The organism is Collinsella aerofaciens, from assembly GCF_025289055.1.
Lineage (GTDB): Bacteria > Actinomycetota > Coriobacteriia > Coriobacteriales > Coriobacteriaceae > Collinsella.
This window is the reverse complement of record NZ_JAESIQ010000001.1, coordinates 113308-170611: the sequence shown is the minus strand read 5'-3', so window position 1 is coordinate 170611 and position 57304 is coordinate 113308. Positions and strand designations below refer to the sequence as shown.

Annotated in this window: 49 protein-coding genes and 7 tRNA genes (2 of these 56 running past the window's edge); 45 read left to right on the top strand and 11 right to left on the bottom strand. The window is 60.2% G+C overall.

Annotated elements, in window-relative coordinates:
• The 8 genes from JMJ97_RS00830 to JMJ97_RS00795 form a co-directional block, all read left to right on the top strand.
• Positions 1-881 carry the 3' portion of an energy-coupling factor transporter ATPase gene (locus JMJ97_RS00830; protein WP_260698825.1) on the top strand. 1024 nt of this gene lie to the left of the window's left edge, so the window shows 881 of its 1905 coding nt (coding positions 1025-1905); its start codon lies beyond the left edge, outside the window; its stop codon occupies positions 879-881.
• Positions 881-1681 (top strand): energy-coupling factor transporter transmembrane component T family protein, encoded by an 801-nt coding sequence (locus JMJ97_RS00825; RefSeq protein WP_260698824.1) that lies wholly within the window; start codon positions 881-883, stop codon positions 1679-1681. Before JMJ97_RS00830 ends, JMJ97_RS00825 begins: the two co-directional genes overlap by 1 nt.
• 30 nt (positions 1682-1711) lie before the next feature.
• The gene (locus JMJ97_RS00820) at positions 1712-2158 is read left to right on the top strand and encodes a pyridoxamine 5'-phosphate oxidase family protein (RefSeq protein ID WP_260698823.1); all 447 of its coding nucleotides are present in this window, start codon (positions 1712-1714) and stop codon (positions 2156-2158) included.
• A gap of 44 nt (positions 2159-2202) precedes the next feature.
• The gene (locus tag JMJ97_RS00815) at positions 2203-2613 is read left to right on the top strand and encodes a pyridoxamine 5'-phosphate oxidase family protein (protein WP_099432117.1); all 411 of its coding nucleotides are present in this window, start codon (positions 2203-2205) and stop codon (positions 2611-2613) included.
• Between the two features lie 257 nt (positions 2614-2870).
• Positions 2871-3941: an N-acetyl-gamma-glutamyl-phosphate reductase gene (gene argC / locus JMJ97_RS00810; RefSeq protein WP_260698822.1), complete on the top strand. Its 1071-nt coding sequence runs from the start codon at positions 2871-2873 to the stop codon at positions 3939-3941.
• A gap of 133 nt (positions 3942-4074) precedes the next feature.
• A complete protein-coding gene (gene argJ, locus JMJ97_RS00805) occupies positions 4075-5343 on the top strand; it encodes a bifunctional glutamate N-acetyltransferase/amino-acid acetyltransferase ArgJ (protein WP_260698821.1) in 1269 nt (422 codons plus the stop codon).
• A gap of 81 nt (positions 5344-5424) precedes the next feature.
• Positions 5425-6405 (top strand): acetylglutamate kinase, encoded by a 981-nt coding sequence (gene argB / locus JMJ97_RS00800; RefSeq protein WP_260698820.1) that lies wholly within the window; start codon positions 5425-5427, stop codon positions 6403-6405.
• Positions 6406-6450: 45 nt separating this feature from the next.
• A complete protein-coding gene (locus JMJ97_RS00795) occupies positions 6451-7758 on the top strand; it encodes an aspartate aminotransferase family protein (protein ID WP_338404612.1) in 1308 nt (435 codons plus the stop codon).
• Positions 7759-8029: 271 nt separating this feature from the next.
• Here the strand turns inward: JMJ97_RS00795 and JMJ97_RS00790 are convergent.
• Positions 8030-8105: transfer RNA gene (locus JMJ97_RS00790), tRNA-Val, on the bottom strand.
• A 187-nt stretch (positions 8106-8292) separates the two neighbouring features.
• Between JMJ97_RS00790 and asnB the strand changes: the two genes are divergently transcribed.
• From asnB to JMJ97_RS00695, 19 genes are all read left to right on the top strand, one after another.
• Positions 8293-10173 carry an asparagine synthase (glutamine-hydrolyzing) gene (gene asnB / locus JMJ97_RS00785; RefSeq protein ID WP_260698818.1) on the top strand — a complete coding sequence of 627 codons (1881 nt, stop codon included), beginning with the start codon at positions 8293-8295 and terminating at the stop codon, positions 10171-10173.
• 112 nt (positions 10174-10285) lie between these two features.
• Positions 10286-11848: a Mur ligase family protein gene (locus tag JMJ97_RS00780; protein WP_260698817.1), complete on the top strand. Its 1563-nt coding sequence runs from the start codon at positions 10286-10288 to the stop codon at positions 11846-11848.
• Positions 11849-11959: 111 nt separating this feature from the next.
• A complete protein-coding gene (locus JMJ97_RS00775) occupies positions 11960-12871 on the top strand; it encodes an HAD family hydrolase (RefSeq protein ID WP_260698816.1) in 912 nt (303 codons plus the stop codon).
• A gap of 53 nt (positions 12872-12924) precedes the next feature.
• Positions 12925-13809, top strand: a complete 885-nt coding sequence (gene murI, locus JMJ97_RS00770; RefSeq protein ID WP_035137557.1) for a glutamate racemase — start codon at positions 12925-12927, stop codon at positions 13807-13809.
• A 55-nt stretch (positions 13810-13864) separates the two neighbouring features.
• The gene (gene rph / locus JMJ97_RS00765; protein WP_260698815.1) at positions 13865-14590 is read left to right on the top strand and encodes a ribonuclease PH; all 726 of its coding nucleotides are present in this window, start codon (positions 13865-13867) and stop codon (positions 14588-14590) included.
• A gap of 142 nt (positions 14591-14732) precedes the next feature.
• Positions 14733-15374, top strand: a complete 642-nt coding sequence (gene rdgB, locus JMJ97_RS00760) for an RdgB/HAM1 family non-canonical purine NTP pyrophosphatase (RefSeq protein WP_195624930.1) — start codon at positions 14733-14735, stop codon at positions 15372-15374.
• Between the two features lie 3 nt (positions 15375-15377).
• Positions 15378-15824 carry a D-aminoacyl-tRNA deacylase gene (dtd, locus tag JMJ97_RS00755; RefSeq protein ID WP_138374740.1) on the top strand — a complete coding sequence of 149 codons (447 nt, stop codon included), beginning with the start codon at positions 15378-15380 and terminating at the stop codon, positions 15822-15824.
• Between the two features lie 130 nt (positions 15825-15954).
• Positions 15955-16251: a Veg family protein gene (locus JMJ97_RS00750; RefSeq protein ID WP_006234957.1), complete on the top strand. Its 297-nt coding sequence runs from the start codon at positions 15955-15957 to the stop codon at positions 16249-16251.
• A 2-nt stretch (positions 16252-16253) separates the two neighbouring features.
• A complete protein-coding gene (ispE, locus tag JMJ97_RS00745; protein WP_260698814.1) occupies positions 16254-17150 on the top strand; it encodes a 4-(cytidine 5'-diphospho)-2-C-methyl-D-erythritol kinase in 897 nt (298 codons plus the stop codon).
• A gap of 49 nt (positions 17151-17199) precedes the next feature.
• Positions 17200-17276 (top strand) — tRNA-Pro (locus JMJ97_RS00740).
• Positions 17277-17388: 112 nt separating this feature from the next.
• On the top strand, positions 17389-17664 hold the full coding sequence (gene tatA / locus JMJ97_RS00735; RefSeq protein ID WP_152073393.1) for a twin-arginine translocase TatA/TatE family subunit: 276 nt from the start codon (positions 17389-17391) through the stop codon (positions 17662-17664).
• Between the two features lie 107 nt (positions 17665-17771).
• Positions 17772-18242 (top strand): transcription elongation factor GreA, encoded by a 471-nt coding sequence (gene greA, locus JMJ97_RS00730; protein ID WP_117655963.1) that lies wholly within the window; start codon positions 17772-17774, stop codon positions 18240-18242.
• 78 nt (positions 18243-18320) lie between these two features.
• Positions 18321-20285 carry a lysine--tRNA ligase gene (gene lysS / locus JMJ97_RS00725; protein WP_260698813.1) on the top strand — a complete coding sequence of 655 codons (1965 nt, stop codon included), beginning with the start codon at positions 18321-18323 and terminating at the stop codon, positions 20283-20285.
• Positions 20286-20625: 340 nt separating this feature from the next.
• A complete protein-coding gene (locus tag JMJ97_RS00720) occupies positions 20626-22194 on the top strand; it encodes a threonine/serine exporter family protein (RefSeq protein WP_260698812.1) in 1569 nt (522 codons plus the stop codon).
• Between the two features lie 312 nt (positions 22195-22506).
• Positions 22507-23055 (top strand): DUF2798 domain-containing protein, encoded by a 549-nt coding sequence (locus JMJ97_RS00715; RefSeq protein ID WP_260698811.1) that lies wholly within the window; start codon positions 22507-22509, stop codon positions 23053-23055.
• A 281-nt stretch (positions 23056-23336) separates the two neighbouring features.
• The gene (locus JMJ97_RS00710; RefSeq protein ID WP_260698810.1) at positions 23337-27776 is read left to right on the top strand and encodes an acyl-CoA dehydratase activase; all 4440 of its coding nucleotides are present in this window, start codon (positions 23337-23339) and stop codon (positions 27774-27776) included.
• A complete protein-coding gene (locus tag JMJ97_RS00705) occupies positions 27760-28449 on the top strand; it encodes a TetR/AcrR family transcriptional regulator (protein WP_260698809.1) in 690 nt (229 codons plus the stop codon). Before JMJ97_RS00710 ends, JMJ97_RS00705 begins: the two co-directional genes overlap by 17 nt.
• Positions 28450-28641: 192 nt before the next feature.
• Positions 28642-31284 carry an ATP-dependent Clp protease ATP-binding subunit gene (locus JMJ97_RS00700; RefSeq protein WP_260698808.1) on the top strand — a complete coding sequence of 881 codons (2643 nt, stop codon included), beginning with the start codon at positions 28642-28644 and terminating at the stop codon, positions 31282-31284.
• Positions 31285-31498: 214 nt separating this feature from the next.
• On the top strand, positions 31499-32956 hold the full coding sequence (locus JMJ97_RS00695; RefSeq protein WP_260698807.1) for an aminoacyl-histidine dipeptidase: 1458 nt from the start codon (positions 31499-31501) through the stop codon (positions 32954-32956).
• A 126-nt stretch (positions 32957-33082) separates the two neighbouring features.
• Here JMJ97_RS00695 and JMJ97_RS00690 read toward each other — a convergent pair whose 3' ends face one another.
• The 3 genes from JMJ97_RS00690 to JMJ97_RS00680 form a co-directional block, all read right to left on the bottom strand.
• Complete coding sequence (locus JMJ97_RS00690) at positions 33083-34387, bottom strand: type II toxin-antitoxin system HipA family toxin (RefSeq protein ID WP_260698806.1); 1305 nt, start codon at positions 34385-34387, stop codon at positions 33083-33085.
• Positions 34388-34819, bottom strand: a complete 432-nt coding sequence (locus JMJ97_RS00685) for a helix-turn-helix domain-containing protein (protein WP_260698805.1) — start codon at positions 34817-34819, stop codon at positions 34388-34390.
• Positions 34820-34939: 120 nt separating this feature from the next.
• Positions 34940-35518: a manganese efflux pump MntP gene (locus JMJ97_RS00680; protein WP_260698804.1), complete on the bottom strand. Its 579-nt coding sequence runs from the start codon at positions 35516-35518 to the stop codon at positions 34940-34942.
• Between the two features lie 373 nt (positions 35519-35891).
• On the opposite strand from JMJ97_RS00680, the gene disA reads away from it, so the two are divergent.
• The 18 genes from disA to rplA all read left to right on the top strand — a co-directional run bounded on the left by disA (position 35892) and on the right by rplA (position 49001).
• Positions 35892-36932, top strand: coding sequence for a DNA integrity scanning diadenylate cyclase DisA (disA, locus tag JMJ97_RS00675; RefSeq protein WP_006234973.1), 1041 nt, complete (start codon positions 35892-35894; stop codon positions 36930-36932).
• Positions 36932-37660, top strand: a complete 729-nt coding sequence (gene ispD / locus JMJ97_RS00670) for a 2-C-methyl-D-erythritol 4-phosphate cytidylyltransferase (protein WP_260698803.1) — start codon at positions 36932-36934, stop codon at positions 37658-37660. Before disA ends, ispD begins: the two co-directional genes overlap by 1 nt.
• Positions 37650-38144, top strand: a complete 495-nt coding sequence (ispF, locus tag JMJ97_RS00665; protein WP_006234975.1) for a 2-C-methyl-D-erythritol 2,4-cyclodiphosphate synthase — start codon at positions 37650-37652, stop codon at positions 38142-38144. The genes ispD and ispF overlap by 11 nt, the downstream gene beginning before the upstream one ends.
• 3 nt (positions 38145-38147) lie before the next feature.
• Positions 38148-39614, top strand: a complete 1467-nt coding sequence (cysS, locus tag JMJ97_RS00660; RefSeq protein WP_260698802.1) for a cysteine--tRNA ligase — start codon at positions 38148-38150, stop codon at positions 39612-39614.
• 143 nt (positions 39615-39757) lie between these two features.
• Positions 39758-40672, top strand: a complete 915-nt coding sequence (gene rlmB / locus JMJ97_RS00655; protein WP_260698801.1) for a 23S rRNA (guanosine(2251)-2'-O)-methyltransferase RlmB — start codon at positions 39758-39760, stop codon at positions 40670-40672.
• A gap of 3 nt (positions 40673-40675) precedes the next feature.
• Complete coding sequence (locus JMJ97_RS00650) at positions 40676-41353, top strand: NYN domain-containing protein (protein WP_055309418.1); 678 nt, start codon at positions 40676-40678, stop codon at positions 41351-41353.
• A gap of 224 nt (positions 41354-41577) precedes the next feature.
• Positions 41578-41652 (top strand) — tRNA-Thr (locus JMJ97_RS00645).
• A 401-nt stretch (positions 41653-42053) separates the two neighbouring features.
• Positions 42054-43904, top strand: coding sequence for a DUF262 domain-containing protein (locus JMJ97_RS00640; protein WP_260698800.1), 1851 nt, complete (start codon positions 42054-42056; stop codon positions 43902-43904).
• Positions 43905-44619: 715 nt separating this feature from the next.
• Positions 44620-44701 (top strand) — tRNA-Tyr (locus JMJ97_RS00635).
• A gap of 10 nt (positions 44702-44711) precedes the next feature.
• Positions 44712-44787 (top strand) — tRNA-Thr (locus tag JMJ97_RS00630).
• A gap of 3 nt (positions 44788-44790) precedes the next feature.
• Positions 44791-44867 (top strand) — tRNA-Met (locus JMJ97_RS00625).
• A 96-nt stretch (positions 44868-44963) separates the two neighbouring features.
• On the top strand, positions 44964-46154 hold the full coding sequence (gene tuf / locus JMJ97_RS00620) for an elongation factor Tu (RefSeq protein WP_035137538.1): 1191 nt from the start codon (positions 44964-44966) through the stop codon (positions 46152-46154).
• A 279-nt stretch (positions 46155-46433) separates the two neighbouring features.
• Entirely contained in the window at positions 46434-46583 is a 150-nt protein-coding gene (gene rpmG / locus JMJ97_RS00615; RefSeq protein ID WP_260698799.1) for a 50S ribosomal protein L33, read from the top strand.
• Between the two features lie 13 nt (positions 46584-46596).
• Positions 46597-46672 (top strand) — tRNA-Trp (locus JMJ97_RS00610).
• 76 nt (positions 46673-46748) lie between these two features.
• Positions 46749-47087: a preprotein translocase subunit SecE gene (gene secE / locus JMJ97_RS00605; RefSeq protein WP_006234983.1), complete on the top strand. Its 339-nt coding sequence runs from the start codon at positions 46749-46751 to the stop codon at positions 47085-47087.
• 3 nt (positions 47088-47090) lie between these two features.
• Complete coding sequence (nusG, locus tag JMJ97_RS00600) at positions 47091-47627, top strand: transcription termination/antitermination protein NusG (protein ID WP_099432095.1); 537 nt, start codon at positions 47091-47093, stop codon at positions 47625-47627.
• Between the two features lie 120 nt (positions 47628-47747).
• Positions 47748-48176 (top strand): 50S ribosomal protein L11, encoded by a 429-nt coding sequence (gene rplK / locus JMJ97_RS00595; protein WP_022093893.1) that lies wholly within the window; start codon positions 47748-47750, stop codon positions 48174-48176.
• A 117-nt stretch (positions 48177-48293) separates the two neighbouring features.
• Positions 48294-49001 (top strand): 50S ribosomal protein L1, encoded by a 708-nt coding sequence (gene rplA / locus JMJ97_RS00590; protein WP_260698798.1) that lies wholly within the window; start codon positions 48294-48296, stop codon positions 48999-49001.
• 125 nt (positions 49002-49126) lie between these two features.
• Here rplA and JMJ97_RS00585 read toward each other — a convergent pair whose 3' ends face one another.
• The 7 genes from JMJ97_RS00585 to JMJ97_RS00555 all read right to left on the bottom strand — a co-directional run.
• Positions 49127-49837, bottom strand: coding sequence for a metallophosphoesterase family protein (locus JMJ97_RS00585; protein WP_260698797.1), 711 nt, complete (start codon positions 49835-49837; stop codon positions 49127-49129).
• Positions 49834-51750: a BMP family ABC transporter substrate-binding protein gene (locus tag JMJ97_RS00580; protein WP_260698796.1), complete on the bottom strand. Its 1917-nt coding sequence runs from the start codon at positions 51748-51750 to the stop codon at positions 49834-49836. Before JMJ97_RS00580 ends, JMJ97_RS00585 begins: the two co-directional genes overlap by 4 nt.
• Before the next feature lie 92 nt (positions 51751-51842).
• Positions 51843-52610: a mechanosensitive ion channel family protein gene (locus JMJ97_RS00575; RefSeq protein ID WP_195544454.1), complete on the bottom strand. Its 768-nt coding sequence runs from the start codon at positions 52608-52610 to the stop codon at positions 51843-51845.
• 129 nt (positions 52611-52739) lie between these two features.
• A complete protein-coding gene (locus tag JMJ97_RS00570; RefSeq protein ID WP_260698795.1) occupies positions 52740-54764 on the bottom strand; it encodes a bifunctional metallophosphatase/5'-nucleotidase in 2025 nt (674 codons plus the stop codon).
• Positions 54765-54921: 157 nt separating this feature from the next.
• Complete coding sequence (locus tag JMJ97_RS00565) at positions 54922-55716, bottom strand: ABC transporter ATP-binding protein (protein WP_055250279.1); 795 nt, start codon at positions 55714-55716, stop codon at positions 54922-54924.
• Positions 55709-56632 carry an ABC transporter permease gene (locus JMJ97_RS00560; protein ID WP_006234992.1) on the bottom strand — a complete coding sequence of 308 codons (924 nt, stop codon included), beginning with the start codon at positions 56630-56632 and terminating at the stop codon, positions 55709-55711. Before JMJ97_RS00560 ends, JMJ97_RS00565 begins: the two co-directional genes overlap by 8 nt.
• A 203-nt stretch (positions 56633-56835) precedes the next feature.
• Positions 56836-57304: the 3' end of an ABC transporter substrate-binding protein gene (locus JMJ97_RS00555; protein ID WP_195361885.1), read on the bottom strand. 512 nt of this gene lie beyond the right edge of the window; the window shows 469 of its 981 coding nt (coding positions 513-981); the start codon falls outside the window, past its right edge — the gene reads right to left on this strand; the stop codon is at positions 56836-56838.

The window sequence follows — 57304 nt, the reverse complement described above, 5'->3', positions numbered from 1 at the left end:
GGGGAAACGACCCCAGCAGCCCGTGGGCGCTGCGCGATGTATCGCTGACGGTGCGTCGCGGCGAGTTCCTGGGCTTGGCAGGTCATACCGGTTCGGGTAAGTCGACGCTGGTCCAGCATCTCAACGGTTTGATTCGCCCCCAGGAGGGATCCGTTCGCGCGCTGGGGCTCGATCTGTCAAACAAGAAAGACGCCGCCGCGGTTAAGGCCAAGGTCGGCGTGGTGTTTCAATATCCTGAGCGTCAGCTGTTTGCCGAAACCGTGGCGCAGGACGTGGCGTTTGGTCCGCACAACCTTGGCTTGCCGCAAGATGAAGTCGACCGTCGTGTCGAGTCATCGCTCTCGCGCGTGGGCCTCGACCTTTCCACGGTCGGCGACAAGAGTCCCTTTGAGCTTTCGGGCGGTCAGCAACGGCGTGTGGCATTCGCCGGCGTGCTCGCCATGGAGCCCGAAGTCCTGGTGCTCGATGAACCCATGGCGGGGCTCGACCCGGCTGCACGCAGGGATTTCTTAGGGCTCATCGATCGACTCCATCGCGAAGGCCTGACCGTTGTCATGGTTTCGCACAGCATGGATGACCTGGCCAATTGCTGCGACCGCATCGTCGTGATGAACGAGGGCGCGGTGTTTGCCGAGGGCACGCCCGCTCAGGTTTTTGCGCATGCGGATGAGCTTAAATCAATCGGCTTGGGTGTTCCCGCTGCCCAGCGCATGGCGCTGGCGCTTGCGAAGGCAGGCGTGCCGCTGCGCTTTGACGGCCTCTATACGGTTGAGTCGCTGGCAGACGAGTTGGTGGACCTGCTAATCGGTCGCTCGGGCGGTCCTTCTAACGTCGCGGACATTGCTAATTCCAAGACGGTCGCGCGAGAGGAGGGCTGCTGATGGAGGCGTTTTCGTTTGGCAGTTACTATCCCGGCGATAGTGCGATCCATCGCCTGGATCCGCGCACCAAGCTGCTCCTGGGCTTTGTGTTTCTGATCACGACGCTGACCGTCGGCGGCTTCCGCGGACTGGCCCCTGTCGCAATGTTTGTCGTGCTGATCTATGCCGTGTCTCGGGTGCCGGTTCGTCGCGTTCTGTCGTCGATGGCGCCGCTGCTGGCAATCGTCGTCGTGGTCGCGGTGCTCAACTTGTTTACCGATCAGGGTGGGCGCATCCTGTGGCAGCTCGGCTTTTTGCAGATAAGCGAGGGCTCGCTGCATTCCGCCGCCTTTATGGCGTGTCGCCTGAGCTTGATGATGGCCGGCATGAGCGCCATTACGCTCACCACACCGACACTCGACCTCACCGCGGGCTTTGAGCGCCTGCTCGCGCCGTTTGCGCGTGTGGGACTTCCTGCGCACGAGTTCGGCATGATTATGGGTATCGCGCTGCGCTTTATGCCGCAGTTTGCCACCGAGATGAAGCAGACGGCGGACGCGCAGGCAAGCCGCGGTGCACGCGTAACGGGCGGTCCGCTCGGTGGCGTACGCATGCTCGGCAGTGTGGCGATTCCGCTGTTCACCGGCGTGTTCCGCCATGCCGAGACGCTGTCTGCTGCCATGGATGCACGCTGCTATCACGGCGAGCAGGGCCGCACGCGCCTGCATGCGCTTGCATTTGGCCGCGGCGATGCGTTGGCGGCGGTGGTGACGGCGTTGCTGCTCATCTGCGTCATCGTCATCAACCTTCAACTTGTTTAGGCGCGATTCGAGCGCAAGAAAGGGGTCCCTATGACCGACAACGACCGCACAGCTCAGCTTGAGCGCGCCTGTTCGTATCTCAGGCGCATTCCGGCGTGGTATCTGGCCACGACCGATGCAAGCGACGGGCATCAGCCTCGCGTGAGGCCGTTTTCGTTTTCCATGGTCGATGACGGTAAGCTGTGGTTTTGCACATCGCGCGACAAGGATGTGTGGGCGGAGCTGAGTGCGAATCCCAAGTTTGAGCTCTCGGGCTGGAAGCCGGGGGAGTGTTGGATCGTGTTGACCGGCGAGGCCGCACTTGAGGACGACGCAGTTGCGAGCGACAAGGTGCGTCAAGCAGGCTTTAAGCACATGGTGGGCATTGGCGAGGAACACGAGAGTGCCAACGACGGCCGCCTTGCGTTCTTTTCGGTCCGCAACATTGCCGCGCGGTTCTGCGATATCGACGGCAGCGAGGAGCGCCTGGAGCTCTAGCTCGCACGATCCAGGCTCCCAAACTAGCTAGTACAGGAGGAAACGTGGACGGATTGAATACGGTTTTGGAGTATCTGACGTCGGTGCCGGCGTGGTATCTGGCGACGAGCGTGGACGGGCAGCCACATGTGCGTCCGTTCTCGTTTGCACAGATTCAGGACGGCAAGCTGTGGTTTGTGACAGCGCGCACTAAAGATGTGTGGCAGGAGCTGCTGCAAAACCAACGCTTTGAGGCCACGAGTTGGTGGCCGGGCCATGGCTGGCTCATCTTGCGCGGGCGTGCCGGCTTGGATGACCGGGCTTTAGACGAAATGCGCGAAGCCGGGTGGAAGCATCTAGAGCGCCTGGGCGAGCACTATGAGGGGCCTAACGACCCCACGCTCGTCTTCTTTAGCGTCGAGGATCCCGAGGCCTTTATCTGCAATCACGACGAATGGGTGCCGGTCGAGCTCTAGCCGGCTGGCTCATCCTAACAACTTGGTTTTCGCATGGGCGGGCCCCGTATTGCCCGGCGCCGTTAGGAGCGCCGGTCGATACGGGGCCCGCTCAATTTGTCAATTCCTTCAAGCGAATGTGTCGGGAATGTTTCAATGCATGAACATACAAGCCATTTACGTGTTCATGCATCTTTTGGTGCTAAAGTTTCAATCCACCTCATAACGACCACTGCGAAATGCGTATCGGTGCATAAATCGCAGACAAGGAGTCTGATATGTCATTGAAGGTTGGAATCGTCGGCGCGGCTGGATATGCCGGAGCCGAGCTCATTCGCCTCGTGCTCGGCCATCCCGAGTTTGAACTTGTTGCCATTACGTCCAACGCCGATGCCGGCCAGCCGTTGTCTGCGGTGTACCCGAGCTTCACCGGCGTAAGCGATCTTGTCTTCACGACGCATGACGCCCCCGAGCTCAAGAACTGCGACGCGGTCTTTTTGGCCGTGCCGCACACGGCTGCCATGGCACAGGTGCCCGCCCTGCTTGCCGCGGGAGTCTCCTGCATTGACCTCTCGGCCGACTATCGCCTGAGCGATCCGGCCACCTTTGAGGCATGGTATGCCGCCGAGCACACGAGCCCCGAGCTACTCAAGACACGTGCCTTCGGCCTGCCCGAGCTGTTCTGCCAGGACTTGGAGACCGCTGCTTCCAGCCATGCCGCCGGAAAGCCCGTTTTGGTCGCCTGCGCCGGCTGCTATCCCACCGCAACGAGCCTTGCTGCCGCTCCTGCCGTGCGTGCGGGCTGGGTGGCAGAGAACGGCCCCGTGATTGTCGATGCCATTAGCGGCGTGACGGGCGCCGGTAAGTCCTGCAACGCCCGCACCCACTTTTGCAGCGCGGACGAGAACCTGGAAGCCTATGGCGTAGGCAAACATCGCCATACGCCCGAGATCGAGCAGATCCTGGGCCTGACCGACCGCGTCGTCTTTACTCCACACTTGGCACCGCTCAAGCGCGGCCTGCTTTCCACGGTGACGCTGCCGCTTGCGCCGCAGGCTCTCGACACGTTGACCCTTGAGGACGTCGTAGACCATTACAAGAAGTTCTATGCCGGTCGTACCTTTGTGTGCGTGCTCGATGCCGGCCAGCAGCCCAAGACGGCTTCGGTCGTCGGCACCAACGTTGCCCAGATTGGCCTCGCGCTCAACAAGCGCGCGGGTGTGCTGGTGGCGACGGGCGCCATCGACAATCTGTGCAAGGGCGCTGCGGGCCAAGCGGTCCAGTGCGTCAATATCGTCTTTGGCTTTGACGAGCGACGAGGCTTGCCCACAGTGGCGTGCCCGGTGTAGCACATTCGATTGTTAACGATTTGGTAGTCGGGCATCGAGTGGGGCGCCACTCTTAAGCTGGTCTCATGATCACGACTGGCATGGCGCACCAACCGATGTCCGTTTTTGTTTGATATAAGGAGTCGTAGGGACGATGAACACCGACCTGTTTGATATCAAGATTCGCGCCGTCGAGGGCGGCGTAACGGCGGCGGCTGGTTTTAAGGCTGCAGGCATCCACGCTGGGTTCCGCAAGAACCCCGAGCGTCTGGATTACGCGCTCGTCGTGCCCGATAAACCCTGTCCCGGTGCCGGCGTGTTTACCACCAACCGCTTTTGCGCGGCGCCCGTGCAGGTGAGCCGTGCCAACCTGGGCGGTGCGGACAAGGGCTACGGTATCATCGCTGGTGTTTCAATCAACTCCGGCAACGCGAACGCCGCCACGGGCGAGACCGGCCTTGCCTGCGCGCGCGAGACCTGCAACATCGCATCGCAGGTTATCGTCTGTGAGCCCCAGCAGATTCTGGTTGCCTCCACGGGTGTGATTGGCCAGATTCTGCCGATCGACACGTTTGAGACCGCCATTCCTGCTGCCTACGAGGCGCTCTCAGCCCACGGTGGCGCCGATGCCGCTCGCGCCATCATGACGACCGACACGCACTCCAAGGAGTACGCCGTGTCCTACGTCAGTGAGGCCGCGGGTCATGCGGGCAATGTCTATACGGTAGGCGGAATGTGCAAGGGCTCGGGCATGATCATGCCCAACATGGCCACCATGATTGCAGTTATCACCACCGATGCCCCCGTCGAGCCTGCGGCACTTCATGCCCTGCTGCTCTCGAACGTCAAGCAGACCTTTAACAAGGTAACGGTCGATTCCGACACCTCGACCAACGACACCTGCATCATGCTTGCCTCCGGCGCCGCTGCCGCAGATGCCGAGCCTATCGTCGAGGGCTCCGATGCCTTTGGCGAGTTGGCATTTGCCGTGCACGAGGTGTGCGAGAGCCTGGCGCGCAATATCGCCGCCGATGGTGAGGGCGCATCCAAGCTTGTTACGGTCAACGTTACCGGCGCCGTGAACGACGAGGAAGCCGATATCGCCGCCCGTGCCGTTGCCAACTCGCCGCTCGTTAAGACCTGCATCGCCGGCCACGACTGCAACTGGGGTCGCGTTGCCATGGCGCTTGGCAAGTGCGGCGTGAAGTTTAATCAGGAAGACGTTTCCATCGACATGATGGGCATGCCTGTCTGTCGCGACGGTCTGACTGTTCCCTTTGACGAGGACGAGGCTCTACGACGTTTCGAGGCGTCCGAGATCGTGGTCTCGGCCGACCTGGGCGCAGGCGACGCGGCAACGACCGTGTGGACCTGCGACCTCACGCACGAGTACATCTCCATTAACGGTGATTACCGTTCCTAGAGTCCCGATGTGCCGCGCGTCCCGCTGCAATCGCGGGCAACGAGGTGCGGCGCGATAGCTACACGAAAGACGAGGCAGACTATGAAGTTCGCACGCGATTGCCGCTCGAACGAATCCAACGAAGTTACCGCGCAGCTGCTGTTCGAGGCGCTGCCATGGATTAAGAACCTGACCGGTAAGACGGTCGTTATCAAGTACGGCGGTGCCGCCATGGTCGACGAGCAACTGCGTCGTGACGTGATGAGCGACATCGTCTTGCTCAAGATTATCGGCATGCGTCCTGTTATCGTCCACGGTGGCGGCAAGGCCATCAACGAGGCGCTCAGCCACTACGACATCCCCGTCGAGTTTAAGAACGGCCAGCGCGTGACTACGCCTGCCACCATGGACATCGTGCGCGAGGTACTGGGTGGCAAGGTCAATCAGGAGCTGGTCGCGGCGCTCAACCACCACGGCAACCTGGCCGTGGGCGTGTCCGGCAGCGACGCCGGCACCCTTATCGCCGAGCCACTCGACCCAGAGCTCGGCCGCGTAGGCAAGGTCACGCACGTCAACACCGACTATATCGAGCGTTTGCTCGACAGCGAGTACATTCCCGTTATCGCCACGGTCGCGGCGGGGGAGGACGGTGGCTTCTTCAACATCAACGCCGATACCGCCGCCGGTGCCGTCGCGGCGGCGCTCCACGCGCATAAGGTGATCTTCCTTACCGACGTCGATGGCCTGTATAAGGACTTTAGCGACAAGGATTCGCTCATCTCCAACCTGACGCTCGACGAGGTTAATGAGATGCTCTATGGGGGCGAGGTCGACAAAGGCATGATTCCCAAGCTACGCGCCGCTGTCGATGCGCTTGCCGCCGGTGTGTTCCGAGCCCACATCATCAACGGCACGACGCCGCACTCGCTGCTGCTGGAGCTGCTGACCGATGCTGGCGTCGGTACCGTGATCCACTCCACCGAGACGGCTTACGAGTTCGATACGCACCCGCACCCGCTTTCGACCTTTGCGGCACGCCTGACCGAGAACCTCGACGAGGTCGAGAAGCTCCAGACGGTCTAGCTGACCCGCGGTCGTCGCGTCCCTGCACCCATAACCCTGCGCCGTATGGCGCCCAACGAAAGGCATCCCATGTCACTTGCAACTCAACAATCGCTCGAATCCCATTACGTTATGCATACTTTTGGTCGTTCTCCGGTAGAGTTTGTCGAAGGTCACGGTATGAAGCTCACCGGTGATGACGGCCGTGAGTATCTTGATTTTCTTGCCGGTATCGGTGTGTGCAGCCTTGGCCACGGCAACGCCGCAGTGCTCTCGGCGCTCGAGGCGCAGACCAAAAAGCTCATGCATGTCTCCAATTACTTCTACATCGAGCAGCGTGGACAGGTCGCGGCGCTGCTGTCCAAGCTTGCCAACGACGACGTAGATGGTGCGTGCGTGCTGGCCGATGCCATTGCCGCCGGCGATGAGACCACGGCCGCTGCGCTCGGTGCCCCGGCTGCGGACGAGCAGGTGTGGGAGACGTTCTTTGCCAATTCTGGTGCCGAAGCCAACGAGGGCTCGATGAAGCTCGCGCGTCTGTACGCCAAGCGTGCTGGTAACGGCGGCAACACCATCGTATGCATGCGCGGCGGCTTCCACGGCCGTACACTCGAGACCATTGCGGCCACCATGCAGGATTGGCTACAGGACAGCTTCCGTCCGCTGCCGGGCGGTTTTGTGGCCTGCACGCCCAACGATGTCGACGAACTGCGCGCAATCTTTAAGCAGCTGGGAAGCGAGGTCTGCGCCGTCATGCTCGAGCCGATTCAGGGTGAGAGCGGTGTGCACCCCATGACCGAGGAGTTTATGGCGGCGGCGCGCGACTTGGCACACGAGGTGGGCGCCGTTCTTATCGCCGACGAGGTCCAGTGTGGCATCTTCCGCTCCGGCAAGCCGTTTGCATTCCAGACCTATGGCGTGGAGCCCGACATTATGAGCCTTGCCAAGGGCATTGCCGATGGCGTGCCCATGGGTGCCGTGGTGGCAAAGAAAGAGATTGCCGACGTGTTTAAGCCGGGTGACCACGGCTCGACCTTTGGCGGTAGCTGCTTGGCTGTCGCGGCGTGCGCTGCGACGCTCTCCGCGCTCGTGCGCGGCGACTACGCTGAGCATGCCGCCAAGGTGGGTGCTTATATGGAGCAGGCGCTGGCTAAGCTTCCGCACGTGGTAGAGGTGCGTGGCCGTGGCCTGATGCTCGGCTGCGATCTGGACGATACCGCGGGTGATGCACACGACGTTGTGGCCCGTGCATTGGGGGCTGGTGCCGTGATTAACGCTACGGGTGCCCATACGCTGCGTTTCCTGCCGCCGCTCGTCTGCGAGGAAGCCGACGTGGACAACCTGATCGAGATTTTGTCGGACGTTTTGGCGTAGCGAGAGTAAAACATAGCCAGTTTGAACGGGTTCCAGATCGTCGGTGCGTCATTTGATGCATGGTTGGACGGTCTGGAACCCTTTTTGCTATAAATCTGCAATGGCCAGGAGAGCCTTTGGACAAAAATGCCAAATATGAGTACTGTCACCAGTTGAATGTCATATTTGGCATTTTTGGCCACGGCCTTCGTGGCAGACGTGTTGGTGGGTCGAATCCCATGCGCCGGGCCAAACAAAAACGGTCCCCTTTCGAGGACCGTTTCCAATTCAATGGTGGGCGATGAGGGATTCGAACCCCCAGCCTTGTGCGTGTAAAGCACCTGCGCTAACCGTTGCGCCAATCGCCCGTGCGGAGAGAGTATAGCAAAACAATCGCCCCATTCACCTCATATCCATTAAAGGTAACTGGCGCGTGTCGGCGCGGAGCTGATTCAGTTGAGATTGCCTGAACATTCCGTCCCTCTTTACGCCCTCGGGTATACTCAAAAGCTACTGATTCGATTTGATACCCAGCAACAGCAGAGGGGATAGTATATGTGCGGTTTTGTCGGTTTTGTCGGTGGGACGGATAACCAATCCGAGGTGCTCACCAAGATGATGGACCGCATCGTCCATCGTGGTCCCGACATGGGCGGCCAGTTTATCGACGGCCGCGTTGCCCTGGGCTTCCGCCGCCTGTCGATCCTCGACCTGACCGAGGCCGGCGCTCAGCCCATGGCCAATGAGGACGGCAGCGTCGTCATCGTCTTCAACGGCGAGATCTACAACTTCCAGGAGCTCCGTTCCGAGCTCGAGGCCAAGGGCTATAAGTTCCACTGCGGCGCCGACACCGAGAGCCTCCTGCACGGCTACGAAGAGTGGGGCGAGGCCGTACTCAATCGCTTGCGCGGTATGTACGCCTTCGTCATCTGGGACAAGAAGAAGAACAAGCTCTTTGGCGCCCGCGATATCTTTGGCATCAAGCCGCTCTACTACTATCCCATGGCCGATGCGGGCGACGGCGCGCCGGGTGTGCTCTTTGGCTCTGAGATCAAGAGCTTCCTGGACTATCCGCACTTCCACAAGGCGGTCAACAAAAAGGCCCTGCGTCCGTACATGACGCTGCAGTATTCGGCAACCGAGGAGACCTTCTTCGAGGGCGTCTACAAGCTGCCGCCGGCGCATTACTTTACCGTAGACATCCCGACCGGCAAGATGAACATCGAGCGCTATTGGGATTGCGATTACTCCGCCGTCGAGAAGCCGTTCGAGGAGTACGTCGACGAGCTGGATGAGGTTGTGCACGAGAGCGTCGAGGCCCATCGCATCGCTGATGTTAAGGTCGCTTCCTTCCTCTCCGGCGGCGTCGACTCCAGCTATATTGCCGCTTGCCTTATGCCCGACAAGACCTTCTCGGTGGGCTTCGATTACAAGAACTTTAACGAGACCAACTACGCCAAGGAGCTTTCCGATAAGCTCGGCGTCGAAAACGTTCGCAAGATGATTACCGCCGACGAGTTCTTCGGTGCGCTCGAGGACATCCAGTATCACATGGACGAGCCGCAGTCCAACCTGTCTTCTGTGCCGCTGTGGTTCTTGGCCGAGATGGCCCGCAAGGACGTTACCGTCGTGCTTTCGGGCGAAGGCGCCGACGAGCTCTTTGGTGGCTACGCCTACTACGAGGACACGGTCCCGGTGCGCAAGTACAAAAAGATGGTGCCGCTGCCCATCCGTCGCGCGCTCGGTAACCTGGCGCTGCATATGCCGTACTTCAAGGGACATAACTTCCTGGTCAAGGGTGCCGAGATCCCCGAGAAGTCGTTCCTGGGACAGGCTCTGGTATGGCCGGAGCGCGAGGTCGACGGCGTGCTCAAGCCCGAGTACAACACCGGCGATGGCGCCTTCGAGCTCGCTGCACCCATCTATGCGCGCGTGAAGGGTCAGCCCGAGCTGGTCAAGAAGCAGTACCTGGACATGAACATGTGGCTCCCGGGCGACATTCTGCTCAAGGCCGACAAGATGTGCATGGCACACTCGCTGGAGCTGCGCGTGCCCTTCCTGGACCGCAAAGTCATGGAGTTCGCCGAGCACATTCCCGACCGCTACCGCATCAACGAGAACGGCAACAAACAGGTACTCCGCCACGCTGCCAACAAGTCGCTGCCCGATGAGTGGGCCACCCGTCCCAAGGTGGGCTTCCCAGTACCGATCGTCTACTGGCTGCGCGAGCAAAAGTGGTACGACTACGTCAAGGAGTACTTCACCGCGCCGTGGGCAAGCGAGTTCTTCAATACCGACGAGCTCATGCACCTGCTCGATCTGCACTTTGCGGGCAAGGGCGATTTCCAGCGCAAGATCTATACGCCGCTCGTGTTCCTGGTGTGGTACAAGCGTTTCTTTATCGACGAGGGCCAGCCTTCTGTTAAGGCCGCCTAGTCTCGGCTTACGAATGCCTGTGCGTAACGGCTCCTCCGGGAGCCGTTTTTGCGCGAGCACGTTTCAGTTACTATGAAAACCGTCCCTGCCAAATGGCTGAGAAAGGTGAAAGATGCACCATTCGGATTCCGCGACCGTGACCACGGTCGATACGCTTGCCAAGCTGCTCGATGTGTGCGGCGAGCTGCGTGCTTCGGAGCAGGTTGACGAGCGCGCCGTGACCGGCTGTTCGTTTGATTCGCGCGCGGTTTCGGCGGGTGACGTGTTCTTTTGCAAGGGCGCTGCCTTTAAGCCCGCGTTTTTGAGCATGGCGCTCGATGCGGGCGCCGTCGCATTTGTGTGCGAAGAGTCGCTGGTCGAGTCTCTGGAGCCGCTGGCGCAGGAGAGCGGTGCTGCAATGTTGGTTGTTGATAGCGTACGCACAGCGATGGCGCTGTTGCCGCCCGAGGTCTACGACCGTCCCGACCATGACGTCAAGATCGTGGGCATCACCGGTACCAAGGGAAAGACCACGGCCGCTTTTATGCTCCAGTCCATCATCAAGGCGGCGGGCGAGTCCTGCGGCATGATCGGCTCGGTGAACACCGACGATGGTATCGAGTGCTACGAGAGCACCAACACCACGCCCGAGGCCCCCGAGGTCTGGCGCCATATCGCCAACTGTCGCGCGTCTGGTCGCCAGTCCATGGTCATGGAGGTCTCAAGCCAGGCGCTCAAGTACCAGCGCGTCGAGAACCTGCCGTTTGACGTAGCGTGCTTCCTCAACATCGGGCGTGACCACATCTCGCCGATCGAGCACCCGACCTTCGGGGATTATTTTAAGAGCAAGCTCAGGATCTTTGATCAGGCTAAGACCGCCGTAGTGAATCTGGGCACCGATGAAGTCGAACGCGTGCTGGAGACCGCGTCGACGGCCGAGCGCTTGGTGACCGTTGGCGTCGAGCATCCCGAGGCGAGCCTGTGGGCAAGCGATGTCCGCATGGTCGGCTTCAACATCGAGTTTAACCTGCATGGCATGAGCGCTGACGAGCCCGAGGAGGGGGAGAAGGTCCTGCTGGGTATCGCGGGAGACTTTAACGTGGAAAACGCGCTGGTCGCTATCGCCGCCGCGCGCGAGATGGGTATCGGTATCGATGCCATCAAGAAGGGCCTCTCCAAGCTGCGTGTGCCGGGCCGCATGGAGGTCGTGGAGTCGAAGGATGGCCGCGTGGTTTGCGTTGTTGACTACGCTCACAACCAACTTTCGTTCCGCTCGCTCTTTTCGTCGGTCAAGCGCGCGTTTCCCGCCAGCCCGGTCATTGCGCTGTTTGGTGCCGCTGGAGGCAAGGCACAGGAGCGCCGTGAGCAGCTTCCGCGCGAGGCCGCACCATATTCTGATCTGCTGATCTTTACCAACGAGGATCCGGCTCACGAGGACCCGATGAAGGTCTGTCGCGAGCTTGCCGAGCATGTTCCCGACGATACCCCAAACAAGATCATCCTCGATCGCGAGGCTGCTGTGCACGAGGCGTTCAAGGCGGCGCGTGAGGAATACGTCAGCCCCGATGCGCCCACCATCGTCTTGCTGTTGGCAAAGGGCGACGAGGAGCTCATGCACGTGGGCGATGAGTTCGTGCCCATCGAGAGCGATCTTTCGCTTGCCAACCGTTTAATCGATGTTACCCAGTTTGACTAATGAACTGCGATGAGGGCGGCGTCCTGAGCGCGCTGCCGTTGCAAGCGCGTTTCCCCTCAAGCGAGGCGCGCCGCCTAAGACCAGAAGCCCCTTCTACGTAATGGAGTGACCATGTCCCACAATACCCTGCCGACCGTCGCTGAGCTTTCGGGCGAGATGCGCGAGCGTCTTGCCAAGGTTAAGTACGTCTTTACCGACCTGGACGCCACGATGCTCGCACCCGGCTCGTGCGTGCTGCGCGACAACGACGGCAACCCCTCGACCAAGCTCGTCGAGGCTGTCGTGGCACTTGCCCGCGCCGGCATACAGGTGGTTCCCACCTCGGGCCGCAACCGCACCATGATCCACGAGGATGCGCGCGTGCTCGGCCTCAACTCCTACATCGGCGAGATGGGTGGTCTGGTCATGTACGACCTCAAGGCCAACGATTGGGAGTACCTGACCGGCGATATGCCCTACGACCCCGCCTGCGACCTCACGCCGCATCAGGTGATCGAGCAGACCGGCGTGTGCGAGAAGATTCTCGCCCGCTGGCCGCATAAGATCGAGTACCACAACGACATGTCGACTGGCTACAAGTACCGCGAGGTCACCGTCGGCATGCGCGGCGATGTGCCCGACGACGAGGTCCAGGCCATTCTTGATGAGGCCGGCTGCGGCCTGGTCTGGGCCTGCAACGGCCATCTGACCCATCTGTCCAAACCGACGACGCTCGAGCTCGAACGCGTCGAGGATGGCCGCGCGTTTAACATCAATCCCGCCGGCCTCAACAAGGGCGTTGCCATCGCACGTTTCTGTGAGCACCTGGGTATCGAGCGCGAGGAGACGCTGGCGCTCGGCGATTCCGAGTCCGACTTCTACATGGCTGACCACGTGGGCACGTTCTGCCTGGTCGAGAACGGTTTGACCAGCGCCGGCGCGCCCGAGTTCCTGGATGTTTGCGATAACGCCTACGTCACGCGCGGCAAGATTGTCGATGGCTGGGCGGCAACGGCAGAGCTGCTCGTCGCGGCCCGTTCGTAGTGCGGTCCTATCGCGCTGAGCCATATCTTTTCGAGAGAGAATCTGGTGAGGTAATGTCCGATATCGAGAATCCGGCAGGCGACACGCGCCCGATTGGCGTGTTCGATTCTGGTCTGGGCGGTCTGACGGTTGCACGCGCCATCGCAACGGCGTTGCCGCACGAGTCCGTCTACTACTTTGGCGACACCAAGCGCTGCCCCTACGGCACCCGCACCGAGGACGAGGTGCGCTCGTTTGCACTGCAGGCGGGCCGCTGGCTGTCGAAGCACGACGTCAAGATCATGGTCATCGCCTGCAATACGGCGACCGCTGCGGCCTTGCGTTTGGCCCAGCAGGTGCTCGACGTCCCCGTCATCGGTGTGATCGCACCGGGCGCACGCGCGGCAATCAACAGCACCCGCACGCGCCGGGTGGGCGTGCTCGCCACCAACCTCACCATTCGCTCAGGTGCTTACACGCGTGCCATTCAGGACCTGGATGCCGGCGTCGACGTATACGGCTGCCCTGCCTCGAGTTTTGTCGAGGTCGTTGAGCACGAGCTCGCCTCGGGTGCGCATCTGCAAGAGCAGTGGCTCGAGAACGAGGACATCTTTGATACGCCTGCCGTACGCGCGCTGGTCGGTGCCACGGTTGAACCGCTGCGCGACCACGGCATCGATACCGTGGTGCTCGGCTGCACGCATTTTCCGCTGCTCGTGGGGCCTATTCGCCATGCACTGGGTCCCGGAGTGCGCGTGGTGAGCTCCGCCGAGGAGACCACGCGTGAGCTGACCGATATTCTCACGCGCCGCGAGCAGCTGGCGGGCGACGCAGCCGAGCCGCAGCATCGTTTTGCAACGACGGCCGATAACATTGCCGAGTTTGCGGTGGCGGGCAGCTTTATCTTTGGTCAGCCGCTCAAGAGCATCGAACATATCGATATCGATGAGCTGAAATAGATAAAAGGTCACCGACCAAAAGCTCACGTTCACCTTTTGCCGAAAGGATTTTTCCATGGAGTATATGCAGGCCAATCGCGCCAACGGCCGCGCCGCCGATGAGCTGCGCCCCATCAAGCTTACCCGCGGCGTCATGAAGCACGCCCATGGTTCGTGCCTGGCCGAGTTTGGCGATACGCGCGTGCTGTGCGCCGCCACAATTGAGGAGGGCGTGCCGGGCTGGCGCAAGGGCGCCAAGGCCGGTTGGGTAACGGCGGAGTACGCCATGCTGCCGGCATCGACCGGCAAGCGCTGCAAGCGCGAGCATGCCAACCGCAAGGGTCGCTCCATGGAGATCGAGCGCCTCATCGGCCGCAGCCTGCGTACCGTCGTCAACATGAAGGCGCTCGGCGAGTACACCGTCACCGTCGACTGCGACGTGATTCAGGCAGACGGCGGCACGCGAACGGCGAGCATTACCGGCGCCTGGGTGGCACTGCACGACGCCCTTGCCATGTGGGTCGAGGCGGGTAAGCTCGAGCGCATCCCGCTCACGGGCCAGGTCGCCGCGATTTCCATGGGCGTTGTCGACGGCAACACCCTGCTCGACCTGGATTATTCCGAGGACAGTCACGCCGAGGTCGACATGAACCTTGTCGCCACCGATACCGGCGAGATGATCGAGCTCCAGGGCACTGGCGAGCAGGCGCCCTTCGACCGCAAGCGCCTCAATGCCCTGCTCGATTTGGGCGACAAGGGCATTGCCGAGCTCATCGAGCTCCAGCACCAAGCCCTCGCCTAACCTGCCAAAAAGGGACAGGTTTATTTTGGCAGGTTTTATCTGCGGAAACGCTGAACTGTAAGGCTGCTGCCGCGCGAGGGGAGGGGCTTGAGAGCCTAATTACCTTTTGTGTGGCGTTGTTATAAGAACAAGGAGACCATTCATGGCGCTTGAGAAGATCGACATCGACACCCTCGACCCGGCGGCGACCATCGTCGTGGCAACGGGCAACGCCCATAAGCTCACCGAGATCGAGGCCATTTTGGGCAAGGTTATGCCCGAGGTTCGCTTTGTGGCGCTCGGCCAGCTGGGCGATTTTGAGGACCCCGAGGAAAACGGCACGACGTTTTTGGAGAACGCCATCATCAAGGCCCAGGCTGCGGTGGAGGAGACGGGCCTTATGGCCATTGCCGACGATTCGGGCCTGGTCGTCGACGCGCTGGACGGTGAGCCCGGTGTGTATAGCGCGCGCTACGCGGGCGTTCACGGCGACGATGCCGCCAACAATGCCAAGCTGCTCGTGAATCTGGAGGGCGTGGCCGACGAGGACCGCACTGCGCGCTTTATGAGCGTCGTCGCGCTCATCGACACGGACGGTTTGGTCACCTATGGTGAGGGCGCCTGCGAGGGCGTTATCGCACACGAGGGCCGCGGCGATCACGGCTTTGGCTACGACCCGCTGTTCCTGCCGGTCGACACGCCGGGCAAGACCATGGCCGAGCTGACGACGGATGAGAAGAACGCCATCAGCCATCGATTCCATGCGCTCGAGCACCTATCCGCCAAACTGACGGGCGAGGAGTAGGCCGTGCGTGCGGTGGTGCAGCGCGTGCTCAACGCCGGCGTGACGGTCGACGGCGAGTGCGTGGGCAAAATTGGGCGCGGCTATCTGGTGCTGCTGGGCGTGGGCCACGGCGACACGCGCGCCGAGGCCGATAAGCTGTGGGGCAAGCTCCGGGGCTTGCGCATTAACGAGGACGAGAACGGCAAGACCAACCTGGCCCTTGCCGATGTCGACGGCGAGGTTCTCGTGGTGTCGCAGTTCACGCTGTTCGCCGATTGCCGTCACGGCCGCCGCCCATCGTTTACGGATGCCGGCGCCCCCGATGTCGCCAACGAGCTCTACGAGTACTTCCTGACGCTTGTGCGCGAGGACGTCGAGCACGTAGCGCATGGCATCTTCGGCGCCGACATGAAGGTCGACCTCGTCAACGACGGTCCATTCACCATAGTCCTGGACACCGATAGCCTGTAAGTAGTCAATTTGGGACGGGGCTTATTTAGCTACTTGCGTATGGCCACAACAGGGTGCTATAGTATTAGAGTTTTGTCTATCTTAGGGGTATTATCCCCTTTTTGAATTGCACCTTCTGGAGGCCCTGTTCATGGAAGAGATGGAAGTCAATCACGTCGACGACATCCACGAGAAGCTGACCGATATGGTGGGCGATCGCGTTAAGGTGAAGGCCAACATGGGCCGCACCCGCGTCGTCGAGCGCATGGGCACCATCAAGAGCGTCCATCCGGCAGTCTTTATCGTCGAGGTCGACGAGCGCCGTGGCCGCAAGTCGCGTCAGTCCTACCAGTATATTGATGTTCTCACCGGCCAGGTCGAGCTGTTTGACCCCGAGAGCGGCGAGCACATTTTTACCCCGCTCGGCAATCAGCTCGAGGAGCACTAGCGGTGACCGATTGGTCCCTGACCCTTTCCGCGCCGGCAAAGATCAACCTCTATCTGGGGGTTCATACCGAGCGCGACGACCGCGGCTACCATAAGGTCGATTCCCTGATGGCAGCCGTCGGTCTTGTCGATACCGTTACGGTTACGCCGGCACAGGCACTGACCGTCCAGACGATTCCGGCATCCGATTTTCCCATGCAAAAGAATACGGCGTATCGTGCGGCCGCTGCTATGGCCGAGCATTATGGTCGCGAAGCCAATGTCTGCATCACGATCGAGAAGCGCATCCCGTTGTGTGCCGGCCTGGGCGGTCCTTCGACGGATGCCGCGGCGGTCATTGTCGCCTTGGCAGAGAGTTGGGGCATCGACCGTGCCGATCCTGCGTTGGACAACATCGCGCGCGGCATTGGCGCCGACGTTCCCTTCTTTTTGCATGCCAGCCCTGCATTTTACGTGGGTGGGGGAGACGTGCTGGCAACCGAGTACCCCGCACTACCCGCGACACCCGTCGTGCTGGTCAAGCCGCGCGAGGCAAGCGTTTCAACAATTGAAGCCTATCGACGTTTTGACGAGACCCCTGCGCCTGCGGACAAGCCCGGAGCGATCGCATCTGCCCTTCGCTCGGGAGATGCAGAGGTGGCCTACGCGCTCGTCCACAACAACCTGGGTGTCATTTCCGCGCAGATGGAGCCGCGGATTCAAACGGTGCTCGACTGGCTTCGTTCGCAGAACGGTACCGTTGCCGTAAACGTGTGCGGTTCGGGTGCCTGCTCGTTTGCTCTCTGCGATAGCGCCGCCACGGCAGTCAATCTTGCGGCAGCCGCTCAACAAAACGGCTGGTGGGCTTATGCAACGGAGCTCGTTTCCGACACGGTTCGCATTGAAGCGCCAAAGAAGTAAAAATTTCTCTGGCACACGACGGAAATCTTTGTTACTATAGTCGAGCTAACGGGTTGTGGCTCAGTTTGGTAGAGCACTGCGTTCGGGACGCAGGGGTCGCTGGTTCAAATCCAGTCAACCCGACCAGAGCATGAGGAGGGACCGCTTCTTGCGGTCCCTTTTTTTAGCTATTGTTGTGATACCGCGATACCCGCGGTATACTCATTCGAGCTTGTCTCGCTGTATTGTGGAGGTCTACATGTTTGGACTGAGGGCTCCTGAGCTCATCATTATTCTCGTTGTTGTCCTGATTATCTTTGGGCCTAAGAACCTGCCGAAGCTCGGTAAGTCCCTCGGCTCTACCGTCAAGAATATCCGCGAGGGTATGGAGGGCGACGATAAGGGCGAAACCAAGCAGGCCGAGGACGTTGTGGTCGAGGAGTCCAAGGAGGACAAGGAGATCGCAGAGCTCGAGGCCAAGCTCGCTGCTGCCAAGCAAAAGAAGGCAGAGGACAGCGACGCGGACGCAGAGTAGTCCCATCCCTTTGGGGTGAGCACCTGACCGGCTTGCCCGCAGGCTAGCCGGTCTTTTTCGTTTTTGTTGACAGTTGATCGTTACATCATAGTTGGGGAGATATCCGTATGGACGCAAGCCAGATCGTACTGACCGCTGAGGGCCGCCAGAAGCTCGTCGAGGAGCTCGCTTGGCGTGAGGGCGATTACGCCAAGGAGATCGTCGAGGACATCAAGGAAGCCCGCGCGTTCGGCGACCTTTCGGAGAACTCCGAGTACGATGCCGCCAAGGACAAGCAGGCCCAGAATGCTGCTCGCATCGCCGAGATTCAGGCTATTCTCGCCAACGCCCAGGTTGCTGCCACCACGGGTGATCTGACCGTCTCCATCGGTTCCACCGTTTCGTTGATTGATCCCAACGGTGAGGTCATGGAGGTCACGCTTGTCGGTACCACCGAGACCAACTCGCTCGAGCACAAGATCTCCAACGAGTCTCCGGTCGGCCACGCCATCATTGGTCATGGCGAGGGCGACTCCGTCGAGGTCGTTACGCCTTCCGGCAAGACCCGCATCTACACCATCGCCAAGATCGCACGCTAGACCACGGTCCCGCGTAAAGGTATGTTTTCGCTCCCTGGGACCGAATCCTGGGGAGCGTTTTAGTTTGAGGAGCTAACTATGGCAGAAAACCAGAACGCCGCCGATCAGGCATCGACGCTCAACGACGAGCGCGCCACCCGGCTGGCAAAGCGTGCCTCCCTGTTCGAGGCGGGCCAGAACCCGTATCCCGAGCACTCCGAGATTGAGGACTACGTCGTCGACATCGAGACTAAGTACGCTGAGCTCACCGATGGCGAGGACACCGAGGACGTCGTGAAGATCGGCGGCCGTGTGGTGGCCAAGCGCGGTCAGGGCAAGATTATGTTCATCGTCGTGCGCGACGCGACCGGCGAGATCCAGCTGTTCTGCCGCATCAACGATATGGACGAGGCCGCCTGGAACACGCTCAAGGCACTCGACCTGGGCGATATCCTGGGCGTGACCGGTGTAGTCGTGCGCACCAAGCGTGGCCAGCTTTCCGTTGCTCCCAAGAGTGCGACGCTGCTGTCCAAGGCCGTTCGCCCGCTGCCCGAGAAGTTCCACGGTCTCTCCGACAAGGAGACCCGCTATCGTCAGCGCTATGTCGACCTGATCGCCAACGACGACGTTCGCGAGACCTTCCGCAAGCGCTCGCAGATCCTCTCCACGTTCCGCCGCTTTATGGAGTCCGATGGCTACATGGAGGTTGAGACCCCCATCCTGCAGACCATCCAGGGCGGAGCTACTGCCAAGCCGTTCATCACGCACTTCAACGCGCTCGATCAGGAGTGCTACCTGCGTATCGCCACCGAGCTGCACCTCAAGCGCTGCATCGTCGGTGGTTTTGAGCGCGTGTTCGAGATCGGTCGTATCTTCCGCAACGAGGGCATGGACCTTACCCACAATCCCGAGTTCACCACGATGGAGGCCTACCGCGCCTTCTCCGATCTCGAGGGCATGAAGGCGCTCGCCCAGGGCGTCATCAAGGCCGCTAACAAGGCTATCGGCAACCCCGAGGTTATTGAGTATCAGGGCCAGACTATCGACCTGTCCGGTGAGTGGGCAAGTCGCCCCATGACCGATATCGTCTCTGACGTGATTGGTAAGCAGGTCACCATCGACACGCCGGTTGAGGAGCTTGCTGCCGCCGCACGTGAGAAGGGCCTGGAGATCAAGCCCGAGTGGACCGCCGGCAAGATCATCGCCGAGATTTACGATGAGCTGGGCGAGGACACCATCGTCAACCCCACCTTCGTGTGCGATTACCCCATCGAGGTTAGCCCGCTTGCCAAGCGCTTTGAGGATGACCCGCGCCTGACCCATCGCTTTGAGCTGGTCATCGCCGGCCACGAGTACGCGAACGCGTTCTCCGAGCTCAACGATCCGGTCGACCAGGCCGAGCGCTTCGCTGCCCAGATGGCCGAGAAGGCCGGCGGCGACGACGAGGCCATGGAGTACGACGAGGATTACGTGCGCGCCCTCGAGTACGGTATGCCTCCCGCGGGCGGCATCGGCATCGGTATCGACCGCGTGGTCATGCTGCTCACCAACCAGGCTTCCATCCGCGACGTGCTGCTGTTCCCGCACATGAAGCCCGAGAAGGGTTTCCAGTCCGGTGCCGCTGCTGCCAAGGCTGCCGAGGCCGGCAACACCGCGAGCCCCTTCGTCAAGCCGCTCAAGCCCACGGTTGATTATTCCAAGATTGCCGTCGAGCCACTGTTTGAGGAGTTCGTCGACTTTGATACCTTCTCCAAGAGCGACTTCCGCGCCGTGAAGGTCAAGGCATGCGAGGCCGTCAAGAAGTCCAAGAAGCTGCTGAACTTTACGCTCGATGACGGTACCGGCACCGACCGTACCATTCTCTCCGGTATTCACGATTATTACGAGCCCGAGGACCTGGTCGGCAAGACCCTGCTCGCCATCACCAACCTGCCTCCGCGCAAGATGATGGGTATCCCCAGCTGCGGCATGCTCATCAGCGCCATCCACGAGGAGGAGGGCGAGGAGCGCCTCAACCTGATTCAGCTCGATGCCTCCATCCCTGCCGGCGCAAAGATGTACTAACTAGTTACGCGGTTCTACGAACCGCGTAACGGCCCGACGCTGCGCGGGCCGCATTTGGACAATCTGACGTTCAACTTCAAGGGCGCGACCAGAAGGTCAGCGCCCTTTCGTTTCACGTCACCTTGTCACAAATGCGACCCGCTCGCTGGCGTTGCCAATACATCGACGTTGTCGGAGTAGTCATTGGGGACGTTCTTAAACGACTAGTCATTCAAGAACGTCCCCAATGACTACTCAATGGCTATTGCGCGCATGGCTCGCATGACAGCCGTCTCTTTTATGTTTCCTTTAGCCGTCGCTGTCTAGGATGGGGGTTAGTCGATAGGAAGGGAGCACCGGGATGGACGATGCGAGCGAGCGCGCGATTGAAGAGGACATGCTCGATCAGTTCAACTACTTTGATGATGAGGACGAGGAGCTGATCGACCGTCGCGAGCCAGCGCCGCTTGATTCCTTTGATCTGGTCGATGAAGAGGCTGATGAGGTTGAGGACGAATCAACGGAGCCCCCACAGTCTTCGCGCCTTAACTCGCTGCTTTCGAGAGCCCCCATGCACCACGGCGTTCGTGCCGGCGCGCTCCATATGAAAACTGACTGGCACCAGATCGTGACGGCAGGCGATGAACTTGCCGTCGATGCGCCGCTCACCGATAAATCATCCATCGTCTGCCGCACCGGTATGCTTATGCTCGCGAGCGGAACGGGTGCCTGGCGCGTGCGCGATACCATGAATCGTGTTGCTGACGTGCTCGGCGTCACCATCCACGTCGACCTGAGTCTCCTATCGTTTGAGTGCACCTGCATCGAAGATGGCCACTGCTTTAACGAGGTCGTCAGCTTGCCCACAACGGGCGTCAATACCCATCGCATTTGGATGATGGAGAGTTTCCTCAAGGAAATTGAGACCTATGGTCGTCGCTTCACGGTGCACGAGTATCACGAGATGCTCAAGACCGTTGAGAGTTCAAAACCTGATTACGCGCCTTGGCAACAGGGCCTTGCGGCGGCTTGTGCTTGTGGCGCCTTCGTCTTTTTGCTCGGCGGCGGCCCTATCGAGATGGCATGCGCGTTCGTGGGCGCGGGTGTCGGCAACTTTGCCCGCTCCCATATTCTCAAGCAAGGCCTTGGTCAGTTCAGCGCGCTGACGACCGGCGTTGCGCTCGCTTGCGTTTCGTATCTGCTGGCATTGCTCGGCCTTGGCCAGGTCATACCGGGGGCAATGTCGCACCAAGAAGGCTATATCGGCGCCATGCTCTTTGTGATTCCCGGCTTTCCGCTCATTACGGCAGGCCTCGACATCGCTAAGCTCGACATGCGAAGCGGTATCGAACGTCTGTCATATGCCGTATCGATTATTGTGATGGCGACGCTCGTAGGTTGGATGGTTGCCGAGTGTGTTGGCCTGGCGCCGGACGACTTTGCGCCGCTCGGCCTTTCGCCGCTTGCTCTTACGCTCCTGCGCGTGGTGATGAGCTTCGTTGGCGTATTCGGCTTCTCGGTGATGTTCAACAGCCCGGTAAAGATGGCCGCGGCAGCTGGGTTGATCGGCGCCGTGTCCAATACCCTGCGTCTGACTCTTGTCGATGCGCCGACGATGATTCCCTTCCTGGGCCTCAGCGCGGGAATGCCTCCCGAGGCAGCAGCGTTTATCGGCGCGCTGGTATCGGGTCTGCTGGCAAGCTTGGCCGAAGTCAAGCTCACCTACCCGCGCATCGCTCTCACGGTGCCTTCGATTGTCATTATGGTGCCCGGTCTGTATCTCTATCGCTCTATGTATTACATGTGCACCTTCGACACAGTCAATATGCTCGGCTGGTTTGTGCGCGCAGTGCTCATCGTGGCGTTTCTGCCCGTTGGGCTGGGTGTGGCGCGTACGCTCACCGACCCTCGCTGGCGCCACACCAGCTAATTGGTGCAAGGGGGACAGGTTACTTTGCACCAAATGAGTTGCGGTGAAATAGGGACTGAATTGCTGCTTAAAGGGTCAAAACAGTCCGTATTCCACCGCAACTTATGGGGTCGGGGGATTATCGGTGCCCTGCATCTTCATAAACTCAACGCTTACGAAGCGCATGCGTTTCGTGCTAGGCTGGTTCCACCACATAAGTAGTCGCAGACGCACGTACCACGGGCGGGCGAGATGAAGTCCCAACAGCTCCATCTTGCCCGCCCGTTTTTGTTGGCGGCGCCGCGACGCAACACAGAGAGGAATCTGCCCTTCATGCCTATCAACAAACGAGAGAGCCTGCTGTTCACCTTTATCATGTGCTTTTGCATGGTGCTCTGGATGAGCATCTACAACGTTGCCCTGCAGCATGGGGCCATCAACGGCGAGGTCGTTGCCGCTGCGTGGCTCGGCTTCCCCGTTGCCTACATTTTTGCCATGTGCTGCGACTGGTTCGTCGCCAGCCCGCTCGCCAAGGGTTTCGCCTTTAAGTACTTGGTCACGCCGGGCAAGAGCTCGCCACTTGCCCGGACGCTCGCCGTCAGCTCCTGCATGGTCGTTCCCATGGTCATCATCATGTCGCTGTACGGTGCCTGCGAGGGTCTGACGCACATGCCCGGCGGCATCCTTGCGAACCTGTATTCCGTGCCCGCGATCTGGATGATCAACATCCCGCAAAATTTTGTGATGGCGCTGCCGTGGAACCTTTTGGTAGCCGGTCCGATTTCCCACTTCGTCTTCCGTCGCGCCTTCCCTGTGGGGACGGTTTTCGAGGAGGAGCATGCCGAGCTCTTGGAGCAGGCTATGGCTCCTGAGTGCGAGTAGCTCGCTTAGGGATCTGCTGAGCGCGGGCGACTTGCTTGGTTGGAGCCCTAAGCGTGGATAGCTCTCTCGGCGACATCGCGGGCGTGAGCGGTGCGCATGACCGGAGGGCCCGTGCTGCTCCGTTGCCCGACGTGCTAGCGCGCAGAACAATCTGTTGGTGCATTCGGCGGCTGCTGAAGCGTTTCGGCAGCCGCTTTTTATACGGAGTTTAAATACAACAGTCTGTTGTATTACGTAGAGTGGTATATCTCTAGCAGGAAAAATGCGAGAGACGGAGCATTATGGCGTTGCTAGTAGGACTGGACGTAGGGTCGACGACGACCAAAGTTTACGCGATGCACGAGGATATGACCGAGGCGTGGTGGGGATATCGCCGCCACGGGGCGTGTCAGACAGCGAGCGTGCGCGCCATGCTCGGCGAGCTCGCCGAGCGCTTTCCCCATGAGTCGCTGCGCGTTGCGGTGACCGGCTCGGGTGCGCGCGATATCGCGACCGCGCTGGGCGCCTCGTACGTTCAGGAGGTGGTCGCCAACGCGCTCGCGATCAACAGGTTCTATCCGCAGACGCGCTGCGCCATCGAGCTGGGCGGCCAAGACGCCAAGATGATCTTCTTCCGCACCAACGATAAGGGAGACATCGAGGTTGCCGACATGCGCATGAACGGCTCGTGCGCAGGCGGTACCGGTGCATTTATCGACGAGATGGCAAAGCTCATGGGGGTCGGCACCGAATCGGGCGAGTTCGAGCAGCTCGCAAGCCGGGGAACGACCGTCCACGAGGTCTCGGGCCGCTGCGGCGTGTACGCAAAGACCGATATCCAGCCGCTGCTCAACGAGGGCATTCCTACCACCGACCTGGCGCTTTCGGCGCTTCACGCGGTCGCCCGCCAAACGATCGGCGGTCTGGCCCAGGGTATCGACATCGAGCCGCCGGTAATCTTCGAGGGCGGTACGCTCGCCTACAACCCCACGCTGGTCCGCGTGTTCCGGGAGCAACTGAATCTATCGGACGATCAGGTTATCGTCCCGCGCGATCCGCAGATCATGGTCGCGCGCGGTGCCGCCCTGTCGCTGACCGACATGTTCGCATCGTCCCAACCGATCGACCTTCCCGACGCTTTTGTCCGGCTGGATAAGCTCGAGACGGTCGCGCCCGCAAGCGGGGAGGGACGTCTTGCCCAGCCCTTTTTTGCCACACCTGCCGAGCAGGCGGATTTTATGGCACGCCATGGCAAAGAGACGCCGGCAAAGGGTCCGGATGCGTATGCGCCCGGAGAGACGGTGCGTGTGGCGCTCGGTATCGATTCGGGGAGCACGACGACCAAGTTCGCCCTGGTCGATGAGGCGGGTGAGCTTGTCGATTCGTTCTACGCGTCTAATAACGGCAGACCGCTCGACGTCGCCCAACAGGGTCTTGTCAGCTTGAAGAACCGCTGGGAGACAGCGGGAGTCACGCTTGCGATCGATGCCGTGGGCACCACGGGATACGGCGAGGAGCTTTTCGCGCGCGCGTTCCACGCCGACTACCATACGGTCGAGACGGTCGCGCACGCCCGCGCCGCGTGCGCATGCGTTCCCGATGCGACCTTCGTGCTCGACATCGGCGGACAGGATATGAAGGCCATCTGGCTCAACCACGGCGTGCTGACCGATATCGTCGTCAACGAGGCGTGCTCTGCGGGCTGCGGCTCGTTCCTCGAGGGTTTTGCCAAAAACCTCGGAATAGCCGTTGAGGATATCGCGACCGAGGCATTTTCGTCCAAAGCCCCCGCCGTTCTCGGCAGCCGCTGCACGGTGTTCATGAACAGCAGCGTCGTTTCCGAGCAGCGGCGCGGTAAGGGTCCGGGCGACATCATGGCCGGTCTCTGCCGTTCGATTATCGAGAACGTGTTCACCAAGGTCATTCGCGTTTCAAATCTCAACCGTCTGGGCGACAAAGTCGTCGTCCAGGGCGGCACGTTCCGAAACGACGCGGTGCTGCGCGCATTCGAGCAGTATCTGGGCAAACCCGTCACGCGTGCGCCCCACCCGGGGCTGATGGGCGCTATCGGTATCGCCCTGCTCGCGCGCGAGGAATGCCGCAAGGGCGACGCCGGCACGTCGTTTATCGGGCTCGATGCCGTGGAGCGCTTCGAGCATCGCGAGTTCGGCGGCGTTACCTGCCGTCGGTGCAACAACCGCTGCCAGCGCGCGGTCGTGGCATTTGGCGACGGCTCGCTTTACGTCACGGGCAATCGCTGCCCGCGCGGCGGCGCCATCTCATGGGATGAGCTCGTGCGCGAGGTTCCCGCGGCGGAGGAGCTGCGTCCGCAGGGTGCTTGCGAGGCACAGGCACCCGGCACGGGGCGCGACCGGACCGCGGCTGCCCCCAATCTCTTTGTCGACCGCGAGAAGCTGCTGTTCGAGTCGTGCCCCACGGTTCCCGTCTGCGGGGGGCGCGATGTCACGATCGGCATTCCCCGTGTGCTCGAGTTCTGGGACACCATGCCGTTCTGGTCGACGTTCTTCAGCACGCTCGGCTTTAAGGTGCGCGTCTCGGGACGCAGCACCAAGGCGATGTACGAGCGCGGTCTGGCGCACGTCACATCCGACACCGTGTGCTTCCCGGCCAAGCTCGTCCACGGGCACATCCGCAATCTCGTCGACGCCGGTGTCGACCGCATCTTCATGCCCATCATCACGACGGTGCCCACCGAAAACACCGCCTCTACCAGCGAGTGGATGTGCGCCGTCGTAAAGGGATACCCCTACGTGATGCGCAATTCCGATAACCCGGAGGAGCGTTTCGGCGTTCCGTTCGATACGCCGCTGTTCCACTGGTACGACGAGGGCGACCGAAACCGCCAGCTCAAGGCGTGGTGCAAGGAGACCTTCGATATCGATGCCGACCTGGTTGCCAAGGCGACCGAGCAGGCGGACCGCGCGCAGCAGACGTTTGAGAACCAGCTGCAGCTGCGCGGCAGGCAGGTGCTCGAGAACGTGCGCGAGGACGGCGGCTACGCGGTGGTGATCGCTTCGCGCCCGTACCACAACGACCCGCTGGTCAACCACGGGCTGCCCAAGCTCTTCTCTGAGCGCGGCATCCCCGTGCTGACGCCCGATGCGGTGCCGGGGGTCTGCAACGTCGATCTTTCCAACAGCCGCATCGACATCGTGAACAACTACCATGCGCGCATGCTGTCGTGCGCGGTCATCGTCGCATCGACGCCCGAGCTCGAGCTCGTGCAGATGGGCAGCTTCGGCTGCGGCCACGATGCGTATCTCACCGACGAGATCGCGCGCATGATGGGCGAGATGGGCTCCAAGGTTCCGATGATGATCAAGCTCGATGAGAGCGACGTCGCCGGTCCCATGGGCATTCGCGTGCGTTCGTTTATCGAGTCGGTCAACCGTCGTCGCGCGGAGGAGCGTGCCGAGGGCGCCCGGGTGCACGCGGTCCATCCGCTCGACGACCCGTATAAGGTCAAGTACACCAAGCGCGACCGGCACGACAAGATCGCGCTGGTCCCCAACACCTCCCATGCGTTCTGCAGGCTCATGACCGCGGCGATGCGCAATCAGGGCGTGCGCGCCGAGGCCCTTGATATCGGGCGCGAGGATGCCATCCGCCTGGGCAAACGCTATGTGCACAACGACATCTGCTTCCCCGCGCAAATCGTGATCGGCGAAGCGCTCGCGGCACTCGAGAGCGGTAAGTACGACCCGCACGACGTCGCCGTGGTGACTGGCAAGTATATCGGCGACTGCCGCCTGACGCACTACATGCCCCTGCTGCGCCGCGCGCTCGACGACGCGGGATACGACTATGTCCCGGTGCTCACCAACGACGACGTCGATGCCCACAATGCGCATCCGGGCTTCAAGCTCGGCCTTGGCCCGAGCATCCAGATCGCCTACGGTCTTCCCATGATCGATGCCCTCGAGGCCATGCTTAGGCGCATCCGTCCCTACGAGCTCGAGAAGGGCGCGGCGGACGCTGCGTTCGACCGCGCGCTCGATGAGGTTATCGAGGGCATGGAGCGCTCCGGGCTGAGAGGCCAGGCGACGGGCTTCAAACGCGCGCTTGCGATCATGGACGCCGTTCCGTACGACCGCTCGAACCCGCATCCGACCGTTCTCATCGTGGGCGAGTACCTGCTCAATTTCCATCTCGGCGCCAACCACGAGATCGAGCGCTACCTCGAGGACAACGGGCTCGAGGTCATCGAGGCGCGCATGACCGACGTGATCCGCAAGACCTATTTCTACAAGCATGCGCAGTCGCGCGAGTTCCACGTCGACCTGTCGCTGCCCGAAAAGGCCTGGTACGCCACAGCGGACAACCTGTTCGAGCTCGCGCACGACCGTTGCGACCGCCTGGGCGCGGCGAGCCCGCTCTACGAGCCGCCGACGCGCATGCCCGAGCTCGTGCGCGCGAGCGATAAGATCCTACACCATACGTTCGATGCGGGCGAGGGCGTGCTGATTCCGGCGGAGATCCTCGAGCACGCCAAGCGCGGCTGCCGCAACTTCGTGATCCTGCAGCCGTTCGGGTGTCTGCCCAACCATGTCGTGGGGCGCGGGCTCATCCATGCGCTCAAGGAGCAGTATCCCACGGCGCAGTTCCTGCCGCTCGACTACGATCCCGACGTGAGCTTCGCCAACGTGGAGAACCGTCTTCAGATGCTCATCATGAACGCCAAGGCGCAGGGGTGCGGTGAGGCGCATGGCGAGACCGCGTAAGGACGCCGATGCGCCCGATGCACGCACCCGTATCATCGAGGCGTTTTGGGAGCTCATCGAGAACAACAGCATCTTCGAGCTGTCGGTTGGCGAGGTGACCCGCGCCGCCCAGTGCAATCGCGGAACGTTTTACTACTATTTTCACGATTTCGATGAACTCGTCGCCATCGCCATAGCCCAGCTGCTGCAGGATAACGAGCTCATCACCGATGCCCTCTGGCATTTTTCGAGCGAGGGCGACCTTTCGGCGTTCGACCGGCGCGACGTCCGCTGCCTGCTGCGGCGCATCGTCATCACCATGAGGGCGGGTGCCGCCGAGCAGGTCGTGCAGGGCATCCATACGATCATCATCGACCGCGTGAGAGAGATCGTCCACCCCGACGGAGAAGAGCTCAAGGCAGATTCGAGCTTTGCGGTGGGCTTTCTGGTCTCGGGCATCATGGGCTTTGTGATGGCGGTCGGCTTTGCCCGGGAGGGCGGCGAGGAGATAGACCTCGAGCAGCTGGGGGACAGCGCGTGCGCGTACCTGAGGGCGGTCGCCATGCAGACGGTGGAAACGGTCGCGCAAGTCGAGGGCGTCGATACATCCGAGCTGCTCGAACGCGTCTCCAAGGAGGCCGATGCCTATCGCGCATCGCGTGCGACGAGTCCCGACGTGGTGAAAGACGTCTAGGGTTTCTCTTGCGGGGCGCCCGTCGCGCATCGCGCGGTGAGTCCCGCGATGCGGTCATAACCTGCATTCATGTGAGCCGGGTTTATAGATATTCCTCCAGCTGTTAACATAGACGACCTGTGGGTAAAGAGACAAAAGCGCCGCCGACGGGCGGGCGTTTTGATTTCGATGAACTCATGTAAGGAAACGAGCATGTTAGATAGATTTACCGATCGCGCGCGTAAGGTCATGTCCATGGCCAAGCAAGAGGCGCTCGATCTTCATTCAAATAAGGTGGGCACCGAGCACCTGCTGCTCGCGCTTGCCAAGGAGGACGAGGGCATTGCCGCCGAGGCGCTGCGCTCGCTCGACATCTCCTACGATGACATCATGGATACTCTCAAAGAGGTCCAGACCACGGTTCCCGAGCCCAGTGAGGAGACCGAGGCGGCCAAGCTCGCCTTTACGCCGCTCGTCATTAGCGTGATGGAGCGTTCATTCCGCGTGGCGCGTGAGAACAACCAGACCTACGTGTCGACCGAGCACTTGCTGATCGGCATCGTCGAAGAGGGCAACGGCATGGCCATGGACATCCTCATGCGCCTGGGTGTGTCGTCCGCCTCCATCAAAAAGGCTATCGAGAAACTCACCGCCAAGGACCAGGACAAGAAGCGTCCGCTCGCCGGAGCCGGCGCCGGTCGTCCTGGTGCAGGACTGCCGTTCTTTAGCGGCTCGGATGCCTCTCAGCAAAAGGGGGGCGGCACCGACACGCTCAAGCAGTTCGCTACCAACCTCACGCAAAAGGCGCGCGACGGCGAGCTCGATCCCGTGATTGGCCGCGAAAAGGAAGTTCAGCGCATGATGGAGATCCTTTCGCGCCGCACCAAGAACAACCCGCTTATCCTGGGTGACCCCGGCGTGGGCAAGACGGCCATCGTCGAGGGACTGGCGCAGCAGATTGCTGCCGGCAACGTGCCCGAGAATCTTATGGACCAGAATATCTGGACGCTCGATCTGCCGGGTCTTGTCGCGGGTGCCAAGTATCGCGGTGAGTTTGAGGAGCGCCTTAAGAACGTGATCCAGGAGGCGACCGATGCCGACGACGTCATCTTGTTTATCGACGAGATGCACACCATCATCGGCGCCGGTTCTGCCGAGGGTTCTATCGATGCGAGCTCCATGCTCAAGCCGGTGCTCGCGCGCGGTGCTTTCCAGATCATCGGTGCCACCACGGCCGAGGAATTCCGCAAGTACCTCACCAAGGACCCGGCTTTCGAGCGTCGCTTCCAGACCATCGATGTCGAGGAGCCGAGCGTCGAGGACACGGTCAAGATCCTGACCGCGCTCAAGCCGCGCTACGAGGAGCATCACCATGTGCGCTATACGCAGGGTGCTATCGAGGCTGCCGCGAACCTTTCCAACCGCTACATCCAGGATCGCTTCCTGCCCGATAAGGCCATCGACCTCATCGACGAGGCCGGCGCCCGCGCCCGCATCGCCGCCAACCGCGCGCCCGAGCCGGTGCGCGAGGCCGAGCATCGCGTGGAGGAGCTTAAGGCCGCCGCGCAGGAGGCCACCGAGAGCGACGACATGAACAAGGCCGCCGAGATTACCGAGCAGCAGAAGGCCGCCGAGATTGAGCTCGCCGAGGCCAAGGCTGCCTGGACCGCCGAGCTCGACGCCAGCCCGCTCACCATCGATGTGAGTCAGATCGCCGATATCGTGTCCGTGACTTCGGGCGTGCCGGTGTCCTCGCTTACCGAGAGCGAGAGCCGTCGCCTGCTGCAAGCCGAAAGCGTGCTCAAGACGCGCATCATCGGTCAGGATGAGGCTGTCGAGGCCGTTGCCAAGGCCGTGCGCCGCAGCCGCTCGCCGCTCAAGGATCCGCGTCGCCCCGGCGGCAGCTTTATCTTCCTGGGTCCCACCGGGACGGGCAAGACCGAGCTCGCCAAGACGCTCGCCGAGTATCTCTTTGGCAGCAAGGACGCGCTCATTAGCTTCGACATGTCCGAGTTCGGTAGCGAGTTCGAGGTCTCCAAGCTCATCGGTAGCCCTCCGGGTTACGTCGGTCACGACGAGGGCGGCCAGCTCACCAAGGCCGTTCGTCGCCACCCGTACTCGGTCGTGCTGTTCGACGAGATCGAGAAGGCGCATCCCGATATCTTCAACATCTTGCTGCAGGTGCTGGAGGAGGGCCGCCTGACCGATAGCCAGGGCAAGACGGTCGACTTCCGCAACACCGTGATCATCATGACGTCCAACGTGGGCGCCCGCGAGATTGCGCAGGATGCGAGCGTTGGCTTTGGCACCACCGGCGAGCAGGGTCTCACGTCGAGTGAGATCCGTGGTCGCGCGATGGGCGAGCTCAAGCGCCTGTTCCGCCCCGAGCTGCTCAACCGTATCGATGACATCGTGGTGTTCCAGAAGCTCTCGGGCGAGAATCTCACCAAGATCGCGCACCTGCTGGTGGACGACCTGCGTCAGCGTTTGATTGCCAACGGCATGAACATCAAGCTCACCGCTGCGGCCTATGACAAGATCGTGGCCGAGGGCACCGACCTCACCAACGGTGCGCGTCCGCTGCGCCGTGCCATCCAAAAGCTCATCGAGGACCCGCTGTCCGAGGAGCTTCTGGCCGGCGAGTGGGGCGAGGGCGATACCGTCCTGTGCGACGTGGCCGATGGCAAGTTTGTCTTTAGCCACGGCACGGGCGAGATCCCGGCACCGCGTCCGGCGGGCACGCTCGGTGGCGATACCGCCCCGGCGGCACCGCACACCGGCAACGCCGCGCCCGTGAGCGGCGGCGTGACCTCGGGCCCCGGCGGCATGATGCAAGCCGGTTCCGGCGCGCTGTAGGGCGTGGCGACAATTTGATACGCGCAATCGAGGCGCTCCGGAAAGGGCGCCTCGATTTGTAGAGCTGCGGAAGTTGTGGCCGTTACGCTATACGGTCCACCGTTAGCCGATGATGCGAGGGCGCTCGGCGTTTTCGACTGGTTTATGCACGCAAAGTCTGGGAATATACAAGTCGCATGTCTTACTGTCTAACCAGTTGCGCCAAGGAGGCACCATGGACTACAAGATTACCGGCTACGAGCCCGCCCAGCTGTTCCATTTCTTTGAGGAGGTCAGCGCGATCCCCCGTGGGTCTGGCAACGAGAAGGGCATCAGCGATTTCCTGGTCGCGTTTGCCAAGGAGCGCGGTCTCGATGTGTATCAGGATGAGGTCTACAACGTTATCATTCGCAAGCCCGCATCTGCCGGCGCCGAGAATGCCCCGACTGTGATGCTGCAGGGCCACATCGACATGGTGTGCGACAAGCTGGGCTCCGTTGAGCACGACTTTACGACTGATGGTATCGACCTGGTCGTCAAGGACGGCGTCCTCACCGCTAACGGCACCACTCTGGGCGCCGACAACGGTATTGCCGTCGCTCTGATGCTCACTGTTCTCGATGACGATTCGATCGTTCACCCCGCCCTCGAGTGCGTATTCACCACCGACGAGGAGACCGGCCTGGTCGGCGCCGAGACGCTCGACAAGTCCCAGATTAGCGCCCGCACCATGATTAACCTTGACTCCGAGGAAGAGGGCGTGGCCACCGTCAGCTGCGCCGGCGGCGTCGTCGTTACCTACACCTGCCCAATCGTACGCGAGCACAAGACCGGTAGCACCCTCACGCTCGACATCTCCGGCCTGTTGGGCGGCCACTCCGGCAGCGATATCAACCTGGAGCGCGGCAACGGCAACCTCATCATGGCTCGCATCATCGACCGCCTGATGGTCGCCGGCGAGCCCGCCATCGTTAGCTTTAACGGCGGCACCAAGGACAACGCCATCAACCGTGAGTGCAAGGCTGTTCTGGTCTACGCCGACCATGCTGCCGCCGAGGCAGCGGCCGAGATCGCCCGTGGCATCATCGCCGACGTCACTGCCGAGCTCGAGGTCTTCGACCCCGGCTTTACCTGCACGGTTGAGATTGCCGACAACACTGAGGTCGAGGCCATGGACCAGAAGTCCGCGCTTGCCCTCATCCGCGCCCTGCGTCTTGCCCCCAACGGTGTGATCCGCCGCAACGTCGCCACCGACGGCTCCGTCGAGGTTTCCTCCAACATCGGCGTGGTTGCCACCTCTGACGACCAAGTCAAGATCATGCTGTCCCCGCGCTCCTCGATCACCTCACTGCAGAACGAGTTCAAGGACCGTCTGCAGACGCTGGCCGATGTCCTGGGCTTCGACGCCAAGTTCGAGTTCGAGTATCCCGGCTGGAGCTATGCCGAGCATTCGCCGGTCCGCGACGTCTTTGTCGAGAGCTATCGCGAACTTTTTGGCTCCGAGCTGCGCATCGAGTCCATTCACGCCGGCCTTGAGTGCGGCCTGTTTGCCGAGGCCCTGCACGGCCTGGACGCCATCGCCGTGGGCCCGACGCTCTCCGATGTCCACACCCCGGACGAGAGCATGGAGCTCGCTTCTGCCGAGCGCTTCTACGAGCTGCTCATCGACGTCCTCAAGCGCCTCGCTGCGTAAAGGTTGCGCTAGCAGCAGTCCGAGCCACGTGCTAGCGGATTGCAAATGACATTACGAGAGGGGGCACCCGGTCTTTGCGACAGGTGCCCCCCTCTCTTCTTTTGGGAAATGGGAAATTGCGAGCGTCTAGCCCATTTCTGCCCTGATGAGGTCGAGGGTGCGCTGGCAGTTTTCGCGGACGGGGCCGAGCATATGCTCGCGCAGGTCCGCCATGCCGGGCAGGTCGGCGTATTCGTCCATGACCTCTTCCATGCAAATGGGTACCTCGTAGGCGAGGTCCATCATGGTCGCAAAGCAAAACTTCTCGGATAGCCCGGCATCGGTGAGCGCCGCCTCCAGCGCGGGGTCGCCCATACCGTGGTATCGGCGAATTGCGTTGGGTCCGATGCGCCCCACACGGTTCTCGCCGCCAACGCTCATGGCGAGGCGCGCTTTTCGCCGCATACGTTCGTATGCTAAGCCCGATGCGACATCGTACATGGGTGCGAGCGCCGCGTTTGTGCCTTTGCCAAGGATGAGCGAGTAGTTTTTAGCGTGTGCGTCAGGCGCTCCGATAATGGCGTTATAGAACAACATATAGGTAAAAAGCACAAGATTCATGTGGTGGGGGACTGTGTTAATCAGTCGTTCTTGGATGTCTCGTGTAGTTGGTCCTCCGTCGGCGGTGTATTTCTGGCTTGGCAATACACCGAGCGCTTGGCAAAAGTCCTCCTGATGCAGCCTTTCGATATTTCCGCTGCTATTGACCATTCTGTCGTACCGTTCAACGACGAGCGCGGCTTCGTCTTCAAATGTGCAATAGGAGACGTTGGCAGTTGGAATGCCAACACGCCGAGCTGTTTTCATGCAGACGAATTCGTTTAAGGCCTGATGTTTGAACCCAACGACACCATTTTTGAAGATATGGGTAGTGGGGGATGACCCTAGACATTCGCACCATTGGCCATCATGCCGAGCTAGTGCAAATTTGCCTTGATTGCCGCCCAGGGACCAGCTTTCGTTGGAGCCCATCCATGTCTCTCTTTCGTCATCGCGAATTGCTTTGAGCTTGTGAGCGATTTGAGAATTGGTAAGCGGGCGGTATGCCGAGACCCTGCCGCGGGCGGCGTCTAATTGATCGGCTCGACAAAACTGAACGGCCCCCGCGCAGTCAAGACCGATATGGCACAAGAGGGCGACGGGGTTGTTGGATGCAACATCATGCTCGGTGGCAATAGCGCGACGCTGCTCTTGACTGTCGGGCAAAAGGCCAAATAGGAACGGGCGGACGATGTTATGGCCATACGTGCGATTGGAAAGCGGCATTGTTAGCGATAACGGTGCTCCGCGATAGGTTGGGGCGTATGCAAAGCTGCAGAGTCCATGCTCGTCTTGCCGGAGAGTGCCGGCGATTTCGCCACAAATGAGGGTCGCGAGCTCCATCTCTGCCATTTATTTCACAACCTTACAGCCAAAGGAGAGGTTTGAAGTGCCGGAAAGGCCTTGCTCGGCTGCGATTTGGGCCAGCAAGGCACCATAGGAAGATGGCGTTCCTTGTCGAGTGGGTCGTCTGCCTACGCTTGGCTTTGGCAGGGTATTCGAGTTCGCGATAGGGAGGTTCACTATCGTCGTCGGATGTTCGGAGGGCGATGCGATGGAGTCGTTATCGCTTTGCGCGAAGAGACCTATGCCGAGTGCGTTAAAGACGGTCAGCAACTTGTCGAGTCGAATGCCGGTGGCGTCTCCTAGCTCGAGCGATGCGAGCAGGCGCTCCGAAACACCGGCTTTTTTAGCGAGGGTCGCCCGGGTGAGACCCTGCGCCTCGCGTGCCTGGCGCACGTAGATGCCAGCTTGGCGCGGTGTGGTGATGGGAAGGGTATCCACGGCGATCTCCTAACGTGCAGACTTTTGCATATCAGTATGACATGCAAAAGTCTGCACGAAAAGGCCTCATGCAAAACTCTGCATGAGGCCTTGCCCGGACGTTTAGTTTTGAAGGGTGTTTTACAGCGCCAAAAAACCCAAGTGTTCCAGCAGAATCTTGAGGCCGATAAGGATGAGCACGACGCCACCCACGATGGTGGCGGGTTTTTCGTAGCGCGCGCCAAAGGTGTGGCCGATCGCTACGCCGGAGACGGAGAAGATAAACGTTGTGACGCCGATAAGCGATACAGCGGGCACGATGTCAACCGAGAGCGCGGCAAATGAGATGCCCACGGCTAGGGCGTCGATTGAGGTGGCGATAGCGAGGATCAGGTACTCGACCAGGTCAATCTTTTCGGCATCCTTGCCGTCGCCTTCATCCTCGTCCTCGGTAAAGGCCTCCCACAGCATTTTGCCGCCGATGAAGGCGAGCAGGATAAAGGCGATCCAGTGGTCGATGGGGCCGATGATGCCCATAAACTGGCTGCCAAGCGCCCATCCGATTACGGGCATGCCGGCCTGGAAGCCGCCAAAGAACAGGCCGAGCACCACGGCGACTTTAAGGTTGATCTTTTTCATGCCAAGGCCCTTGCAGATGGAAACGGCAAAGGCGTCCATCGAAAGGCCAACGGCGAGCAACACGAGCTCTGCGAGTCCCATAGTCTGGCTCCCTCTCTGCGGGCGGGCCCGCGTGTACCTCTTGAGGGAATAACAAAAAAGACCCGTGGCGTACGCGTTGCGCGCACAGCCACGAGTCTCGTTCATTAAGGCAAGCCAGGCCGCATCGGCCAGTGTGTTGACTTACCGCGCCACCGGAGGCGAATCCGGTCACGCGACTACTCCCTCATTCATGTGAATCCCGATGCTACCACATAAGCAGCCCATTTGGGTTGGGCTCTCAGCTGTGTTCGCTCATTCTGTAAGCATCGGATTTCGCAAGCGCCGCGGGGACAAACCGTGAGAAACTATTTAGCGTTTATGGAGCGTATACGATGGGAGCGATGCCTTGGATAAGAACGAGCTGCAAAAGCGTATGGAACAGGCCATCCGCCTGACGGCACCTGGTCAGCCGATCCGCACCGCCCTCGACATGATCATCGCCGGTCACCTGGGCGCCCTTATCTGCGTCGGCGACACCGAAAACGTGCTCGCTGCCGGTAACGACGGCTTCCCGCTCAACATTTCGTTCACCTCGAACCGTCTGTTCGAGCTCTCCAAGATGGACGGTGCCATCGTCATCGACGGCGACCTCACCCAGATCCTGCGCGCCAACTTCCACCTCAATCCCGATCCCTCGCTTGCCACGAGCGAGACGGGCATGCGTCACCGCACCGCCGCTCGCATGTCGGTGCTCACCGATGCCATCGTGATCTCGGTCTCAGCCCGTCGTGCCGTCGTTAACGTGTACGTTCACGGCAAGAGCTACGAGATCCAGCCCGTCACCACCATCATGAGCTCGGTCAACCAGCTCGTCGCCACGCTTCAGACTACTCGTCAGTCGCTCGACCGCTCCTTGCTGCGCCTGACGGCCCTTGAGCTCGACGACTACGTCACGCTTGCCGACATCACCGGTATTTTCTCGAGTTTCGAGATCATGCAGCAGGCAAAGACCGAGCTTAAGGATTGCATTGTCAAGCTGGGCAACCAGGGCAAGCTCGTGCAAATGCAGCTCGAGCAGCTCGCCGGCTCCAGCATGGATACCGAGTACGACCTGATGATCCGCGACTACGCGAGCGATTCCTCCGAGGCAAACGCCGAGAAGATTCGTGCAGAGCTCGCTCGCATGACGCCTAAGGACCTGTCCGACCCGCAACACGTGGCGGCAGTTCTGGGCTATGACGACCTGGACGAGGACTCCGTCATGACGCCGCTGGGTCTGCGCACGCTTTCGCGTGTGTCCGTCGTGCGCGACGGCGTGGCCGAGAAGATCGTCGACGAGTACGGCTCGCTGCAGGAGCTCATGGACGACATTAGCGAGGATCCGGAGCGCCTGGGCGACTTTGGCGTCAACAACCCTGCCATTCTTGCGGACTCGCTGTACCGCATGAAGGGCACCAAACAGGGGAACGCATAATGGCGCCCGTATGCGCCGTGGTCGTTGCCGGCGGCAGCGGCCAGCGCTTTGGAAATCCCGGCGGCAAGCAGCTCGTTAACGTGGCGGGCCGTCCGCTCATGAGCTGGTCCATCCGCGCGTTCGACCGTAGCGACAAGGTCGGCCACATCGTGGTGGTGTGTCCTGCAGAGCGCCGTGCCGAGATGCGCCGCCTGGCCATCGACCCGTTTGACTATGACACGCCCATCAGTTTTGCCGATGCCGGCGATACCCGTCAGGATTCCACCCGTGCCGGCGTGCATGCGGTTCCGGCGGGCTTTGAATACGTTGCCATCCACGACGGCGCCCGTCCGCTCATCACGACCGAGGCCATCGACCACGCTATCGACGTGCTTGTGGGCGACCGCTCGCTCGACGGTGTCGTGTGCGGTCAGCCCGCGATCGACACGCTCAAGATCGTCGACGGCGATAATATCGTCGAGACGCCGCCGCGCGAGCTGTACTGGGCCGCGCAGACGCCGCAGATCTTTAGCGTCGACGCCATGAAGCGCGCTCACGCCGCTGCTATCGCCGAGGGCTTTATCGGTACCGACGATTCATCGCTGGTCGAGCGCATGGGCGGGCGCGTCCGCTGTGTCCAGAGCCCGCGCGATAACCTTAAGGTGACGGTGCCCGAGGATCTGCGTCCCGTAACCGCGATTCTGCTTGGCCGCATGGCCGAGGGAGAGGACCTTCCCTATGTTCAGTAACCTGCGCATTGGCCACGGCTACGACGTCCACCGTTTGGTGGAGGGGCGTCGATGTATCATCGGCGGGGTCGACATTCCCTACGAGCGCGGCCTGCTGGGCCACTCGGATGCCGATGTGCTCGCGCACGCCTTGGCCGACGCCATTCTGGGCGCCTGCCGCGGGGGAGACATCGGCAAGCTATTCCCCGACACCGATCCTGCCTACGAGGGTGCTGATTCGATGGTGCTGCTCGCTCGCGTGATGGACTATGCGCGCGAGCTGGGCTTTGAGTTTGTCGATGCCGATTGCACCATTGCCTGTCAGCAACCCAAGATCACCCCGCACCGCGATGCCATGCGCGCCAACCTTGCCCATGCCCTGGGCGTTGACGTCGAAAATGTGGGCGTTGCCGCCACCACGACCGAAAAGCTCGGTTGGGAAGGTCAAGGCGAGGGAATCGGCGCCTGGGCCGTCTGCCTGCTACAGAAAACCGTTAAGGAGTAACGAATGCGTATCTACAACAGCGCTACCCATAAAAAGGAAGAGTTCCAGCCCATCGAGTCCGGCAAGGTCCGCATGTACGTGTGCGGCCCCACGGTCTACGACAACATCCACATCGGCAATGCCCGCACGTTCATCAGCTTCGATGTGATTCGACGCTGGCTCATCGCGAGCGGCTACGAGGTCACGTTCGCCCAGAACCTCACCGATGTCGACGACAAGATCATCAAGCGCGCCAACGAGCAGGGCCGTACGGCTGCCGAGGTCGCGACGGAGTTTTCCGACAAGTTCATCGGCGTAATGCGCGCCGCCAACGTGCTCGATCCCGATGTGCGCCCCCGCGCCACCAAGGAGATCGGCCCCATGATCGCCATGATCAAGACGCTTATCGAGCAGGGCCACGCTTACGCAGCCGATAACGGCGATGTGTACTTTGCCGTGCGCAGCGATCCCAACTATGGTCAGGTCTCGGGCCGCAACATCGACGACCTTATGGTTGGCGCGCGCATCGAGGAGAACGAGGACAAGAACGACCCGCTCGACTTTGCCCTGTGGAAGGCCGCCAAGCCGGGCGAGCCCAGCTGGCCGAGCCCCTGGGGCGAGGGCCGTCCCGGTTGGCACACCGAGTGTGCCGCCATGGTGCACCGCTACCTGGGCACTCCGATTGACATCCACGGCGGCGGCTCCGACCTTGCTTTCCCGCATCACGAGAACGAGTGCGCCCAGGCCACCTGCGCCTGGCACCAGGGCTTCTCCAACACCTGGATGCACACGGGCATGCTGCTGGTAGACGGCGAGAAGATGTCCAAGTCGCTCGGCAACTTCTTTACGCTGGCCGAGGTCCTCGAGCAGCACTCCGCTGCCGCCCTGCGCCTGCTGATGCTGCAGACGAGCTATCGCTCGCCGCTCGACTTTTCTTGGGAGCGCCTGGAGGGTGCCGAGAACTCGCTCACTCGTATCGCCGGTACGGTCGAGAACCTGCGCTGGGCCGCGAACCATGCGACGGCCGATGCCGATGTGGCTGCCGCCGAGGCATTTGCCGCCAAGGCCGCTGAGACTCGTGCTGCCTTTAAGGAGTGCATGGACGACGACTTTAACACCGCTGGTGCCATGGGTGCTGTCTTTGGCTTTGTGACCGAGTGCAACCAGTACCTGGAGCAGGCGGGCGACGCTGCCGACAAGGCCGCCGCGCTTGCCGCCGCCGACACGCTGGCCGAGCTGCTCGATACGCTTGGCGTTGAGCTCCCCGAGCCCAAGGTCGAGTTGCCGCTGGGCCTGCTGGGAGTTGCCGCCGGTTTGGTTGCCTACACGGGTGACGACGTGGACGAGGCCGCTGCCAAGATTCTCGAGGCCCGCGCCGAGGCCCGCGCCGCCAAGAACTGGGATCTGGCCGACGCCATCCGCGACCAGCTCAAGGATCTGGGCCTGACGATCGAGGATACTGCCGCTGGCACTCGTATTAAGAGTCTCTAGTATTTGTCGACCGTTCGAGGTGCGGCAGATTGCCTTGAAAGAGGAGGGCATAGACCTGGTGGTCATGCCCGACGATTGAAAGGCAAGGTGCCGTGGCTCGGACGGTCGATTCTTGTCCGTTATCTATTTAAGGAGGCCGTTTTATGGCCGACAATCGCAAGCGTGCACCGCGTGGAGGCAAGCAGGCTGCTTCTGGCTCGCGTCCGATTCGCCGTAACGACCGCGCTGCCGCTTCCAAGGGCCAGCGCGATCGCACCCAGGCCGCACGTCCTCAGCGCGATCGCAACCGCGACAACGTTCAGGTCCCCAAGGGCGAGTTTATCGAAGGTCGTCGTGCTGCCGCCGAGGCGCTGCGTACCGGCTTTCCCGTCAAGTGCGCACTCATTGCTGAGGGCGGGGAGCGCGATGCCGCCCTGTCTCGTCTGGTCGATGACCTCAACGCCGCCGGTGTCCGCATTAAGTATGTGCCGCGTGCGCAGCTCGATGCGCTGTCGAGCCATGGCGCTCACCAGGGCATTGCGCTCGAGGTTGGTAACTTCCCCTATGCCGACGTCGCCGACATCCTCCGCCGCGCGGGTGACGGACCGGCGCTCGTCGTCGTGCTCGATCATGTGACCGACGACGGTAACTTTGGTGCCATCGTGCGCTCTGCCGAGGTCGTGGGCGCGGCGGGCGTCATCATTGCCAACAAGCGCACCGCCGGCGTGACCGTTGGCAGCTACAAGACTTCTGCCGGCGCCGTCATGCACCTGCCTATCGCGCAGGTTCCCAATATCGCCCGTGCGCTCGATGACCTCAAGGCCGCTGGCTTTTGGGTGGGCGGTGCTTCCGAGCACGCCGAGGGCAGCTGCTGGGATGCTCCCTTCGAGGGCCGCGTGGCGCTCGTCATGGGCTCCGAGGGCGACGGCATCTCGCGCCTGGTGCTCGAGAAATGCGACTTTTTGACCAAGCTTCCCCAGCGCGGCATGACCGAGAGTCTCAACGTGGCCCAGGCGACTACCGCACTGTGCTTTGAGTGGCTGCGCCGCAATGCCGGCGAGCTCATGGGGGAGGAGTAGCGCATGTCCAAGAAGAACCGCGCTAAGTCCAAGGCCAAGCGCTTTGGCGAGGGCTCGGCCAAGCCGATTGTTTCGGCCGCGACCTATGGCGTGGGCGGCAATGCGTTTGCGCAGGCTATCGCCGACCCAGTCTCGACGGTGCACTCCAATAAGCCTGAGCTGCTGGTGGTCGACGGTTACAACGTGATCCACTGCACGCCGCGCTACGAAAAGCTCGTGTACGACCATTCCGACGATCCGTATTCCAGCGACGTTCACGATATGGCGCGCACTGCCCTCATCAACGACGTCGCCGCCTTTGCCCAGGGCCGCTACGAGGCCGTGATCGTGTTCGACGGCGCGGGCAATATCTCCAACGAGCGCCCCAACCTGCCGGCCCGCGGCGTGCGCATCGAGTTCTCGCCGACGGGCGTATCGGCCGATACCGTGGTGCAGAAGCTCTGCATCGAGGCGCGCGAGGAAGGCCGCGCGTGCTCCGTGGTGTCGAGCGACGGCACGATTCAGGCCGTCGTCATGGGCAAGGGTGTCACGCGCATATCGAGCCGCATGCTGGTGGACGAGATCAAACAGATCGATAACGACGTTCACGAGGCAGAGGAAGCTCCGCAGATCAAGATGACCCTGGGCAGCCGCCTGAGCCCCGATGCCCTGGCCAAGCTCAAGGCCCTGCGCGGGAGGTAGGTAGACCTTCAATGGGGGCTACTTTCTCGATTGACCAACCAACTGGTTTGTAATCAGTGGGTTGCAGGTCGGCCTCGCCAGAACGAATAGTTTTTGGTTCTGGCGAACAGATAAAACTATTCGTTCTGGCGAAGGGTTTTGAGATGTGGTCGGTCAAAGGGTCTGTTGCGCCCCGTCCGCAATTCCTTTATTCTTAACAGGCTTCGCGCGAAAGCGCCAAGTGTGCCAGTGTGGCGCAACGGTAGCGCAACTGATTTGTAATCAGTGGGTTGCAGGTTCGATTCCTGTCACTGGCTCCATGAGTTTTCGCAGGTCGGGGGCCGTATGGCTCCCGATTTTGCATTTTCATGCAACAGCTCATGCAACAAACATGCAACAATTAAATCGGAATTGCATTTATGTGTGTTTTGTGACCGATGTCCAATGTCCATAAATGCGTGCAACGAAGCAGGAAAAGCAAAGCTTACAGTTGCTGTCTCCATTAGAGTTTTGGGCTTTGTTTCTCCAACTGGGATAGGGTGGAAAGTGACCAAGGTGCCGAGAGCTCCGATGCTGCCTCTCGAAAGATCGCGCGCCGTGCGCGGCGCTCTTTCCTGTAGCCCCTGGGTATTACTATAGTCTAGATTTAATTCGGCGCGAGAAATCAAGGGCGACAAGGATTTCCCGTCGTTTGTGAGCAAGGTGATTGAAAGGACTCATGATGATTAATAGCGTAGAGGACCCAACGGTTGCCATTATTCTGTCGACCGATATGCTAAAAATCTATGACATTCCTCGTTACCAGCGCGAATACACTTGGAATCAGCGCGATTGGGCGAATCTCTATGACGATATCACCCAAAACGATGCCGGATACTTCCTGGGCTCGTTTATTGTCGTGAACGGGACTGTGAATTCCAAGATGGATACCATTCACTATGAAGTCATCGATGGCCAGCAACGCCTGACGACGCTCAGCCTTCTCCTTGCTGCCATCTACGCTCGCGTTATGGAGCATAAGGATTCTATCGACGATGACCTGATGCTGGACGATGTCCGCCCTCTGCGCAATCGCCTTATCTTGAAATCCGACAAGTCGAGGACGCGCGTTATTCCTCAGGTTCAGAATCATAACCTTGAGGATTACCGCTGGATCTTGAAGGAACATATCGGTTTAGACGTCGTTATGCAAAAGCCGAAGTTCCTCGGTCTGAGAAAGATGTCTAAGGCATTCAACTATTTTTACGATCGATTGGGCGAGGAAGTTGAAGACGGGAGCGGGATCGAATGTGTTCATGCCCTGCTTGATATCTGCAAGCTGGTGTGCTCCGCAGTCGTGGTCCAGATTACCGTCGATAGCCATGCGGACGCCTATACCCTGTTCGCGTCCCTTAACAACCGCGGTGTCCCCTTGAGCGCCGTTGACCTCATCAAAAACATGCTTCTCGGCAAGGTTGCCGGGGTGGATGACGGACGGATCGACTATTACTTTGAACGCTGGCAGGAAGTGCTCCGCAATCTCGGCGATGACTACAAGACGCAGGAGCGCTTCTTCCGCCAGAACTACGATGCCTTCCGCCGGGAGGTAAATAAGCCATTTATCGGCGAATCAGGTTCCCAACTCCCCCTCGGTTCCGTTGCCACACGTTCCAACCTTCTGAAAATCTACGAGAAGCGGATGGAAGCCGATGACGGCGCCCTTAAGGTGTTGGACGAGCTGACCGAGAATTCCGCACTCTACTCGAAGATCATTGGGCTCGATCAAGAGAGCCCGGATTCCGAGCTTTCGCATCAGCTTTTGGAGCTTTCGAGAGCGCAGGGCGTCGCATCTTACCTGATGCTGCTGTTCCTTTTCAAGAAGCAGGACCAGTTGGAGCTAAAAGATGAAACCCTCGCGCTTCTTGTTAAGCTCCTTGTCTGCTTCTTTGTCCGACGCAACCTTACCGATACGCCTCCCACGCGTGACCTGGAGAGGCTCTTCATCAGTATTTGCGAGAGCCTCGAAAGCGAGGGTCTCAAGGGCATTGCGGCCGCGGAATACATCAAGAAGCGCCTCGTCGACGTGTCTGCCAGTGACGCTTCCTTCAAAGAACGTCTTGAAGGGCCGATTTACGATGTCAATCCCGATATGACGCGCTACATCCTGACCGTTATTGCATCACCGAGCGTTACGAAGGAGATGAAGCCACTTTGGGATCGATATGACTCCGGAAACTACGTTTGGACAATCGAGCACATCTTTCCCCAAGGTAAGAACATTCCCGACGAATGGGTGAAGATGGTTGCGGACGGCGACGTTTCCAGGGCGATTGAGGTGCAGGAGAAGCAGGTTCATACGCTTGGAAATCTGACTATCACCGGATATAACTCAAAGCTGAGCAACATGCCCTTTGTGACCAAGCGAGACCGCAAGGATGCGAACGGGGCGAACGTCGGATACCGCAACGGGTTGAACCTGAACGACGAGTTGGTAAACACGGATACCTGGACCAGCGAGCAGATTCAGGAGCGCACAGACAAGCTCGTTGGACTCACTTTGATAGCTTTTGACTTTGACGAGATTGAGTTCTAGTGACCGCCAGCCAATATCTTGGGGACATTCGGCCCAAACGATTCAATCTCAATCTGTAACATCTAGACCGGTATTTCTCTTCAAGCTGTTACAGATTGAGATGTTAAGACGGGTTGGCGGGTAATATCTCTATCTGTAACACGAAGAGGCTGAAAACCTTTCTTACTGTTACAGAATGAGACGGAAGTCGGGGCTACTGCGTAGTATCTCAATCTGTAACAGATAGGGGAGAAAATGTTCTCTAAATGTTACAGATTGAGACATAGGCCGGACCGGTCCAAGTCACCCTGGTCGAGCGAGGATTTCCGGACATACGAGCGCGGAAAATCTCCCGCCTAGTGAATGGGCGTGGATAATCTCCCACTTTGGGCTCGAAGCCACGCCAAAAGTGGGAGATTATCCACGCTCGATTCTGTCTGGGAAGCTCGGTCTCGACCTATATATAGGTGCAAATGAGTCGTTATCGAAGTAATATTCTACAGGCTCACTCCACTACGCAAAAGTGTTCCCTCGGGAAATGTCACCGCTATATGCAAATTCACCGTCCTTCATATCCAAACTCAGCAAAACCGCAGGTCAAAAGCATATAGATACGCCCGGCACCGTGTATCTAGAGGTTTTCGTTGACAGCCCCCAAGGTGGCATCGTATTATCTTCTTCGTTCGCGGGGGCGGCGGTCCAAAAGACCAAAGGACCTGCGGATACTTGAACGATTGGGAGTTTGCCCGAGTGGTTAATGGGGACGGGCTGTAAACCCGTTGGCTCTGCCTACATAGGTTCGAATCCTATAGCTCCCACCCGTCAAGTGCCTGTATAGCTCAGTCGGTAGAGCACTTCGTTGGTAACGAAGAGGTCACCAGTTCAAGTCTGGTTGCAGGCTCCATCCGGCGGTGTAGCTCAGTTGGTTAGAGCACACGGTTCATACCCGTGGCGTCACTGGTTCGAATCCAGTCACCGCTACCATAGGTAACACGGTGGCTTCTCAATAGTATGTTGAGAGGCCACTATGGTATAAAGGCAAAGTCCCGTCCGGGGACGACCTGTTAAGAGGAGGGCTTTATGGCCAAAGAGAAGTTTGAGCGCACTAAGCCGCATGTTAACATCGGCACCATTGGTCACGTCGACCACGGCAAGACCACGCTGACCGCTGCCATCACCAAGGTTCTCTCCGAGACCGAGGGCTGCAAGGCTGACTTCACTGCGTTCGAGAACATCGACAAGGCTCCCGAGGAGCGCGAGCGCGGCATTACGATTTCCGTCTCCCACGTCGAGTACGAGACCGCTGCCCGTCACTACGCTCACGTTGACTGCCCGGGCCACGCTGACTACGTCAAGAACATGATCTCCGGTGCTGCTCAGATGGACGGCGCTATCCTGGTCATCGCCGCTACCGACGGCCCCATGGCTCAGACCCGCGAGCACATCCTGCTCGCCCGTCAGGTCGGCGTTCCCTACATCGTCGTCTTCCTGAACAAGTGCGACATGGTCGACGATGACGAGCTCATCGACCTCGTCGAGATGGAGACCCGTGAGCTCCTCTCCGAGTACGATTTCCCCGGCGACGACATCCCCGTCATCCGTGGTTCCGCTCTGGGCGCTCTCGAGGGCGACGCCAAGTGGATGGACGCCATTCGCGAGCTCATGAAGGCCGTCGACGAGTACATCCCGACGCCTGCTCGTAACAACGACCTCCCGTTCCTGATGGCCGTTGAGGACGTTATGACCATCTCCGGCCGTGGTACCGTTGCTACCGGCCGTGTCGAGCGCGGTGAGCTCAAGCTCAACGAGCCCGTCGAGATCGTCGGCATCAAGGATACCCAGAACACCGTCGTTACCGGTATCGAGATGTTCCGTAAGTCCATGGACTTCTGCGAGGCTGGCGACAACGTCGGTCTGCTGCTCCGCGGCATCAAGCGCGAGGACATCGAGCGCGGCCAGGTTCTCTGCAAGCCCGGTTCGGTTACCCCGCACACCAAGTTCACCGGCGAGATCTACGTTCTGACCAAGGAGGAGGGCGGCCGTCACACCCCGTTCTTCGATGGTTATCGTCCTCAGTTCTACTTCCGTACCACCGACGTTACCGGTACGGTCAAGCTCCCCGAGGGCACCGAGATGGCTATGCCTGGTGACCACATCACCATCGAGGGCGACCTCATCCACCCGATCGCCATGGAGGAGGGCCTGCGCTTCGCTATCCGCGAGGGTGGTCACACCGTTGGTTCGGGCATCGTCTCCACGATCATTGAGTAAATTAGCTCTTTGATATAGCTGACTTAGAGAACCCGGCACTTATATGGGTGCCGGGTTCTTTTCTGCAATGGATATTGAGCCGTTGCTGGTGTCGAGAGGATCGATTATGGTCCTGGGTGCACCGTCGATTAGATCTCGTTGGCTCCATTGATGTGTTCCAAATATGAATGGGTTCACCGAGAACCAATTGATTCGAGGTTTTCGTTGACAGCACTTACGTAGAGCTGATAAAGTATCAACTCGTGCCCGTACGGGGCGGAAATGAAAGGTTCAGGATACATGCGTACTCTAGTTACTCTTGCGTGCACTGAGTGCAAGCGCCGCAACTATACGACCACCAAGAACAAGTCGACCATGCCTGATCGTATGGAGATCAAGAAGTATTGCCCCTGGTGCCGTCACCACACGCCGCACAAAGAGACTCGCTAGTCTCTAGTCACATACGCCAGTAGTTCAATTGGTAGAGCATCGGTCTCCAAAACCGAGTGTTGAGGGTTCGAGTCCTTCCTGGCGTGCCAGTCATTATTCCGTAAGCTCCCAATTGGGGGCTTACGGTTTACTCATGTATAAGCGCATTGCGCGGAGGTAACCCAAATGGCCAACAAGAAGAACAAGAAGAAGGCTCAGCAGCAGGCGCCTGCCAACAACGCTGCCGCCAACTCCAAGGTTGAGGCCAAGAAGGCCGTTGCCAAGAAGAACGAGAAGGCTGCGAAGTCCAAGAAGAACGAGAAGCCTGGTTTCTTCGCCCGCACCAAGAAGTATTTCGCTTCGGTCAAGTCCGAGATGAAGCGTGTCACGTGGCCCGATAAGAAGGAGCTCGTGAACTACTCGGTCGTCGTTTGCGCTTCTCTGATCGTCGTCGGCGTCGTCATCGCTCTGCTCGATGCTGGCTTTGGCGAGGCTCTTGCTCTGTTCTCTGGATTGAGGGGCTAAACCATGTCTAAGCGTTGGTACGTCGTTCACACCTACTCTGGATACGAGAACCGCGTTAAGTCCGATCTCGAGCATCGCATCGAGACTATGGGCATGCAGGACCGTATCTTTGATATCGAGATTCCTATGGAGCGTGTCACCGAGATTAAAGAGGGTGGCAAGCGTGAGACCAAGGATTCCAAGATCTTCCCGGGTTATGTCCTGGTCCGCATGGAGATGGATGACGATGCTTGGACGTGTGTTCGTAACACGCCTGGCGTCACCGGTTTCCTGGGCGGCAACGGCAAGCCCGCTCCGCTTTCCCGCGACGAGTACAACAAGATGACTCGTCGTCCCGGTAAGGGCGATTCGCCCAAGCGCACCTCGGTTGATATTGAGGTCGGCACGTCCGTCCGCGTCACCGATGGTCCGCTTACCGACTTTGATGGCAAGGTCTCCGAGGTTAACACCGAGGCTGGCAAGCTCAAGGTTACGCTGATGATCTTTGGCCGCGAGACGCCGGTCGAGCTCGACTTTAACCAGGTCGCTGTCATCGCTTAAGTTTTCGTCCGTTCGCGCGAGCGTGCTTCTTCTGTGACTGCTCATCTCAGGAGTGCTTCTAACACGTGCGTGCTTACGATATAGCAAGTACTTCACACTCGTGATTCGAAAGGAATGACCATGGCTGAGAAGAAGGTTGCCAACGTCATTAAGCTCCAGATTCCTGCTGGTGCCGCTAACCCCGCTCCTCCCGTCGGCCCCGCCCTGGGCGCTGCTGGCGTGAACATCATGCAGTTCTGCCAGGCATTTAACGCCGAGACGCAGGACAAGAAGGGCGACATCATCCCCGTTGAGATCTCTGTCTACGAGGATAAGTCCTTCTCCTTCATCACCAAGACCCCGCCGGCGGCTCACCTCATCAAGAAGGAGCTGAACCTCAAGTCTGGTTCCGCTAAGCCCCAGGCCGACAAGGTCGGTCAGCTCTCCCAGGAGCAGCTCACCAAGATTGCCGAGATCAAGATGCCTGACCTCAATGCCAACGACATTGACGCCGCCAAGAAGATCATCGCCGGTACCGCCCGCTCCATGGGCGTCACCATCGCTGAGTAGCGATTTCTTTAGGTAATGACGGGTGCTCCGACCGGGGCGCCCGTTATATGTGTGCAATAGGGCACACGATACGATGTGGGAGGGCTCACGCCCGTTTAACCACAGGAGGTAATGCACATGGCTAAGCATGGTAAGAGCTTTAACGCCGCTGCCGAGAAGATCGACCGCGCCACGCTCTACACCCCCCTTCAGGCTGCCAAGCTCATCAAGGAGCTCGACACCGCCAAGTTCGACGAGACCGTCGAGGCCCACTTCCGTCTGGGCATCGATACTCGTAAGGCTGACCAGAACATCCGTGGTTCCATCTCCCTGCCCCACGGCACCGGCAAGACCGTTCGTGTTGCCGTCTTCGCCGAGGGCGAGAAGGCCCGCGAGGCCGAGGCTGCCGGCGCCGACATCATCGGTTCCGATGAGCTCGTCGCCCAGATTCAGAAGGGCGAGATCAACTTCGACGCCGCTATCGCTACGCCGAACATGATGGCCAAGGTTGGCCGCATCGGTAAGATCCTTGGTCCCCGTGGCCTCATGCCGAACCCCAAGCTCGGCACCGTGACCATGGACGTCGCCAAGATGGTCTCCGAGCTCAAGGCTGGCCGCGTTGAGTACCGCGCTGACCGCTATGGCATCTGCCACGTGCCCCTGGGCAAGAAGTCCTTCTCTGAGCAGCAGCTCGTCGAGAACTACGCTGCCCTGTACACCGAGATTCTGCGCGTCAAGCCCTCTTCTGCTAAGGGCAAGTACGTCAAGTCCATCTCCGTGTCTTCCACCATGGGTCCTGGCGTCAAGGTCGATCCCGCTGTCCAGCGTGACTTCCTGGCTGAGTAACTGCTAGTTACTGCCTGAGTACAGCAAGCATTGCTAAAAAAACCCGGTTCTGCCTTGTGCAGGACCGGGTTTCTTGCTATCGCGTCAAAAGCACCACAAAGGGGACAGTGTCCTCTTTGTGGTGGTTACCAGGGTGTTCTGGCTGTTGAGGACTCGATAGCATCGTGGCGTTTGAGCTCGCGGCGCATGGTTTGCGAGTTGAGCCAGGCTGCCTGCCAGCCACGGATGGGGTAGCGCGTCTGGTCGAGCTCAAACTGCGTATAGCCGCAGGCGTTGATGATCGTCGTTCCACACACATGCTGCCGCTCGCGCTGAAAATCGTAACCGTAGCTTTGGTGTACATGCCCATGCACCATGTAGTCGACCCCCCAGGACTCAAGCGCCGTGTTAAAGCACTTAAACCCTCGATGCGGCAGATCGTCCAGATCACCCATACCGGCGGCGGGTGCATGGGTAAGCAGAATGTCGCACCCGCCGACCATCCTAACCTTACGCGACAGCTTACGCACGCGCTTGGACATCTCGCGTTCGGTGTACATGTTGGCGCCGTCGCGATAACGCATGGACCCGCCAAGGCCCGCAATGCGAATCCCTCGGTACGTGTACACGCTGTCTTCCACGCAGATACATCCGCCCGGTGCATGACGTGCGTAGCGGTCATCGTGATTGCCGCGAACGTAGATGAGCGGTTTGTTGATGACCGTAACCAAAAACTCAAGATAGTCCGGGTCCAGATCGCCGGCGGACAAAATCAGGTCGACTCCCTCAAAGCGTTCCTTGCGAAAGCACTCCCAAAGGCATCGTTCTTCGGTATCGGCTATGGCAAGGATTTTCATAGGGCAGGGACTTTCGGCTCATCGTCGAGCTGCGGAATGGTGCCTACCACGTTGTCCGCCAGCCAATTCATCTCGACAATCTGCGTGCTCGGCAGCGGAGGGAAGCCTTCGATCTGTACCACGCCGTTCTGGCTGTGGAGCTCGCCGCCAAAGGGGTTGATGGATCCCTCAACAATGCCGTTGCGGAGCAACTGCACGAGTTTGCGCGTTTGGTAGGGTAGGCCCGGAGCGTAACGGATGTCGATAACGCCGGAGCTCATGCCATACCAGTAGTTGACGGCGCGCACTTGGTTGTCGTCGCTGGTCTCGTCCCATGTGCCGTGCAGAAGGCTTTTCACGATAAGCTCGTAGTAGCGCCCCCAGTTCCAGACGGGCATGGCGATGCCGGTAACCTTGCCATCGACCAAGCGGTGAAGCCCGTAGGCGGTGGGATCTTCCAGCGACTTTGACATATCGGCGCCGGTCATGACGCTCACGCCTTCGCGGCACATGGCCTCGGCAAGACCACCGGCAGGCACATCGCCCCAGGTGAGGATTACCTGCGCGCGGGGGTCGAGCAGCGAGGCGCCAATCGCAAAGGCGTTGATCTCGCTGAGCGCGCCCGAGGCGAAGACCGACGCGTGGTAGCCGATGCGGTGGTTGTCCGCCATGCTGGCGGCAAGGGCGCCCAGGAGGAACTTGGCCTCGTACATCTTGCCAAAGTACGAACGGACGCTTTGATGGGGAAGGCCGATAGAGCAGTTGAGGAACCGAACCTGGGGATACTCAACGGCAGCCCTGAGCGTGTATTCCATTAGGCGGTGCGAGGTCGAGAAGATGACGTTTGCCCCATGTTTGACAGCCGTTTCCACGGCGGCGTAGAACACATCCGGATCGTGACAGTCCTCGAACGCCTCGGTGCGCACGATACCGCCAAAGTGCTCATCGAGATACTGACGCCCTTGGTCGTGCAGGCTGTCCCAGCTCGACGTCGCACAGGGGAACTCATGGATAAAGGCGATGCGCAGGGGGTTGGTCGCCGAATAGACGGTCTTGCCCATAAAGAAGTTGAGCACGCCGGAGGTGGACTTGGCGGGCGACTCCTCCTCGTCGACGCTCGGCGCTTCAACAAGATCGACCTTGTCCTCGTCATTTTTGCCGGCAATGACCAGCTCGCGCCAAATCTTGCACAGGCGGTTTACGACGATATCCGTTGGCGTATCCAGCAGGCGGTCCTGGTTGTACACATTGAGGTACACGAGCATGGCGTCGGCGGGCGTAATGTCCAGGTGGTCGCCGCCTGCGCGAAGGTAGGCGCGCTTAAAGAGCAGGAAGGTGTGGCGCAGGTAGTCGACCTTTTTCTGCGGCCATTTTTCGATAAGGTTCTGACCGAGCATCTTGGCGAGCGTTTCGTAGCTTCCCTCACGCGAGAACTCGATCTCGTATAGGGGGCAGACGCGCCAAAACGCGCAGAACTCGCCGTACAGGCGGCTTTCGACGGAATCCCATTTGCCGGGGTAGAGACGGGTGACCTTGGCCGAAACCGTCGGGGCGTCTAGGAATTTAAGGACACTAACGCGTTTGTTGCCTTCCTGGACATAGAACCGATGCATGAACTCGGTGACGATGATGGGGTCGCGATAGCCCTCGGTTACCTGGATGTCGTAGAGGTTGGACCACTTGCGGGCGAACTCGGTGCTAAACGGAAGCAGGGGCATAAAGTTACACGAAAAGGCGGACTGACGGCCCTTGGTGACCGTGCCGACGACCATTTCGAGCGGAATATCCCGCAGGCCGACATTCTCTCGCTGACCTAAGGGGAGCTGAGCAACCAAGCTATCGAGGTCCGTAAGGTATGGATGCTCGCTTTGGCTAATGGCGCGTCGACGTCCTTGCTCGCCGCGCTTGCGTGCTTGACGATAGGCCTCTTCCATAATGTTGCTCCCTTAGTCGTTTAAACAACTATATGAACCATGGTACCACGAATGAAAACCACTACAAAGATGCCTGTCCCCTTTGCGGTGGTTTAGGCGATGATGGGGGCGATGGCGCGGATGCAGGCGTCGGCTGCCGTGAAAGTAGTGCTGTCGTCGCTGACGATAAAGATGATCTTTCCTTTGATGCCAAAGTCGCCGATTTCGCTAAAGAGTACGTAGGGCTCCTTGTCAAAGCCCGAGATGGGAAGCACGGCGGCCTTGGTGGCGCTGGTCAGCTCGTCTGCCAGTGCGTCGAGCGAGGCCCACTTGGACGTGTCCTTTACGGCAACGGGCACGGCCACACGCCCAAAGGGCATCAAATGCACGAGCGTGTTCTTGGAGATGTTGGAGTTGGGCACAATGATGGTCTGTCCACAGGCATCCTCAATCGTTGTATGGCGCCAAGTGATGTCTTGGACCACGCCCGACACACCGCCGACCTCGATATTGTCGCCGGGCTTGATGATGCCCATAAAGGTCACTTGCATGCCGCCGATAAGGTTTGAGAGCGTGTCCTGGAAACCCAGGGAGATGGCGATGCCGCCGACGCCAAGAGCGGCGACGAGGGCGTTTGCATTAATGCCAAAACAGTTGTCGAGGATAAAGCTGCCGCCGATCATCCAGATGACGGCGCGCGCGATGTTGATGAAGATACTCGATGCCGGTAGCGGGTTATCGTCTCGGTTAAGCAGATGGTTCAGGGTCTTGGATACGACCTTGGCGGCGACGGCGGTGCCTATCGCCAAGATGACGGCCCAGATGATGTTGTGGACCCACCGTTGCTCAAAGAAATGAAGAATCGGCTCAAACAATTCCATGTAGGGAAAACCTCCTAATGATCGTCCAACCATGATACCCACCAAGAAGCCCGTCCGATCAAATTCGGACGGGCTTCTGTGCTCGATATAAGGTTTACGCGGCGGGGCTGTAAGGCCCGGCGGTGTAGCTTAGCGTCGACGCTTCCAGATAATGCCGAGCATGATGACGATGATGCCGCCGATAAGGCACGCGCCAACTACTGCCAGCGTGCGGTCTCCCGTTGCGGCAAGCTTACCGGTCGTCTTCTTGGTGATGACCTTCGTGGTCGCCGTGTCCGTCTTAGACGAGGGCTTAGGCGCCGGGGCCGGTGAGGGCGTGGGGTCCACGGCTGCGGAGCCGAAGCCGATGGTGCCGGCGAGCCCGGCCATCTTGCTCTCCCAGCCGTTCTGCCCGATCAGCGCCCTTAGCGCTGACTCGCAGGTACCCCACTCGGTGTGCTTAGTGGCGTTTGCGAAGGTGGGGAAGTCGGTCGTGTTGGTGATGATGTAGTTGTTGGTGGCGACGGTATAGGTCTTGGTGGGATCGAGCGTGCTGCCGTCTTTGGTGAGTGTGGCACTCACAATGCGCTTGCCTTCGGGCTGCGTCCAATCAATCGTCACGTTGATGCCGCCAAAGGAGAGAACGCTGCCAGAGTCATCGCGCCACTTGTACTTGTCTTGCGCCTCCTGCTCGGTGTGACCGGCCGCCACATAAGCCTGCTGAAGCTCGTAGCTGTCGTTGCAATCGTCGCTGATTTGTAGCGAGTGCTCGAGCGCTGCGAGGAAGTCCGCGCCGGTCATGGTCCAGGTCTCCACGGTGTTGCCGTAGGGCGAGATGGCGATGACGTTGCCGGCGGTCACGTTGCCCGCCGCGATGCCGCCGCGGATGCCGCCAGCGTTTTCGATAGCGAAGTCCGCGCCCGTCAGGGCAAGATAGGAGCCGCAAATCACGTGGCCGATGGTCTGGGCCTTGGTGGTGTCGCCCTCCTTGCTGGGGCGGAAATCGGTGGTGCGCACCATTTCCCAACCATGCGTGCCTGCGGCGTCCTCGCCGTAGAAATAGTTGGTGGTGGATGTGCCGAGCACCTTGTTCGATTCGTTTTCAAAGTCCTCGTCGAGCGGCTTGATCTTGTTGCGGACGGCTTCAAGGCGGCTTTGGTAGTCGGAGCCCTTGTCGGGGTCTGCCAAAAGGTCGTTGACGTTCTTGGCGGTGTAGAGCTTCTCATCGCTGCCGTCTGCAGGGACCGTGACCGTGTCATCGTCGGTGCTTTCGGTGCCCTTGGTGTCGTACTCGTAGGGGACGGAAAGCAGCCCCACCTCGGCAAAGGCGCTGCCTGCCTCGACAACGTGGATCGTCTTGCCGTCGGCTCCCGTCACCTTCTCGTTAAGGTTGATGTGCTCGTGGCCTGCGATAAGGGCATCGACGCCACGGAGCCGCGTGGCAAAGGTCTTGGCGTCGAGCGTGTGCGCGATACACACAACAACATCGCAGCCCTCCCTGCGCAGCTGCTCTGCCTCGGTATTGATGGCGTTCGCGGCACTCGAGAAGCTGGTGCCCGCGACCAGGTCCGCGCGCAGCGAGGAACCTAGCGACTCATCCATGGCACCCACGACGCCGACCTTGATTTTGTAGTCGAATGTGGAGTGATCTTCGCTATCCTCCCAGGTGCGATCGAGCGTCTTCGTGATGCTCGAGCTCCATACGCCGCTCGTAGACTTTGCGTTCGCGCAGAGCATGGCGAAGGGCGTGCCGGTGGTGCTGAAGCCGGTCATGGTGCGGAGTTTGTCCGCACCGTAGCTCCAGTCGTGGTTGCCTGGCGTGGTCGCGTCGTAGCCGTCGGCGTAGAAGGTGTCCATGAGCTCGGCGATGCTCTTGCCCTCGCTCATGGTGGCGAAGGACTGCCCGTGGAAGGTGTCGCCCGCATCGAGCAAAAGATCGGGGGCGCTGTTTTGGGCGCTATAGAGAACCGCCAGTCCGTCGAAGCCCACAGTGCCGGTGCCCTTGCTTGCGTTGTAGCTGTACTTGTAGCTGCCGTGGATGTCGTTGGTGTGCATGACGGCCACGGAGCCGTCAATAGCGGCGGGCAGGTTCCCCGCGAAAGCGAGACTTGGGATGCCTGCGAGCGCGCCTGCAAACAACGCGGTGGCTAACGCAAGGCGGGGGAGTCTTTTCATGGCAGTTTCCTTAGTCCTTAGCCAGAATGTCTGGTTGAATATCGGATTATCGACATAATATGCGAAAACCGCCGCAAGGGCGCCTGTCCCTTAGCGGCGGTTTTGACGTTTGCGCAGATAAAACCTGCCAAAATAAACCTGTCCCTTTTTGGTAGGTTTAGCTTAGCAGCATGCGGTCGTTGGCGAGCTCGCCGCCCGAGACCTCCTCGAATTTCTGCAGCAGGTCGGCTACGGTGAGCGACTTCTTCTCATCGCCCGCCACGTCGTAGATCACGTGGCCTTCGTGCATCATGATCAGACGGTTGCCCAGACGGATGGCGTCGTTCATGTTGTGCGTGACCATGAGCGTGGTCAGGTGGTTCTCGTCGACGATCTCCTCGGTCAGGTTGAGCACCTTAGAGGCCGTCTTGGGGTCGAGGGCCGCGGTGTGCTCGTCGAGCAGCAGCAGGCGCGGCCTGGTGAGCGTGGCCATCAACAGGGTGAGTGCCTGGCGCTGGCCGCCCGAGAGCAGGCCGACCTTGGCGTTGAGACGCGTGTCCAGACCAAGGTCCAGGCGCTTGAGTAGCTCAACGTACTCATCTTTCTCGGCCTTGGTGACGCCCCACGAAAGGCCGCGACGCTGGCCGCGACGCTTGGCGAGGGCCAGGTTCTCGGCGATTTGCATGTCGGCAGCGGTACCGCGCATGGGGTCCTGAAACACGCGGCCCAGGTACTTGGCGCGCTGCGACTCGCTCAGGCGCGAGATGTCGGTGCCGTCGAGCTCAATAACGCCCGAATCGAGCGGGTACACGCCGGCGATCATGTTGAGCAGCGTGGACTTGCCGGCGCCGTTGCCGCCGATCACGGTTACAAAGTCGCCGTCATTCAGGGTGAGGTCGACGCCGGTGAGCGCGCGCTTCTCGGTGACGGTGCCCTTGTTAAAGGTCTTCTTGACATGCGAGAGCTTAAGCATCTGCCTCATCTCCCTTCGTGTAGGAGCTGCGGAGCTTATAGCGCTCCCAAACCACGGGCACGCACAGGGCCACAGCGACAATTACGGCGGAGAGCAGCTTCATGTCGTTGGCGTCCATGCCCAACTGCAGCACGATGGCGCGGATAAGGAAGTACACCACGGAGCCAAAGACGGCGGAGGCAAGACGGACGCTAAACTGCGTGAGGCCGCCGGGCAGCAGACGGCCGAGCACCTCGCCGATAACAATGGCGGCAAGACCGATAACGATGGCACCGGTGCCCATACCAATGTCGGCATACTTTTGGCTCTGGCAGATGAGCGCGCCCGAAAGGCCGATGAGGGCGTTGGAGAGCACGAGGGCGATCATCTTGGTGGAGTTGGTGTTGACGCCCAGAGCGCGGATCATGTACTCGTTGTTGCCGGTGGCTCGCAGCGCCGAGCCGATCTCGGTGCCAAAGAACCAATACAGGATGGCAACGATAGCCACGGCGAGCAGGATGCCCAAGATGATGGCAACGGTGGACTGCGGCAGACCGGTCATATTGCTGACGGCGGAGAACACGGTGCCCTTGGCAAGAATGGGCGTATTGGACTTGCCCATGATGCGCAGGTTGATGGACCACAGGCTGATCTGGGTGAGGATTCCGGCGAGGATCGCAGGAATCTCAAAGACGGTGGTCAAAATGCCCGTGACGGCGCCCGCGATGGCGCCGGCGCACATACCGGCCAGCACGGCGAGCAGCGGGTCGACGTTGTTATTGACGATGAGCACAGCGCAGACGCAGCCGCCGAGGGCAAAGCTGCCGTCGCAGGTCATATCGGGAATGTCGAGCAGGCGGAACGTGATAAACACGCCAAGCACCATAATGCCCCAGAGGACGCCCTGCGAAACGGCGCCCTGCAATGCAATGAGCATGCTTCATACCTCCTAGGATAGGGTGGACACGTGATTCACCATAATAGCGGTAACAATGCATAGAAGAGCTGCGGACAGACGTTTTGTTTTACCTGAAACAAGCAGGGCGGACGCCGGTCTACAGCGCCCGCCCCTGTGGTTCAGATATTGAATAACGCGGCTAAAGCGCGAGCACGGGCTCTAGACGCATGCCGCGTATGGCATTACGCGTCCAGAGCGGAAAGGTCGATGCCCAGGGCCTCGGCCATTTCGTCGTTCTTGACGACGACCAGGTCCTTGCTCGAGAGGTGCTTGATCGGCATGTCTTCGGGCTTGGCCTCGCCCTTCAGGATCTTAACGGCCATCTCGCCCGCGGCGTAGCCCAGGTCCTCGTAATTGATGGAGAGGGTGAACAGGCCGCCGGCCATGCACATACCCTCCTCGCCAGTCACGAAGGGAAGCTTGTTTTCCTTGCAGATCTGGCCGACCTGCGAGGCACCCGCGGCGATGGTGTTGTCGGTGGGGGAGTACAGCGCGTCGACCTTGCCCACGGCAGACTCGACGACGGACTGAATCTCGTTGGAGCTCGAGACGGTGAAATCGGTGTACTCCAGGCCCAGCTTGTCGAGTTCCTTCTTGGCGGCCTTGATCTGGACGTCGGAGTTGGACTCGGCGGTGCAGTAGAGCAGGCCG

What these genes read in the sequence shown, in the direction of transcription:
- JMJ97_RS00575 (WP_195544454.1), bottom strand. Translation starts at nt 52,610, where the DNA reads ATGGAATTGTTTGAGCCGATTCTTCATTTCTTTGAGCAACGGTGGGTC.
- JMJ97_RS00680 (WP_260698804.1), bottom strand. Translation starts at nt 35,518, where the DNA reads ATGGGACTCGCAGAGCTCGTGTTGCTCGCCGTTGGCCTTTCGATGGAC.
- tuf (WP_035137538.1), top strand. Translation starts at nt 44,964, where the DNA reads ATGGCCAAAGAGAAGTTTGAGCGCACTAAGCCGCATGTTAACATCGGC.
- greA (WP_117655963.1), top strand. Translation starts at nt 17,772, where the DNA reads ATGGACGCAAGCCAGATCGTACTGACCGCTGAGGGCCGCCAGAAGCTC.
- JMJ97_RS00565 (WP_055250279.1), bottom strand. Translation starts at nt 55,716, where the DNA reads ATGCTTAAGCTCTCGCATGTCAAGAAGACCTTTAACAAGGGCACCGTC.
- argB (WP_260698820.1), top strand. Translation starts at nt 5,425, where the DNA reads ATGAAGTTCGCACGCGATTGCCGCTCGAACGAATCCAACGAAGTTACC.
- JMJ97_RS00705 (WP_260698809.1), top strand. Translation starts at nt 27,760, where the DNA reads ATGGCGAGACCGCGTAAGGACGCCGATGCGCCCGATGCACGCACCCGT.
- rpmG (WP_260698799.1), top strand. Translation starts at nt 46,434, where the DNA reads ATGCGTACTCTAGTTACTCTTGCGTGCACTGAGTGCAAGCGCCGCAAC.
- argC (WP_260698822.1), top strand. Translation starts at nt 2,871, where the DNA reads ATGTCATTGAAGGTTGGAATCGTCGGCGCGGCTGGATATGCCGGAGCC.
- JMJ97_RS00775 (WP_260698816.1), top strand. Translation starts at nt 11,960, where the DNA reads ATGTCCCACAATACCCTGCCGACCGTCGCTGAGCTTTCGGGCGAGATG.
- lysS (WP_260698813.1), top strand. Translation starts at nt 18,321, where the DNA reads ATGGCAGAAAACCAGAACGCCGCCGATCAGGCATCGACGCTCAACGAC.
- cysS (WP_260698802.1), top strand. Translation starts at nt 38,148, where the DNA reads ATGCGTATCTACAACAGCGCTACCCATAAAAAGGAAGAGTTCCAGCCC.
- JMJ97_RS00650 (WP_055309418.1), top strand. Translation starts at nt 40,676, where the DNA reads ATGTCCAAGAAGAACCGCGCTAAGTCCAAGGCCAAGCGCTTTGGCGAG.
- JMJ97_RS00825 (WP_260698824.1), top strand. Translation starts at nt 881, where the DNA reads ATGGAGGCGTTTTCGTTTGGCAGTTACTATCCCGGCGATAGTGCGATC.
- JMJ97_RS00795 (WP_338404612.1), top strand. Translation starts at nt 6,451, where the DNA reads ATGGCGCCCAACGAAAGGCATCCCATGTCACTTGCAACTCAACAATCG.
- rplK (WP_022093893.1), top strand. Translation starts at nt 47,748, where the DNA reads ATGGCTGAGAAGAAGGTTGCCAACGTCATTAAGCTCCAGATTCCTGCT.
- argJ (WP_260698821.1), top strand. Translation starts at nt 4,075, where the DNA reads ATGAACACCGACCTGTTTGATATCAAGATTCGCGCCGTCGAGGGCGGC.
- JMJ97_RS00560 (WP_006234992.1), bottom strand. Translation starts at nt 56,632, where the DNA reads ATGCTCATTGCATTGCAGGGCGCCGTTTCGCAGGGCGTCCTCTGGGGC.
- JMJ97_RS00690 (WP_260698806.1), bottom strand. Translation starts at nt 34,387, where the DNA reads ATGGCAGAGATGGAGCTCGCGACCCTCATTTGTGGCGAAATCGCCGGC.
- JMJ97_RS00580 (WP_260698796.1), bottom strand. Translation starts at nt 51,750, where the DNA reads ATGGAAGAGGCCTATCGTCAAGCACGCAAGCGCGGCGAGCAAGGACGT.
- murI (WP_035137557.1), top strand. Translation starts at nt 12,925, where the DNA reads ATGTCCGATATCGAGAATCCGGCAGGCGACACGCGCCCGATTGGCGTG.
- disA (WP_006234973.1), top strand. Translation starts at nt 35,892, where the DNA reads ATGGAACAGGCCATCCGCCTGACGGCACCTGGTCAGCCGATCCGCACC.
- secE (WP_006234983.1), top strand. Translation starts at nt 46,749, where the DNA reads ATGGCCAACAAGAAGAACAAGAAGAAGGCTCAGCAGCAGGCGCCTGCC.
- rdgB (WP_195624930.1), top strand. Translation starts at nt 14,733, where the DNA reads ATGGCGCTTGAGAAGATCGACATCGACACCCTCGACCCGGCGGCGACC.
- nusG (WP_099432095.1), top strand. Translation starts at nt 47,091, where the DNA reads ATGTCTAAGCGTTGGTACGTCGTTCACACCTACTCTGGATACGAGAAC.
- JMJ97_RS00585 (WP_260698797.1), bottom strand. Translation starts at nt 49,837, where the DNA reads ATGAAAATCCTTGCCATAGCCGATACCGAAGAACGATGCCTTTGGGAG.
- JMJ97_RS00820 (WP_260698823.1), top strand. Translation starts at nt 1,712, where the DNA reads ATGACCGACAACGACCGCACAGCTCAGCTTGAGCGCGCCTGTTCGTAT.
- JMJ97_RS00715 (WP_260698811.1), top strand. Translation starts at nt 22,507, where the DNA reads ATGCCTATCAACAAACGAGAGAGCCTGCTGTTCACCTTTATCATGTGC.
- rplA (WP_260698798.1), top strand. Translation starts at nt 48,294, where the DNA reads ATGGCTAAGCATGGTAAGAGCTTTAACGCCGCTGCCGAGAAGATCGAC.
- rph (WP_260698815.1), top strand. Translation starts at nt 13,865, where the DNA reads ATGGAGTATATGCAGGCCAATCGCGCCAACGGCCGCGCCGCCGATGAG.
- asnB (WP_260698818.1), top strand. Translation starts at nt 8,293, where the DNA reads ATGTGCGGTTTTGTCGGTTTTGTCGGTGGGACGGATAACCAATCCGAG.
- JMJ97_RS00695 (WP_260698807.1), top strand. Translation starts at nt 31,499, where the DNA reads ATGGACTACAAGATTACCGGCTACGAGCCCGCCCAGCTGTTCCATTTC.
- JMJ97_RS00700 (WP_260698808.1), top strand. Translation starts at nt 28,642, where the DNA reads ATGTTAGATAGATTTACCGATCGCGCGCGTAAGGTCATGTCCATGGCC.
- JMJ97_RS00720 (WP_260698812.1), top strand. Translation starts at nt 20,626, where the DNA reads ATGGACGATGCGAGCGAGCGCGCGATTGAAGAGGACATGCTCGATCAG.
- tatA (WP_152073393.1), top strand. Translation starts at nt 17,389, where the DNA reads ATGTTTGGACTGAGGGCTCCTGAGCTCATCATTATTCTCGTTGTTGTC.
- JMJ97_RS00750 (WP_006234957.1), top strand. Translation starts at nt 15,955, where the DNA reads ATGGAAGAGATGGAAGTCAATCACGTCGACGACATCCACGAGAAGCTG.
- JMJ97_RS00640 (WP_260698800.1), top strand. Translation starts at nt 42,054, where the DNA reads ATGATTAATAGCGTAGAGGACCCAACGGTTGCCATTATTCTGTCGACC.
- ispF (WP_006234975.1), top strand. Translation starts at nt 37,650, where the DNA reads ATGTTCAGTAACCTGCGCATTGGCCACGGCTACGACGTCCACCGTTTG.
- JMJ97_RS00710 (WP_260698810.1), top strand. Translation starts at nt 23,337, where the DNA reads ATGGCGTTGCTAGTAGGACTGGACGTAGGGTCGACGACGACCAAAGTT.
- JMJ97_RS00570 (WP_260698795.1), bottom strand. Translation starts at nt 54,764, where the DNA reads ATGAAAAGACTCCCCCGCCTTGCGTTAGCCACCGCGTTGTTTGCAGGC.
- JMJ97_RS00780 (WP_260698817.1), top strand. Translation starts at nt 10,286, where the DNA reads ATGCACCATTCGGATTCCGCGACCGTGACCACGGTCGATACGCTTGCC.
- ispD (WP_260698803.1), top strand. Translation starts at nt 36,932, where the DNA reads ATGGCGCCCGTATGCGCCGTGGTCGTTGCCGGCGGCAGCGGCCAGCGC.
- rlmB (WP_260698801.1), top strand. Translation starts at nt 39,758, where the DNA reads ATGGCCGACAATCGCAAGCGTGCACCGCGTGGAGGCAAGCAGGCTGCT.